The 57,215-nt window shown below is 69.1% G+C and carries 53 protein-coding genes (1 of these 53 only partly in view); 28 read left to right on the top strand and 25 right to left on the bottom strand.

Annotated elements, in window-relative coordinates:
- Positions 1–28: 28 nt before the first annotated feature.
- The 3 genes from FIP57_RS20305 to FIP57_RS20295 all read right to left on the bottom strand — a co-directional run bounded on the left by FIP57_RS20305 (position 29) and on the right by FIP57_RS20295 (position 3,538).
- Complete coding sequence (locus FIP57_RS20305; protein ID WP_238993631.1) at positions 29–1,201, bottom strand: flavin-containing monooxygenase; 1,173 nt, start codon at positions 1,199–1,201, stop codon at positions 29–31.
- Between the two features lie 149 nt (positions 1,202–1,350).
- A complete protein-coding gene (locus tag FIP57_RS20300; RefSeq protein WP_162529897.1) occupies positions 1,351–1,650 on the bottom strand; it encodes a heavy-metal-associated domain-containing protein in 300 nt (99 codons plus the stop codon).
- 106 nt (positions 1,651–1,756) lie between these two features.
- Positions 1,757–3,538 (bottom strand): multicopper oxidase family protein, encoded by a 1,782-nt coding sequence (locus FIP57_RS20295; protein WP_148575377.1) that lies wholly within the window; start codon positions 3,536–3,538, stop codon positions 1,757–1,759.
- A 238-nt stretch (positions 3,539–3,776) separates the two neighbouring features.
- On the opposite strand from FIP57_RS20295, the gene FIP57_RS20290 reads away from it, so the two are divergent.
- Positions 3,777–4,544 (top strand): HD domain-containing protein, encoded by a 768-nt coding sequence (locus FIP57_RS20290; RefSeq protein WP_148575376.1) that lies wholly within the window; start codon positions 3,777–3,779, stop codon positions 4,542–4,544.
- 201 nt (positions 4,545–4,745) lie between these two features.
- Positions 4,746–4,910: a hypothetical protein gene (locus FIP57_RS23410; protein ID WP_162529896.1), complete on the top strand. Its 165-nt coding sequence runs from the start codon at positions 4,746–4,748 to the stop codon at positions 4,908–4,910.
- Between the two features lie 26 nt (positions 4,911–4,936).
- Here the strand turns inward: FIP57_RS23410 and FIP57_RS23405 are convergent, their stop codons facing one another.
- Positions 4,937–5,077, bottom strand: coding sequence for a hypothetical protein (locus FIP57_RS23405; RefSeq protein WP_162529895.1), 141 nt, complete (start codon positions 5,075–5,077; stop codon positions 4,937–4,939).
- Positions 5,078–5,255: 178 nt separating this feature from the next.
- Between FIP57_RS23405 and FIP57_RS20285 the strand changes: the two genes are divergently transcribed.
- Positions 5,256–6,605, top strand: coding sequence for a DJ-1/PfpI family protein (locus FIP57_RS20285; protein WP_162529894.1), 1,350 nt, complete (start codon positions 5,256–5,258; stop codon positions 6,603–6,605).
- Positions 6,606–6,651: 46 nt separating this feature from the next.
- Here the strand turns inward: FIP57_RS20285 and FIP57_RS20280 are convergent, their stop codons facing one another.
- Both FIP57_RS20280 and FIP57_RS20275 read right to left on the bottom strand, forming a co-directional pair.
- The gene (locus FIP57_RS20280) at positions 6,652–7,119 is read right to left on the bottom strand and encodes a hypothetical protein (protein WP_148575374.1); all 468 of its coding nucleotides are present in this window, start codon (positions 7,117–7,119) and stop codon (positions 6,652–6,654) included.
- A gap of 101 nt (positions 7,120–7,220) precedes the next feature.
- Positions 7,221–7,559: a helix-turn-helix transcriptional regulator gene (locus FIP57_RS20275; protein WP_148575373.1), complete on the bottom strand. Its 339-nt coding sequence runs from the start codon at positions 7,557–7,559 to the stop codon at positions 7,221–7,223.
- 128 nt (positions 7,560–7,687) lie between these two features.
- On the opposite strand from FIP57_RS20275, the gene FIP57_RS20270 reads away from it, so the two are divergent.
- Both FIP57_RS20270 and FIP57_RS20265 read left to right on the top strand, forming a co-directional pair.
- Positions 7,688–9,118, top strand: a complete 1,431-nt coding sequence (locus FIP57_RS20270) for an alpha/beta fold hydrolase (RefSeq protein ID WP_148575372.1) — start codon at positions 7,688–7,690, stop codon at positions 9,116–9,118.
- A gap of 134 nt (positions 9,119–9,252) precedes the next feature.
- Positions 9,253–10,275 (top strand): NAD(P)-dependent alcohol dehydrogenase, encoded by a 1,023-nt coding sequence (locus FIP57_RS20265; RefSeq protein WP_238993630.1) that lies wholly within the window; start codon positions 9,253–9,255, stop codon positions 10,273–10,275.
- A 325-nt stretch (positions 10,276–10,600) separates the two neighbouring features.
- Here the strand turns inward: FIP57_RS20265 and FIP57_RS20260 are convergent, their stop codons facing one another.
- The 3 genes from FIP57_RS20260 to FIP57_RS20250 all read right to left on the bottom strand — a co-directional run bounded on the left by FIP57_RS20260 (position 10,601) and on the right by FIP57_RS20250 (position 16,014).
- Positions 10,601–13,954 (bottom strand): AfsR/SARP family transcriptional regulator, encoded by a 3,354-nt coding sequence (locus FIP57_RS20260; protein WP_148575371.1) that lies wholly within the window; start codon positions 13,952–13,954, stop codon positions 10,601–10,603.
- Between the two features lie 268 nt (positions 13,955–14,222).
- Positions 14,223–15,683 (bottom strand): MFS transporter, encoded by a 1,461-nt coding sequence (locus FIP57_RS20255; protein WP_148575370.1) that lies wholly within the window; start codon positions 15,681–15,683, stop codon positions 14,223–14,225.
- A 52-nt stretch (positions 15,684–15,735) separates the two neighbouring features.
- Positions 15,736–16,014 (bottom strand): heavy-metal-associated domain-containing protein, encoded by a 279-nt coding sequence (locus FIP57_RS20250; RefSeq protein WP_148575369.1) that lies wholly within the window; start codon positions 16,012–16,014, stop codon positions 15,736–15,738.
- 336 nt (positions 16,015–16,350) lie between these two features.
- On the opposite strand from FIP57_RS20250, the gene FIP57_RS20245 reads away from it, so the two are divergent.
- From FIP57_RS20245 to FIP57_RS20230, 4 genes are all read left to right on the top strand, one after another.
- The gene (locus FIP57_RS20245) at positions 16,351–16,536 is read left to right on the top strand and encodes a hypothetical protein (protein WP_148575368.1); all 186 of its coding nucleotides are present in this window, start codon (positions 16,351–16,353) and stop codon (positions 16,534–16,536) included.
- A gap of 70 nt (positions 16,537–16,606) precedes the next feature.
- Entirely contained in the window at positions 16,607–18,007 is a 1,401-nt protein-coding gene (locus FIP57_RS20240) for an alpha/beta fold hydrolase (RefSeq protein ID WP_148575367.1), read from the top strand.
- A gap of 17 nt (positions 18,008–18,024) precedes the next feature.
- Positions 18,025–19,281, top strand: coding sequence for an alpha/beta hydrolase (locus FIP57_RS20235; RefSeq protein ID WP_148575366.1), 1,257 nt, complete (start codon positions 18,025–18,027; stop codon positions 19,279–19,281).
- Positions 19,282–19,370: 89 nt separating this feature from the next.
- Positions 19,371–21,599, top strand: coding sequence for an MMPL family transporter (locus FIP57_RS20230; RefSeq protein WP_148575365.1), 2,229 nt, complete (start codon positions 19,371–19,373; stop codon positions 21,597–21,599).
- Between the two features lie 346 nt (positions 21,600–21,945).
- Here the strand turns inward: FIP57_RS20230 and FIP57_RS20225 are convergent, their stop codons facing one another.
- A complete protein-coding gene (locus FIP57_RS20225; RefSeq protein WP_148575364.1) occupies positions 21,946–22,902 on the bottom strand; it encodes a class I SAM-dependent methyltransferase in 957 nt (318 codons plus the stop codon).
- 1,111 nt (positions 22,903–24,013) lie between these two features.
- Here FIP57_RS20225 and FIP57_RS20220 point away from each other — a divergent pair.
- The 5 genes from FIP57_RS20220 (at position 24,014) to FIP57_RS20195 (ending at position 28,812) form a co-directional block, all read left to right on the top strand.
- Positions 24,014–24,280, top strand: a complete 267-nt coding sequence (locus FIP57_RS20220; protein ID WP_148575363.1) for a hypothetical protein — start codon at positions 24,014–24,016, stop codon at positions 24,278–24,280.
- 890 nt (positions 24,281–25,170) lie between these two features.
- Positions 25,171–25,569: an ArsR/SmtB family transcription factor gene (locus tag FIP57_RS20210; protein WP_148575361.1), complete on the top strand. Its 399-nt coding sequence runs from the start codon at positions 25,171–25,173 to the stop codon at positions 25,567–25,569.
- On the top strand, positions 25,566–27,536 hold the full coding sequence (locus tag FIP57_RS20205; RefSeq protein ID WP_148575360.1) for a heavy metal translocating P-type ATPase: 1,971 nt from the start codon (positions 25,566–25,568) through the stop codon (positions 27,534–27,536). Before FIP57_RS20210 ends, FIP57_RS20205 begins: the two co-directional genes overlap by 4 nt.
- The gene (lspA, locus tag FIP57_RS20200) at positions 27,533–28,072 is read left to right on the top strand and encodes a signal peptidase II (RefSeq protein ID WP_148575359.1); all 540 of its coding nucleotides are present in this window, start codon (positions 27,533–27,535) and stop codon (positions 28,070–28,072) included. Before FIP57_RS20205 ends, lspA begins: the two co-directional genes overlap by 4 nt.
- Before the next feature lie 143 nt (positions 28,073–28,215).
- The gene (locus FIP57_RS20195) at positions 28,216–28,812 is read left to right on the top strand and encodes a cadmium resistance transporter (RefSeq protein ID WP_148575358.1); all 597 of its coding nucleotides are present in this window, start codon (positions 28,216–28,218) and stop codon (positions 28,810–28,812) included.
- Positions 28,813–28,951: 139 nt separating this feature from the next.
- Here FIP57_RS20195 and FIP57_RS20190 read toward each other — a convergent pair whose 3' ends face one another.
- On the bottom strand, positions 28,952–30,208 hold the full coding sequence (locus FIP57_RS20190) for a M23 family metallopeptidase (protein WP_148575357.1): 1,257 nt from the start codon (positions 30,206–30,208) through the stop codon (positions 28,952–28,954).
- Between the two features lie 248 nt (positions 30,209–30,456).
- Between FIP57_RS20190 and FIP57_RS20185 the strand changes: the two genes are divergently transcribed.
- The gene (locus FIP57_RS20185; RefSeq protein ID WP_162529893.1) at positions 30,457–30,903 is read left to right on the top strand and encodes a flagellar basal body-associated FliL family protein; all 447 of its coding nucleotides are present in this window, start codon (positions 30,457–30,459) and stop codon (positions 30,901–30,903) included.
- Between the two features lie 75 nt (positions 30,904–30,978).
- Here FIP57_RS20185 and FIP57_RS20180 read toward each other — a convergent pair whose 3' ends face one another.
- Entirely contained in the window at positions 30,979–33,342 is a 2,364-nt protein-coding gene (locus FIP57_RS20180) for a transglutaminase TgpA family protein (protein ID WP_162529892.1), read from the bottom strand.
- A gap of 337 nt (positions 33,343–33,679) precedes the next feature.
- Here FIP57_RS20180 and FIP57_RS20175 point away from each other — a divergent pair, with 337 nt between their 5' ends.
- The 7 genes from FIP57_RS20175 (at position 33,680) to FIP57_RS24175 (ending at position 39,431) form a co-directional block, all read left to right on the top strand.
- On the top strand, positions 33,680–34,561 hold the full coding sequence (locus FIP57_RS20175) for an AurF N-oxygenase family protein (protein ID WP_148575354.1): 882 nt from the start codon (positions 33,680–33,682) through the stop codon (positions 34,559–34,561).
- Between the two features lie 15 nt (positions 34,562–34,576).
- Entirely contained in the window at positions 34,577–36,247 is a 1,671-nt protein-coding gene (locus FIP57_RS20170; RefSeq protein ID WP_148575353.1) for an FAD-dependent oxidoreductase, read from the top strand.
- Between the two features lie 223 nt (positions 36,248–36,470).
- Complete coding sequence (locus tag FIP57_RS20165) at positions 36,471–36,773, top strand: thioredoxin family protein (protein ID WP_238993627.1); 303 nt, start codon at positions 36,471–36,473, stop codon at positions 36,771–36,773.
- Positions 36,770–36,979: a hypothetical protein gene (locus FIP57_RS23400; protein WP_162529890.1), complete on the top strand. Its 210-nt coding sequence runs from the start codon at positions 36,770–36,772 to the stop codon at positions 36,977–36,979. Before FIP57_RS20165 ends, FIP57_RS23400 begins: the two co-directional genes overlap by 4 nt.
- 460 nt (positions 36,980–37,439) lie before the next feature.
- The gene (locus tag FIP57_RS20155; protein ID WP_162529889.1) at positions 37,440–37,787 is read left to right on the top strand and encodes a DUF2752 domain-containing protein; all 348 of its coding nucleotides are present in this window, start codon (positions 37,440–37,442) and stop codon (positions 37,785–37,787) included.
- Positions 37,788–38,155: 368 nt separating this feature from the next.
- Complete coding sequence (locus FIP57_RS24180; RefSeq protein WP_238993626.1) at positions 38,156–38,857, top strand: Nramp family divalent metal transporter; 702 nt, start codon at positions 38,156–38,158, stop codon at positions 38,855–38,857.
- A gap of 244 nt (positions 38,858–39,101) precedes the next feature.
- A complete protein-coding gene (locus tag FIP57_RS24175) occupies positions 39,102–39,431 on the top strand; it encodes a divalent metal cation transporter (RefSeq protein WP_238993625.1) in 330 nt (109 codons plus the stop codon).
- On the opposite strand, the gene FIP57_RS20145 is transcribed toward FIP57_RS24175, so the two are convergent.
- On the bottom strand, positions 39,393–40,343 hold the full coding sequence (locus FIP57_RS20145) for a cation diffusion facilitator family transporter (RefSeq protein WP_148575350.1): 951 nt from the start codon (positions 40,341–40,343) through the stop codon (positions 39,393–39,395). The two genes, FIP57_RS24175 and FIP57_RS20145, sit on opposite strands and share 39 nt — an antisense overlap.
- Positions 40,343–41,020, bottom strand: a complete 678-nt coding sequence (locus FIP57_RS20140) for a methyltransferase family protein (RefSeq protein WP_148575349.1) — start codon at positions 41,018–41,020, stop codon at positions 40,343–40,345. Before FIP57_RS20140 ends, FIP57_RS20145 begins: the two co-directional genes overlap by 1 nt.
- Positions 41,021–41,124: 104 nt before the next feature.
- Between FIP57_RS20140 and FIP57_RS20135 the strand changes: the two genes are divergently transcribed.
- Positions 41,125–41,475 carry an ArsR/SmtB family transcription factor gene (locus FIP57_RS20135; protein WP_148575348.1) on the top strand — a complete coding sequence of 117 codons (351 nt, stop codon included), beginning with the start codon at positions 41,125–41,127 and terminating at the stop codon, positions 41,473–41,475.
- A gap of 47 nt (positions 41,476–41,522) precedes the next feature.
- On the opposite strand, the gene lnt is transcribed toward FIP57_RS20135, so the two are convergent.
- The 9 genes from lnt to FIP57_RS20090 form a co-directional block, all read right to left on the bottom strand.
- A complete protein-coding gene (gene lnt / locus FIP57_RS20130; RefSeq protein ID WP_148575347.1) occupies positions 41,523–43,241 on the bottom strand; it encodes an apolipoprotein N-acyltransferase in 1,719 nt (572 codons plus the stop codon).
- Positions 43,238–43,990: a M15 family metallopeptidase gene (locus tag FIP57_RS20125; RefSeq protein ID WP_162529888.1), complete on the bottom strand. Its 753-nt coding sequence runs from the start codon at positions 43,988–43,990 to the stop codon at positions 43,238–43,240. The genes lnt and FIP57_RS20125 overlap by 4 nt, the downstream gene beginning before the upstream one ends.
- Positions 43,991–44,145: 155 nt before the next feature.
- The gene (gene ccsB / locus FIP57_RS20120) at positions 44,146–45,165 is read right to left on the bottom strand and encodes a c-type cytochrome biogenesis protein CcsB (RefSeq protein ID WP_238993624.1); all 1,020 of its coding nucleotides are present in this window, start codon (positions 45,163–45,165) and stop codon (positions 44,146–44,148) included.
- Between the two features lie 4 nt (positions 45,166–45,169).
- Positions 45,170–46,672, bottom strand: a complete 1,503-nt coding sequence (gene resB / locus FIP57_RS20115; RefSeq protein ID WP_238993623.1) for a cytochrome c biogenesis protein ResB — start codon at positions 46,670–46,672, stop codon at positions 45,170–45,172.
- A 199-nt stretch (positions 46,673–46,871) separates the two neighbouring features.
- On the bottom strand, positions 46,872–47,597 hold the full coding sequence (locus FIP57_RS20110; RefSeq protein ID WP_162529887.1) for a DUF305 domain-containing protein: 726 nt from the start codon (positions 47,595–47,597) through the stop codon (positions 46,872–46,874).
- 92 nt (positions 47,598–47,689) lie between these two features.
- The gene (locus FIP57_RS20105; protein ID WP_148575343.1) at positions 47,690–48,325 is read right to left on the bottom strand and encodes a DUF3105 domain-containing protein; all 636 of its coding nucleotides are present in this window, start codon (positions 48,323–48,325) and stop codon (positions 47,690–47,692) included.
- A 26-nt stretch (positions 48,326–48,351) separates the two neighbouring features.
- On the bottom strand, positions 48,352–48,948 hold the full coding sequence (locus FIP57_RS20100) for a TlpA family protein disulfide reductase (protein WP_203231367.1): 597 nt from the start codon (positions 48,946–48,948) through the stop codon (positions 48,352–48,354).
- A 286-nt stretch (positions 48,949–49,234) separates the two neighbouring features.
- On the bottom strand, positions 49,235–50,158 hold the full coding sequence (locus FIP57_RS20095; RefSeq protein WP_148575342.1) for a M56 family metallopeptidase: 924 nt from the start codon (positions 50,156–50,158) through the stop codon (positions 49,235–49,237).
- Positions 50,159–50,172: 14 nt separating this feature from the next.
- The gene (locus tag FIP57_RS20090; protein ID WP_275266184.1) at positions 50,173–50,643 is read right to left on the bottom strand and encodes a BlaI/MecI/CopY family transcriptional regulator; all 471 of its coding nucleotides are present in this window, start codon (positions 50,641–50,643) and stop codon (positions 50,173–50,175) included.
- A 73-nt stretch (positions 50,644–50,716) separates the two neighbouring features.
- Here FIP57_RS20090 and FIP57_RS20085 point away from each other — a divergent pair, with 73 nt between their 5' ends.
- From FIP57_RS20085 to FIP57_RS20065, 5 genes are all read left to right on the top strand, one after another.
- A complete protein-coding gene (locus tag FIP57_RS20085; RefSeq protein ID WP_148575340.1) occupies positions 50,717–51,064 on the top strand; it encodes a hypothetical protein in 348 nt (115 codons plus the stop codon).
- Entirely contained in the window at positions 51,037–51,696 is a 660-nt protein-coding gene (locus tag FIP57_RS20080; RefSeq protein WP_148575339.1) for a copper resistance protein CopC, read from the top strand. The genes FIP57_RS20085 and FIP57_RS20080 overlap by 28 nt, the downstream gene beginning before the upstream one ends.
- Positions 51,693–53,684: a bifunctional copper resistance protein CopD/cytochrome c oxidase assembly protein gene (locus FIP57_RS20075; RefSeq protein ID WP_148575338.1), complete on the top strand. Its 1,992-nt coding sequence runs from the start codon at positions 51,693–51,695 to the stop codon at positions 53,682–53,684. Before FIP57_RS20080 ends, FIP57_RS20075 begins: the two co-directional genes overlap by 4 nt.
- A 297-nt stretch (positions 53,685–53,981) precedes the next feature.
- The gene (locus FIP57_RS20070) at positions 53,982–54,365 is read left to right on the top strand and encodes an ATP-binding protein (protein ID WP_148575337.1); all 384 of its coding nucleotides are present in this window, start codon (positions 53,982–53,984) and stop codon (positions 54,363–54,365) included.
- 347 nt (positions 54,366–54,712) lie between these two features.
- Positions 54,713–56,026 (top strand): hypothetical protein, encoded by a 1,314-nt coding sequence (locus tag FIP57_RS20065; protein ID WP_148575336.1) that lies wholly within the window; start codon positions 54,713–54,715, stop codon positions 56,024–56,026.
- A gap of 247 nt (positions 56,027–56,273) precedes the next feature.
- On the opposite strand, the gene FIP57_RS20060 is transcribed toward FIP57_RS20065, so the two are convergent.
- Together FIP57_RS20060 and FIP57_RS20055 are read right to left on the bottom strand one after the other, a co-directional pair.
- Complete coding sequence (locus FIP57_RS20060) at positions 56,274–56,633, bottom strand: DUF3817 domain-containing protein (protein WP_148575335.1); 360 nt, start codon at positions 56,631–56,633, stop codon at positions 56,274–56,276.
- 392 nt (positions 56,634–57,025) lie between these two features.
- Positions 57,026–57,215: the 3' end of a cytochrome d ubiquinol oxidase subunit II gene (locus FIP57_RS20055; RefSeq protein WP_148575334.1), read on the bottom strand. It continues 926 nt past the right edge of the window; 190 of the gene's 1,116 nt are visible here — the last part of the coding sequence; its start codon lies off the right edge, out of view; it ends in the stop codon at positions 57,026–57,028.

Here is a 57,215-nt window from a genome sequence, read left to right as displayed (position 1 = left end):
GCCTCACGTCCCCGTCGGCCGGGCCAGGTCACCGCAACGCCAGTCGGTCGAGTGCCTGGGCCGGCGTGTCGTGGCTCGACCGGCTGGCGTTCGGGTGCATGAACGCGGCGAGCCATGCCGCGTCGTGCTCGACGAAGCCGAGCAGCGCGGAACCGCGGGTGTGCTGCCACGTCAGGCCGAGGAAGTACAGACCAGGAACCCCGGTGACACCGCGCTGGTGCACCACCTGCCCGTCAGCGAGCAAACCGGGGACCTGGATCCAGGAGTAGTCGGACCGGAACCCGGTCGCCCAGATCACCGTGGTCGGCGCCTCGCGATGGCCGTCGGCGAAAAGCATGCCGTCCCGCGTGGTGCCGGTGACCCGGGGTCGGATCGAGACGCCCCGGCGGCGCACCGCCTTGAGGGAGGACCCGATGACCAGGTCGCCGCCGGCCTGCATCCGCTTCGCCAACCGGGAGTCGGCGGTCTTGGCGAGCAGCTTCAGCTTGGTCAGCCACCAGAACAGGTCCCGGCCGAGGAGCCGTTGCGGCAAGGCGAGGGCTGTGGAGCCGACGGCCAGGGTGACCTCGTGGTCGCCGGCGAGCTCAGCGGCGATCTGCAGGCCGCTGTTGCCGGCGCCGACCACGACCACGGGCCCGCGGGGGATCTGGTTGGGGTTGCGATACTCGGCGCTGTGCAGCTGCACCACCCCGGAGGCCAGCTCACCGGCCATCGTCGGCACGACCGGGCGCTGGAACGGCCCGGTTGCGACCACGACCTGCCGGGCGTGCAGCACGCCCTGGGTGGTGTGCACGGCGAACCGGCCTTGCTGCTGCTCGAGCCGGGTGACGGCGGTGCCGAGGAGCACGGGCAGCTCGAAGCGGGCAGCGTACGCGGCGAGGTAGTCCGCGACATGGTCCTTGGTCGGGTAGGTGTCGGCGGCGGCGGGGAACGCCATGCCGGGCAGGGAGTCGTACTGCGCCGGGGAGAACAGTCGAAGGGAGTCCCACCGGTTGCGCCAGGTGTGGCCGAGCTCCGGGGCGGCGTCCAGGACCAGGAACCGGCGACCCTGGTGGGCCAGGTGCCAGGCAAGCGCCAGCCCGGCCTGCCCGGCTCCGATGACGATGACGTCGAGCGTGTTGTCGCCGGCGTCGGCCGTCCGGCCGTAGTCGCTCGGTGCGTCGGATTCGGTGTCGGACGTGGCGTGGCGGGTGGCGTACAAGGTGGGGCTCCGTGTGAGTTGGGGCGGCGTTGGGACGTGGGGCGGGGCCGGCTTGATCAGGTTGCGCGGAAGCTGGGTGTGTTCACCGAGGGACTGAGCTGTGGTGGTGGGTCGCGGCGGACCGGGCGCGCCGGTGCTAGGCAGGTCGGTCATCCGTAGGCCTGCTCGGCGTCGGTCTCGCCGGGCCGTGCTCGGCTTCGGGCGGCTGCGCTGGCTGCAGCGGCTCCGTCGACGCCGTCCCCGGCATCGAGTCTGGTCAAGTGGCCGCCGGCGCCGGGGAGGGCGGCCAGGGCGTCGGCTGCGGTCATCGTGCCGGTGAGCGTGACGTGGGACCGGGCCGCGTCCACCGTCACGGTCTGCACGCCGGGGACATCACGCAGCCTGGCCGTCACCTCGCGAACGCAGCGGCGACAGCCCATGTCGGGTACGAACAATTCCAGGACCGTCATGGCGGCCTCCTTCGCGGCTCGGGCTGATACCCGCAGCCTGCGACGAGCCGCTGTCCACTCGCTGTCCGCTCGCCGGTAGACCGGCATGGGGACGGCGGCGTTGGGGTCAGGCGGTGACCTCGAAGTTGAACATCATCCCGTTCTCGTGGTGCTCGGCGATGTGACAGTGAGCCATCCAGTGCCCGGGGCTGGTGACGTCGAGCAGGATGTCGACGGTCTCCCCCGTCCTGAGGAGCACGGTGTCCTTCCACACCAGGTTCGACTCGATCACCCCGTCCCGGCTGAGGATTAGGAAGCGGCCGGCGGCGTGGATGTGGAACGGGTGGTGCATCGGGTGGTCGCCACCCATCTCGTTCACCAGCCGAATCTTGACCTGGTCCCCGACTCGGAGCGTCCAGTTGATGTCGTGGTTCACCGCGTCCGTGGCCGTGTCGATGATCTTCCACTGCATGTTCGCCTGAGTGGTGATGCGGTTGACCTCGACCATGTCGTCTTCCCACTCGATCCCGTCCGCGGCCCCGTGGCTGTGACCGTGGCCGTTCCGCTGGGCGTCACCGTGGACGTGCCCATCGCCGTCGCCCGGGCCATCCCCCGAGCCATCCCCCTGGTGGTCCCCGTGCTGGTGGCCATGTGCACCGGCATGCGGGTCGCCGTGTGCTTCGCCGTGCATCTCGCCGTGCGAGCCGTCCGCGTGATGGTCGTGGCTGTCGGTGGGCCCGTCGCTATGGGAGTCGCCGGTGACCTGGTTGATCAACTGGAGCGGGAGCAGCTTCATCGCGCACTTGGGACAGTGCCCGGGCGTCTGGCTGACCACCTCAGGGTGCATCGGGCAGCCGTACAGCACCACATCGGTGCCCTCGGGTGGAGCGAAGTCCATGACCGCGGTGAGCACCAGCGTCTTGTCCGGGGGAGCGGCGAGGTAGGGCTCAACATGGGCGCGTAGCGCGACCATCTCCTCGTTGGTCCGCAGCTGCCCGAACTCTCCCTCAAGTGCGGGCCGGGCGGGATCGCCGGTCACTGTGATGGTCGCGAGCGGGAAGGTCCGGTCCGGAGTCCGGTGCTCCAGCGTCAGCGCCCCGGCGTCCGCAAACAGTACGTCGACCACGGCCCGTTCCGAGGGCCCGAGCACGACGTCGTCGACGAGTTCCTCTTGCTCGACGCGTCCGCTGTCGCCACCGACGAGCTTCATCCGCGCTCCGGGCACGGCGACCTTGAACACGCGGGTGTTTGCAGTGTTCACCAGGTAGAACCGCACCACTTCACCGGGGGCAGCGGTCAGCGTCAGCTGGTCATGGCCGTTGATCAGCATGACGTTGCCGAACCGGCCCATCGCCGCATGAGTTGGTTCGTTGCGGTCGAACGGAGCCACCGCGCCGTCCTCGACCAACAGGTCGTCCAAGGTGAGCAGCAGGTCGCGGTGGCAGGCGGGCCAGTAGTCGGGGTCGGGCGGGTCGACGATCACCCCGCCGTACAGCCCCATCTCCAGGCCGTAGTCGGTGCGGATGTGGGGGTGGTACCAGTACACGCCAGGGTCGGGGAAGGTGATCCGGGCCTGGTAGGAGTCGCCGACCTCGACGGGGTGCTGGGTCAGGTCGGTGCCGTCGTACCGGTTGTCCAGGCGCAGCCCGTGCCAGTGCACGGTGGTCTCCAGGTCGCCACGATTGGTGATGTCGACCAGCACCTCGGCTCCCTCCTGGACGCAGAGGGTGGGCCCGGGCACGGATCGGTTGTACGCCAGCATCCGCAGCCTGTTACCTGCGACCTGCTTGGCCACCGGTTCCACCGTCAGCGCGAAACGGTCACCCGGTTGCAGCCGCACCAGCTCCGTCGCGCCGGCCTCGGGCAGGCCGGCCAAGTCGCTGCTGAACACGTCGTTGGTCGATGCCATGGCGTACCTCCACAGACGAGAGACACCCAGCACAGACCGCCTCACGCACGCTGCACAAGGGCCCAACGGCGCCTCACGCGAAAGGTGAGGGCACAACGAACGCGAAGCCGGGTTTCGCCGGGCAGGGGGCCCTTCGGCCTGCGTCTTCCTCGGGCGTGCGACGTCAGACTCGGTGGTACCGGCAGACGTGCCGGACGGTCGCCGCCCGCAGCCGGCCGACTTCCGGCAGGAGACGCAGATGAAGGATGACGACGTCACGATCGGGTCCGCCGCTTGGGTGCAGCGGAGCAGCGGCCGGCTCACTCCTGCTGAACGCCGAGGGCTGATGCTGCCGCTGGCCCGCACTCACCTCACCAACGCAGCGGGACGATTCCGGCTGGCCGTGGGCCTGCATTCCGGCCGTCACGCTCACCTGCCTCCGGCGCGTCTCGCGCCGCCGACCACGGTGCTCACCCGCGCTGCGGAGCAGCGTGCCCGCGAGGTCCTTCCGGTGGTTCTGCTCAACCACAGCTACCGCACCTACGTCTTTGGACGTGCGCTCGGGGAGCTGGAAGGCGTCGACGTCGATGCTGAGCTGCTGTTCGCTAGCGCGCTGCTGCACGACGTCGGCTTGGTGGACCCACCGGAGCGGGCCGACTTCACCTTGACCTCGCTGCGTGTCGCGGGCGAGGTCGCCGAGCAGGTCGGCTTGTCGAGCGCGGCAACCGAGACTGTGCAGACCGCCATCACCATGCACTACACCCCCGGCGTCACCCGCGACGTCGGCCCGGTGGCCTACCTCCTCGCGTCCGGTGCGGGTCTCGATGTCGCCGGGCTGCGGTCGTGGGAGCTGCCGTCGGCCACCATCACGGAAACGGTGCGCGAGCACCCCCGCGCCGGCTTCAAGTCCGCATTCACCGACGCGTTCCGCCAGGAGGCCGCCCGGGTTCCGGAGGGCCGCGCCCAACTGCTGCACCGTTGGGGGGCCTTCGCGGCCGCGATCCGGTTCGCTCCGTTCACCGAGTAGCTCTCCACAACGCCACCCGGGCGCACGTCCGCGGGTGTCGCGAGGGGCTCAGATGGGTCATCGGGGGCAGAACGGCCTGGGCGGTTGGGCGGGGCCGCAGTCAGGCCGGTGGACAGCGGACGGACAGCCGACGGCCAGCGGGCGCCGTGACGCTCGTTGCACCCGCCGGCTCCGCCGGTCCCGCCCTTGATGGAGGTCACCATGTCGACGCAGGCCCACACCCGTCCGTTCCGCACCAGCCGCACCCGCCAGATCCCAGCGGCGGCCCGGGGCACCCTCAGCCGATACGGGTCACGGCGCCGCGATGCCGCCTACGCCGCCCGCGTCGACTACACGGCCGGCCTGGTGTCCCTGCGCAGCCGCTGAACCGACGAACAGTCCACGTCTCGCTCTCACTGGGATCCACGCCGGGTCGGTGACCCCTGCAGCAGCGACCACGGCGAAGACGCCGCCACCCCAACGACGATCACGCGCGGGCGGACGCCGGCCACGCTGAACCCGACGTAGACCGCGGCGATGAACGCCAGCCCCACTGCGCACACGGTCGCGGCTGTCAGCCACCAAAGCCGGGGGAGACAAGACCTGGAGCGCTCCGCCCACCCGCTTTCCAACCTCTCCAGCAGGCGTGATGATGGGCGGAGTGAGGTGGGGGCTGTCGACCTGAAGGGCGGCGCTATGACCAATCGAAGTTCCGACGCCCCCCGGAGTCCCGTGACTCTGCGCCGCTTCGCCCGGGGCGTGCGCGGCGTGGGGCTGTCAGGCGTGATGGTGGCGGGGACGGCCGCCGCCGGGATGTTCACCTCGATGCGGACGGCGTTCCCGCGTCCACCCACCCTGGCCCCGGCCGAGGGCTGGCCGCCGGCCAGGCCAGTTCCGGAGGGTCGGCTGGCGGTCGCGGTGGTGCTGGGGGCGAGCGGGTCGGTCATCACCGATGCGCTCGGGCCCTACGAGGTCTTCGCCCGCTCAGCCCGGTTCTTCGTCTACGCGGTCTCGGCCAGCCAACCGACCGCGATGCTATCGGGTGGGCTGGCCGCGGTCCCCGACTACTCGCTGGACGACGTCGACGCGGGCGTCGCGCCCGAACCCGATGTGGTCGTGGTCCCGGCCGTGACCGCCCCCAACGGCAACGGGGAAGCAGCCCTGCGCGAATGGCTCAGCCGCCGGGTCGACCAGGGAGCCCACTTGCTGGGAGTGTGCAACGGCGGCCGACTGCTGGCAGCCGCGGGCCTACTTGATGGTCGCCGGGCGACCGCGCACTGGTCGGCCATCAGCGGCCTGCAGCGGCGTCGTCCTCAGGTGGATTGGGTCCGCGGCCAGCGCTATGTCCATGACGGCACCCTCACCACCACCGCCGGAGTGACCTCGGGGGTATTCGGCGCCCTGCGGCTGGTCGAGCAGATGGCCGGGTCCGACGAGGCCCAACGGGTCGGCCAGGAGCTCGGCTACCCGGGCTGGTCGCTGCACGGCCCCACCGGCATCCCCGCGCAGCGCTGGGCGCCGCGGGATCTGGCGCTTGTGCTGGCGGTGGTCTTTCCGTGGTTGCGACCAACGGTCGGTGTCGGCCTGGTCGAGGGGGTCGGCGAGCTGACGGTCGCTGCCCCCTTCGAGGTTTACTCCGCCTCGTTTGTCGCCCGCACGGTCCCGATCGCCGCCACCGCCACCGTTTCCACACGTCATGGGCTGCGCGTGGTCGCGGCCCCCGCCGACGCCGGCGCCCCCCGGATCGACCGGCTGGTGGTGCCTGGCGTCGCCTCCATCGAGGAGGTCGACTCGCGGCTGCTGGAGTGGGCCGCCGAGCGTGGCCTCAACGTCGAGCTCCCCAACGGTGGGCAGGCGGCGGGCCAGTTCAGCTACGACGCGATGCTGGCTGATCTGGCCGGTCACAGCGACCAGACCACCGCGCGGGTCACCGCCAAGTCCATCGAGTACCCCACCGAGCAGCTCGAGCTGGCCGGGACCGGCTGGCCGTGGCGGCCAACCACCCTGCTGGCCCTCAGCGCCACCGCCAGCATCGCCGTTGCGGTGCTGCCCGCGGCCGCCGCCCGGCGAAGCCGCCGATGAGGCGCCCACCGGGCTCGATCCTTGCCGCCGGGCGCGGCCGCACCGCTCAGCCGTCCAGTCCCGCGCCCGTCAGGAGGGCGGCCGCGATCGAGGCCGCCACGACGATGTCGACGACGGCGCAGAACGGCGGCCACCAGCGGGTGTTGTCGACGTAGCGGGTCCGGTGTTGCCAGAAGTCCTTGGCCGCGTGGCCGGCGAACCCGGCCACCAGGATCCACACCGAGCCGGTGACTCCTGCTGCCGCGACGACCGTGAAGGCTCCGGCCACGACGCATTCGACGGCGATCACGCGCGGGCGGCCATCGGCCACGCTGAACCCGACGTAGACCGCTGCGATGAACGCCAATCCCATCGCGTACACGGTCGCGGGCGTCAGCCACCACAAGCCGAAGGGCGACAAGACCTGCAGCACTCCGACCACGAACCCGGCCAGAAGAGGACCGCGCAGATCACGCACACTGCCCACGCTGTGGCCGTTGTCCCGGTCCTCGTGCCGCTCGTTGCGCACAGCCATCAGGCGTCACCTCCGCACGCCTGCATGCTGCCACCCCGGCCGCCATGACGTCGGGCTACCGCTAACACCCCGTGGCCACGCATCGGCGGCCAGCACGACCTTCACTGGTTCCTGCCCTTGCTCCCAGCCGCGGGCTCGTTCGCCGGTCCCTCGAGGAACCGGATGAGCTCACCGACGGTGTGGTGCCGGTGGAGCGGGTGCCGCAGCGGGAGCTCGTCATGGACGACGTAGGTGTTGCGGCGCCCGACCCGAGTCCTGGTCAGGTAGCCCGCGTCGACCAGGTCGTTGACGATCGACGCCGCAGCGCGCTCGGTGATCCCAACGTCGGCCGCGATGTCCCGCAGCCGCAACGTGGGGTCCGCGGCGATGCGCTCCAGGACATGTGCGTGGTTGGTGAGGAACCGCCACCTGAAGTCCCCAATACCTACGGGTTGTTGCATGAATCAGATGGTAGTAGTTTCGGTGGGTCACCGGTACGCCGTGGCAGCCGTCACGACCTGCCGATGTCGAAAGGCGAGGTCGGCACGGGGGCGGGGCTCGCCACCACGCCAACGCGAAGAAGCGCGCCATGACTCTCTTCTCCCGAGACCCGTCCTCGCCGGTGCTGTCGGCGACGACCCCTACCGCTCCGGCCGCCGACCAGCACCCAGCCACGGACCCGCGCCCCGCGCCTCGAGGGCGCCTCGGCTGGATCGTGGCCGCGTCGTTGACGGTCGGGGTCCTCGCCGCGATGCTGCTGGTCGCCGCGCCGTTCATCCCGGTCACCGAACCGGCGATCACCGGCGCGGTCCTCATCGGGTTCGCACTCGGGTGGACCCTGCTGTGGCTGCTGTCCCGCCGGTTCACCGACCAGCCGCAACACTGGGCCGCGGCCCCCGCCCTGTTCATGGGAGCCGGCGGGTTGCTGCTGCTCGCGTTCGGCTCACCGATGCGGCAGGTGCTCTCCTGGATCTGGCCACCGGTGCTGCAGGCCCTGGCGGTCTGGATGGTGATCCGCGTGCACCGCGACATGCGCAGCCGCGCCGGCCGGGTCCAGCTCTACGCCGTGTTCACGATCCTGGCCGTGTGCGCGGTCGGCGGTGGCTGGCAGACGGTGAGCTCAGCCACCGAGACCAACCCCTATCTGACCTCCGGTCGCCTCATCGACGTCGGCGGACACCAGATGCACCTGAGCTGCACCGGCTCCGGATCCCCGACCGTCGTCCTCGAACCCGGCGCCGGCGGCACTTCGGCGAGCATGGGATGGGTCGCCCCCGCCGTCGCGAAACAGACCCGGGTCTGCGTCTACGACCGCGCCGGCCGCGGGGGAAGCGAACCCGCCGGCGTCCCTCAGGACGGCGCCCGGGTCGCCACCGACCTGCACGCGCTGCTCCACGAGGCAGGCGTCCCCGCCCCCTACGTGCTGGCGGGGCACTCCTTCGGCGGGCTGTACGTGCGCACCTTCGCCGCGCACTACCCCGACGAGGTCGCCGGCCTGGTCCTCATCGACTCCACCGCCTCCCAAGAGCCGGCGAAGTCCGTCATCCCCGCTGAGGACGACAGCTCCTATGACGGTGTTGGCCGGTTCGCCACCCTGGTGTCCCTCTCGGCCCGCATCGGGCTGACGCAGCTGTACGGCGAACTGGTGCCCGGCACCCTCCCGCCCCGCTCCGAGGAGATGCTGAAGTACGACACCGCGCAGGCGAGCACCGTGCGCAGCGTCGTCGAGGAGTACCTGCGCGGCGGCGGGGCCCGGGAAGCCGCCACGCTGACCGACTTCGGTGACAAGCCGCTGTTCGTGCTCACCGCCGGGGAGGGGCACCCGCCGTCATGGTTCACCGACCAGGAGGAGTCGGCCACGTTGTCGACCAACAGCGTGCACGAGGTCGTCGAGGGCGCCACCCATCAAGGGCTCGAGGACGAGGAGCAGTATGCCGCCCACGTCACCCAAGCCGTCCGCGACGTCGTCACCTCCGTCCGTACCGGCCAGCAGCTGAACACCGACGGCCGAGGAACGTAATCACCGCACCCCGGACCGGCGACCGAGTCTGAGAACCGAACCACCACCAGGAGGGAGTTCCTCATGAACGCACGCAGCAACGTCGCCGCACCGGACATCGTCATCACCACCGGGATCCGATGCGGAGCGCGACGATGAGCGCCGGGAACCCACCCGTCGGCCCCGGCGCCGCGACCGGCACGGACCGGCGCACGATGCGAGCCATCACCCAAGATCGATACGGCCACGCGGAGGTTCTCCGGCTCGCTCAGGTGCCCAGGCCAACCGTCGGCGACGACCAGATTCTGATCCGGGTGCACGCGGCGGGCCTCGACCGCGGCACCGAACACTTGATGACCGGCAAGCCCTATGCGGCGCGGCTCGGGTTCGGCGTCCGCCGTCCGAGGAATCCGGTGCCCGGCCGTGACGTCGCGGGCACCGTCGTCGACGTGGGCGCCGGGGTGCCCCGGTTCTCCCCGGGCGATGAGGTGTACGGCGTGGCGCCGGGCGCGTTCGCCGAGTACGCCGTCACCACCCCCGACAAGCTCGCACCCAAGCCAGCCAACGTGAGCTTTGCCGAAGCGGCCGTGGTGCCGATCTCGGCTGGCACCGCACACCAGGCGCTAACCCGCGCCAAGGTCCAGCCTGGCCAGTCGGTGCTGGTCACCGGCGCCTCCGGCGGGGTCGGCAGCTACGCCGTCCAGCTCGCCCGCACGTCGGGCGCGGAGGTGACCGGCGTGTGCAGCAGCGCTAAGCTCGCCTACGTCACCGGACTCGGCGCGCATCACGTGCTGGACTACACGACGCGCGACTGGGCCGACGGCACCCGCCGGTACGACGTCATCCTGGACATCGCCGGCAACCCGCCCATCCGTCGCCTGCGCCGGGCGCTGACCCCGAAGGGGACGGTCGTGTTCGTCGGCGGCGAGCGCGCCGGCAACGTCACCGGCATGAGCCGGCAACTACGCGGCGCACTCCTCTCACCGTTCCTCGGCCAACGCCTTGTGCTGTTCCTGGCCCTTGAACGCGGCGCTGACTACGAGCACCTCACCCGGCTCATCGAGACAGGCCAGCTCACCCCCACCCTCGACCGCACCTACCCGCTCGACCAGGCACGCGACGCGATGCGGCTCCTGGAGGAAGGAGAGATCCGCGGCAAAGTCGCCATCCGCGTGTGAGCGACGACCTCCCTGCCCGGCGTGCACGTCAACCGGGAGAAGCGTCCATCAACGCACCCCGCCCAGCTCACCGAAACACCCGATCACCCCATCACGGCTGAGGATCAGGAAGCGGCCAGCAGCATGGATGCGGAACGGATGGTGCATCGGGTGGTCGCCGGAAGGTCCAGTCGATGTCGTGATTCACGGCGTCGGTCGCCGCGTCGATGAGCTCCCACTGAGGGAGCCAGATCCGGTGAAGGTAGCTCTCCGACGCCCGGCCGCCGAGTACGGACACACCCAGTCATGGCCCCGCCGATCGAGCCAGTGCGCCCGCACATGGCGGTCAGACAGTGCCGGCGACAGCGTCCACGTCGCGGCGTTCGTGCGGCGGTGCCGGCCGGTGGGATCGCGTCCGGATGTCGGTCGCCCCAGACAGCAGTTCCACGCCCCGAGGCCGGTCGCCCCGGGCGGCGGCGATCTGGGCGAGCCCCTCGAGGGCCGAGGCCGTCACGGCCGGCTCCCCGGTCCGCCGACCGATCTCCAGTGCCTGCTCGTAGCCGGCGGTCGCAGCCTCCAGGTCACCGTCGGCTTCGTCGCAACGCGCCACCCCGTTCAGCGCCACCCCTTCCATCACCGGGGTCGCCAGACCGTGGAACCCATCCACCGCGGCGGCGTAGTAGCGACGTGCTGCCGCCCAGTCCCGGCCGACGTGAGCAAGGAGGCCGTAGCCGTATCCGGCGAGGACCTCCCCAGCGCCGTCACCAACCTCGACGGAGGCGGCGGCGGCCTCGTCGAAGAGGCGTTGGGCGGCGTCGAGCTCACCCAGGTGCACCTTCTCGATGCCGAGATCGGCCAACGCCCACTGCACGGTGTTCCACAACCCCGCACCTCGGGCGACGTCGATCGCCTCCTCCAGAGCGCGGGCCGCTTCGTCGAACCGGCCGACCTGCCGCAGCCCCCACCCCAGGTGGTACAGGGTGGCGGAGAGTCCCCACGGGTCATCGAGCTGGCGGAACGCGGCGGTCGTGGTCCGGCTCAGGCGGACGGCGGTATCGACGTCGCCGGCCTTCATCGCGGTCTCCATGCGGATGAACCCGATTACCGCCGGGCCCCACGGGTCTCCATCGCGGCGGAACTGCTCCTCCGCCGCGGCCAGCAGGCTCCGGGACCGGTCCGGCTCGGCTCCGGTGACTCCCTCGACCGCGAGGAGGACACGGGACAGGGCGGCGTGCCAGTCGTCGCCCAGCTCCTCGAACAGGCTCAGGCTCTCGGCCGCGGTCTCGGCGCACCGAGGACTGGGATGGGCCAGGCACCCGCGGGGCCGTTCGACGATGGACACCGCCTGCAGCGCCAGAGCGCGCGCGGCGGGTGAGCCGCCTCCCCCGGTCACCAGCCGGGACAGCACCTGCCGTCCTTCGAGGTGGCGGCCGAGGTGCCAGAACATCCCGAGGGAGCCGGCCATCGTCAGCGCCGCGTCCCGGTCCCCGTCGGGTCCGCTGAAGAACGCCAGGGCGGCGTGGATGTTCGGTTGTTCCTCGCGCAGCATCCGCAGCGTCTGGCGTTGCTCGTGGCCCCGGAGTGCGACCTCGGCGCGTGCGACGACGTCGCGGAAGTAGTTGGCGTGCCGACGCGCCACCTCGCTGACCTGGCCGGACGTGGCGAGCCGTTCGGCGGCGTACTGGCGCAACGTCTCCAGCATCCGGTACCGGGTGGTGGGGCCCGGTTCAACCACCAGCATCGACCGCTCGACCAGCCGACCGATGGTGTCCAGGACCTCACCGGGCCGCGACGCCTCGTCACCAACGACGGCCTCGGCCGACATCAGCGTCCATCCCCCTTGGAAGATGGAGAGCCGGTCGAAGACCTGTTGCTCGGTCTCGCGCAGCAGCTGGTAGCTCCAGTCGACCGCGGCGCGCAGGGTCTGCTGCCGCGCCTCGGCGGTACGCGCCCCGGTGGTGAGCAGCGCGAACCGATCGGCGAGCCGCTGCGACACCTCGGTCGGCGACATCGAGGAAACCCGGGCGGCGGCGAGCTCGAGGGCCAGCGGGATGCCGTCGAGGGCGCGCGTGATGTCCCCGATCGCAGCAAGGTCGGAGACGTCGAACACCAGTCCGGGCCGGACCGCGCGGGCCCGTTCGGCCAACAGCTGCGCCGCCGGGTAGCCGAGCACCCGCTCGGGCCGGGTCTGTGCCGGCGGGGTTTCCAACGGGCCCACGGTCACTTGCACCTCGTCGGGAATGGCGAGCGCTTCGCGGCTGGTCGCCATCACGGTGACGTCGGGGCAGCGGCTGAGGATGTCCTCGATCAGCGCTGCCGCGGCGTCGACGACGTGCTCGCAGTTGTCGAACAGCAGCAGCATGCGCCGCCGGCTCAGGTAGGCGATCAGCCGGTCCCGGAGGTCGCGGATCGCGGCGGCCCCGTCCATCGGCATGCCCACCGCGTCGGCGACCGCGACCGGCACCTGCTCGCCGGTGTTGACCGACGCCAACCGGACCCCGTACGCGCCGTCGGGGTAGGTGCCGGCGGCGCGGACGACGGTGGCGAGCGCCAACGACGTCTTCCCGGCGCCCCCCGGCCCGATCAGCGACAGCAGCCGCACACCGTCGAGGAGCTCGGCGATGGAGTCCAGCAGCTCATCGCGGCCGATCAGCGGCCGGAGCACGGTGGGCAGGTTCGTCGACGCCGTCCGGTCCTCCGCGCCGCGCGGCCGGTGCCCTGGCATCGAGGGGGGGACCGCCGCCGGAGCGCTGGAAGGGACACTGGCCGCACCAGTGGGAGACGAGGTGGACGGCCCCCCGGGTTGAGCCGGTGGCCCGGGTGCCGTGATGGTCGCGGGCGCGGCGGGGGTGGTCGCGGCGCCGAGGGTGCTCGAGGCCGGGCCGCCGGTCGTGGTCTGCGCAGGTGCGACGTCGTGCTGACCACCGAGGGTGGCATCTTGACGCAGCACCCGTTCGTGCAGTGACCGCAACGACACCGACGGCTCCAGACCCAGGGACTCGTCGAGAACCTCCCGGGTGCGGGTGTACACGTCTAGGGCATCGGCCTGCCGGCCGCTGCGGTACAGCGCCAACATCAGCAGCCCCGCGAGCGACTCCAACGTCGGGTCCTGGGTGACCAGAGGTTCGAGGTCACCGATCACTTCCAGGTGCCGCCCCAACGCAAGCGCCACCTGCGCGCGTTCGGTCAACGCCGAGAGACGAAGCTCGGTGAGCCGGGCGGCTTCGGCGGTGGCCCACTGCTCGGTGACGAAGTCGCTGAGCGGCTCACCGCGCCACAACGCGAGTGCCTCGTCGTAGGCCTGCATATGCATCGGGTGTATCCCGCCGTTGTCGGCGGCGTTCGCGGCGGCGGCCCGTGCCTCCCGGACCTGCTCGGCGAAGGCCACGGCGTCGACCGACGAGGGGTCGATGGTGGCGCGGTACCCGACACCTTCGCGGGTGACGACGTCACCCACGTCGATCGCCTTCAGCGCCCGGCGGAGCTTAGAGACCCGGATCTGCAGCGCGTTCATCGGGTCGACCGGCAGCGTGGACTCCGACCACAACCGGTCGACGAGCATCGTGGCCGGGATGGTGCGCCCGGGGTTGAGCAGCAGCTGGGCGAGCAGAGCTCGTTCCGCGGTGCCGGGCAGCTTGACCGGCGAGCCACCGACGGTGACCTCCATCGGCCCAAGCAGCCCGTATCGCACGTCGTTCACGGCAGTCCCATCCGCAGGTCGACTTCATCGTGCTCCGGGGCCAGCTCGTGGAGCAATGCCCAGACGTCTACGCCGCGCCATCGTATGGCCCACGATCCCGGGACTGCAGTCACAAACATGTCGGTGCCGCCTGCCGGACCGACGAAATCGGGTTGCTGACGAAGGCCGGGGAGTCCGTCACGCCGCCGGCCCGCCCACGGGTGGGCGGGCCGGCGGTGTGTCTGCGGCGGCGTGTGGGGGCCGGCGCCGTTGCCGACCCCCACGAGGCTCAGGCTGCGGCGTGCTCCGGCTCCCCGGTCGCGTCGGGCGACTGCTCGTCGGGCTGCGGCGGGGTCCGCAGCCACACCGAGGACAGGACAGCGCCGGCGGCGGCGATCCCGGCGGCGCCGAGCAGCCCGGCGGAGAACCCGTCAGTGAGAGCGACGGTGTTCCCGGCTTGGTCGGCGCCGAACGCGGCCGCAAGTGCGGTCATCGCGGCCAGCCCGAGCGCGGAGCCGACCTGGTAGTTGGTGCTCACGATGCCCGAGGCGAGACCGCCCTCCTCGGGGGCGGCCGAGGACAGCGCCGTCCCGAGGGAGGGGATGAACGCCATCGCCATGCCGGCCGCGGCGAGCAGGCTGGCGGGCAGCACGTCGACGCTGAAACTGCCGTCCGGGCGGATGAGCGACAACCAGAGCAGGCCGCCGGCCAAGGTCGCGTGCCCGGTGACCGTCATCGTCTTGGGGCCGAAGCGAGCGATGAGGCGCGGGGCGGCACCGATCATGCCGACCATGATGGTGACTGTCAGCGGCAGCAGCGCCGCGCCGCTGGCGAAGGCGCCCAGTCCGAGGACCTGCTGCAGGTACAGGTTGAGGAAGAAGAACATCGGGATCCACGCCGCCCCGAGCAGGAACTGGGCGGCGTTGGCGGCGGCAAGGTTCGGTGCGGTGAAGATGCCGAGCCGCATCAGCGGCTCCCGCAGCCGTGCCTGCAGAGCAACGAAGATCCCGAGCAGCGCCAGCCCGCCGAGCCCGGCGGCCAGGGTCGCCGCGGAGGTCCAGCCGGCCTGCGGGGCGCGCACCACGGCGAACACCACCGCGGCGAGCCCAGTGGTGACGGTGGCGGCGCTGGTGAGGCTCAGGTGACCGTGGCGCGTCATTCCGGCGGGGAGCACCGCACGGGTCACGCCAAGCACGATGACGGCCAGGGGCACGTTGACGAAGAACACCCATGGCCACGAGGCGTACTCAGTGAGCAGGCCGCCGAGGAACACCCCGGCCGTACCTCCAGCGGGTGCGGCGGCGCCGTACAGCGCCAACGCTCGTGTGAGCTCCTTCGGCGAGGACCCGAAGCACATGAACAGCAGCGTCAGCGCGGCCGGTGCGATCAGTGCAGACCCGGCGCCCTGGACGGCGCGGCCGGCGAGCTCGACGGGGACGTTTCCGGCGAACCCCGCCATCAGCGACCCGGCGGCCAGGATGACCCACCCCAGGGTGAAGATGCGGCGGGCGCCGAACAGGTCCGAGAGCCGACCGCCGAGCAGCAGCAGCCCGCCGAACGCGACGACGTAGGCGTTGAACACCCAGGAGAGCCCCTGGGGGGTGAACCCGAGGTCGTGCTGCATCTTCGGCAGCGCGACACCGATGATGGAGGTGTCCATGATGACCATGAACTGCGCTGCGGCGATGACCCCGAGAGCAAGCCAGCGGCGGCTCCTTCGGGTTTCTTCGGTGGGATGCGTTGTAGACATGAAGTGCCCTTCTGTGGTGACGACCCAGCCTTCGTCGGCTGGGCGGCCAACCTCAGGGCAATGACTTGCCAACCGCTGTCCTACCGCTGTCGTCGTCGTCGGTGTCGCCGCTCGCGTTGTCGGTGGCGAACTTCAACTCGGGTCGGTAGGTGGTGCCGGTGAACGCGGCCACCACGTCGGCGAGCCGCATGGAGCCGGAGAGTCGGACCATGCAGTCGCTCGGGTCGGCGGTGACCGTTTCCACCCCGGCGACGTCGCGGAGCCGCGCGGTCACTTCGCGCACGCAGCGGCGGCGGCTCATGCCGTCGACGAACAGGTTGAGCTGACGCATGACGGGCTCGCTTTCGGCACTTCTTCGGCTCTGATGCGCTTCAGGCTGCGCGGCCGTGCTGTCCGCACGCTGTCCGGCCCCAGCGATGCAGCTCCTCCCTGACTGACGTCAGGCCGACTTCGGTCGCACCTGGTTTCGGTTGCCCGGGTGGCAGCAGCACTCGCCGTCGCGTCATGCGGGTGGGCCGCCAGGTGCTGGCCGGCAAGTGTCGCGACGCCGCTGTCCGACCCCTGGCCGGGGTGGACAGCGGCTGGACAGGGCGGGGCAAGGCCGCTGGCTGAGCGTGAGGTCATCACCCAGCGGCCCGGAGCCTCCGGACCAACCGACAAGAAGTAGATGAAGGAAGTGTTCGAGATGGCGGCCTCACGGTTCATCGAAGAAGAGTCCGGCAGCTACACCAACCGGATCCGGCACCCGCACAACGGCTACTACGCCGGCGACTTCTCGCAAATGTTCCGCTCTGGGTCCGAACGCAGAGCCCATGTTGTGACCGTCTTCTCCGACGCGATCCCGGCCATCTGACCGGCGTGGAGGACCGCCGTCTGCGTCCACGCTCGACAGGCCAAGCAAACCAACCGATCAAGGAGACGCGATGAGCGCCCAGACCCAACCGACCAGCCACCCGCACGACCCAGCCCACACCCCTGACGGGCCAGGCACACCTCGGACGACCCCGGCCACCGGACAGCGGCGCTCGGCTGGGCGCACCATCGTCGCCTCGATCGTCGCCGGCGCCGCCGCCGCGCTGCTGCTCGCACTCGTCGTGTTCGCAGGCGGCACGGAGGCCACCATCACGGGGGCGCTGCTGCTCGGGTTCGGCCTGGGTTGGACGCTGCTGGCCACTCTCACTGTGCGCCGCACCGGGCAGCCGCAGCGGTGGGCGGCCGTCCCGGCGGTCGCGATGGGGGCCACGGGCGCCGCGCTGGTGGCCTTCTCCCCCGGTGGGCAGACGATGACCGCGCTGAACTGGGTCTGGCCGCCGCTCATGCTCGCGCTGACGGTGTGGATGGTCGTCCAGATGCGCCGCTCGGTGACCAGGAAGGCGCGCTGGGTGCTCACCTCCGTGCTTGCGGTGCTGGCCCTTGCCTCGATCGGCGCCAGCTACAACAACGTCGCGGGCACCACCAACGAGCTGGCCGCCGCCCCGGGGACGTTGTACGACGTCGGCGGTCACCGGCTGCACCTGGACTGCTACGGCGAGGGCTCCCCCACCGTGGTGCTCTCCAACGGGCTTGGCGGGTCCTCGGCGTCCTGGGCACGGATCACCGGCCCCGTGGCGACGACCACCCGGGTCTGCGCCTACGACCGCGCCGGACAGGGCTGGAGCGAGGAGGCTGCGAGTCCCCGGGACGGCGTCCAGTCGGCTGAAGAGCTGCACACCCTGCTGGCTGAGGCCGGTGAGCGCGGCCCGTACGTGCTGGTCGGGCACTCCACCGGCGGAACGTACGCGATGACCTACGCCGCCCAGTACCCCGAGCAGGTGGCCGGTCTGGTGCTGCTGGACAGCTCGAGCCCGGACCAGTTCGCCCGGATGCCCGCCTTCTCCGGCCAGTACGCCATGATGTGCCGCGCGTTCTCGCTGCTGCCGACCCTGAGCCGGCTGGGCCTGGGGCAGCTAGCCCCTGGAACCTCCCACCTGCCGGCTGCGGACGCCGAGATCGTCGACGCGCTGTCGTCGGCGCCGAAGGCGTACCGGAACCAGCGCGACGAGGTCTCGGTCATCCCCGAGGTGTTCTCCCAGGCCCAGGCGCTCAGCACGTTCGGTGACCGGCCGCTTGCCGTGTTGACCGCGTCCGCGACCAGCACGAACACCGAAGGGTGGGTCGCCGCCCAGGACGCGCTCGCCGCGCTGTCACCGAACGCGATCCACAGCACTGTCGACTCCAGCCACGAAGGGCTGCTCGAGGACGTCGACCCCGCCGCCGCGTCGGTCCGCGCGATCACCGAGGTCATCTCCTCGGTCCGCACCGGGACCCCGCTCACCTCCCGCTGAGACGACAGGAGCGTCCGATGACCGCCCGCACCGTCCCCACCGCCTTCACCGGGTTCACGGTCGCAGCGGTGCTGGTGCTGGTGCATGTCGTCGACGAGGCGCTGCTCCGGGTTCCGGCCGGTGTCGGGTGGCAGCCCCGCGTCGCGAGCTCGGCGGTGCTGGTCGGGCTCGTCGCTCTCGGCACCGCGGCGTTCCGCAGCAGGCGGCCATGGCTGTCCTCGCTGGTCGCCTCCATCCTGGGAACCGTCGCGTCCGCGCACGGCGCGACCCATCTGCTGCACGCGACGCAGACCCACGTCGACGGGGCCGACGTGACCGGCACCGGGATGCTGCTCGGCGGCGTCGGGCTCCTGGTGCTTGCGGCCGCAGCACTCGTGCGGCGCCCTCGCTCAGCGGGCGGTCGCGCCGCACGCGTCGTCCGGCACGGGGTCACCGCCCTGGCCGCGGCGACGGTGAGCCTCACTGTTCTGGTCCCGGTCGCGGTCGGCACGGTGCAGGTCCACCTCCCGCGTCGAGCGCCGGCCCCGCCGCCCGCAATCTCGTTCGGTCGGGTCGAGCTGCACACGACCGACGACGTCCGGCTCGCCGCCTGGTACCACCCGTCGGCGAACGGCGCGGCCGTCGTGCTGCTCAGCACCGCGCGAGGCGACCACCCGGCCGTGGACGCCCACGCCCGGATGCTCGCCGACAACGGCTACGGCGTCCTGGTCTACGACGCCCGGGGCACCGGCGCCAGCGATGGCGTCCCCAACGGGTGGGGCTGGACCTGGGGACCGGACGTCGACGCCGCCCTGGACTACCTCGCGGCCCGCCCCGACGTCGAGAACGGCATCGGGCTCCTGGGACTCTCCACCGGCGCGGACGTCGCCCTCGAGGTCGCCGCCCACGACCCCCGCGTCGACGCCGTCGTCGCCGACGGCGCAACCGCACAGGGGTTCGCCGACCGGCCCGACGGCGCACTGACCGCGCTCTCGTTGTTGCCGATGTACGCCACCGCCCGAGCGCTCACCGGCGAGCACGCACAGCCACCGCTCACCCACGCCGCCACCGCCATCGCACCCCGCCCGGTGCTGCTGATCGCCGGCGGCTCGATCGAGCAGGAGCTCGCCCTCAACGCCAGGTACGCCCACGCCGGAGGACCTACCACCACCCTGTGGCCACTCCCCGACACCGCCCACACCGCCGGACTCGCCGAACGGCCCACCGAGTACACCCGGCGGGTCCTGACCCACTTCGACGGCGCCCTCCTGCCCGCTCCCAGCCCGGCCGGGTGAGCAGCCGCCACCCTGCACACCCCTGCAAGACCGCACGACCGCACAAGAAGCACCACCACAGATGAATCACTCACCCGAAGGAGCACGACATGTCTGCACTGCTGTACCGCATCGGACGTGGCGCCGGGCGCCACCCGTGGCGGGTCCTCGCCCTCTGGTTGGCCGCCGCCCTGATCGCGCTGGCCGCCAACTCCGCGATCGGTGGCGACACCGACGACACCTTCCGCCTCCCCGGTGCCGAGTCCCAAGTCGGCGCCGACCTGCTGAAAGACCGGTTCCCCCAGCAGACCCTGTACACCTCCAACGTCGTCCTCCACGACGACCGCGGCCTGGACCGCCCACCGGTGCGCAACGCCATCGAGACGGCCGTCGCGGCGCTGGCCGACGGGCCGCACGTCGTCTCGGTCACCAACCCGTTCGACCCACGTGGACCCACCCTCAGCGAGGACGGGACCACGGCGATCGCGACCATCGGGTACGACACCGAGACGACCGGCGCCGAGGCGCTGGAAGCCGCCGACGACGCGGTGGCGCCGCTGCGTGAGGCCGGCGTCCAGGTCGAGTACGACGGCGCCCTCGGCTACGCCACCGCCACCGAAGAGGAGGGCAGCGAAACCCTCGGCCTCCTGATCGCCGTCGTCGTCCTCGTCGTCGTGTTCGGTTCGCTGGTCGCGATGAGCCTCCCGATCGGCGTCACCCTGCTCGCCACCCTGATTGGCACCAGCGTCCTGGGCGTCCTCGCCGGCGCCTTTCCCGTCCCCGAGATCGCGAACGTCATCGGACTGATGCTCGGCTTGGGCGTCGGCATCGACTACGCGCTGTTCATCCTCAGCCGGCACCGGCAGAACCTCGAGGCCGGCATGGGCGTGCCGGACGCGATCGGCCGGGCCAACGCCACCGCTGGGCTCTCGGTGCTGTTCGCCGGCAGCACCGTCGTCCTGGCCATCGCCGGCGTCCAGGTCTCGGGCATCCCGATGCTCGCCATGATGGGCTGGGGCGCGGCGATCATGGTCGCGGTCACGATGCTCGCCGCGCTGACGCTGCTCCCGGCGCTGCTAGGCATCCTCAAGACCCGGGTGAACAGCCTCAAGGTCCCGCTGCTGGGGCGTCACACGACCCGCGAAGGCGTCACGGTCCGGTGGGTGCGCGCCGTCGTCGCCCGGCCGGTGGTCTTCGGGCTCGCTGCCGCCGCGATCCTGGTCACCCTCGCGGTGCCGGCTCTCTCGATGCGGCTCGCGTTCCCTGACGCCGGCAACGACCCCGAGCACGCCACCACCCGGCAGGCCTACGATCTCATCGCCGACGCCTACGGTCCCGGCACCAACGGTCCCCTGCTCGTCGTCCTCGACGGCGACGACCAGCCGGTCCCCGCGACGGTTGCCGACAACGTCCGGGCGACCACCGCCGCACTTCCCGGGGTCGCGGCGGTCTCCGCCCCCGTCCTCAACGACGCAGGCGACCTCGCCGTGCTCACCCTGACCCCGACCACCTCACCCCAGGACGAGGACACCGCCCTCCTGCTGGACCAGCTGCGCGACCGGACGTTGCCCGACCTGACCAATGAGCACGAGGTGACGGCCTTCGTCACCGGCGGCACCGCGCTCACCGTCGACGTCTCCACCAGGCTGGCGGACCGGATGCCGTTGTTCCTCGCCGTGGTCATCGGGCTCTCGTTCCTGCTGCTGGCCATGGTGTTCCGCTCGATCCTGGTGCCGGTAAAGGCTGCGGTGCTGAACCTGCTCGCCATCGGCGCCTCCTACGGCGTCGTGGTCGCGATCTTCCAGTGGGGCTGGGCCGCCGACCTCATCGGCGTCCACAGCGAGATGCCGATCATGCCCTTGGCGCCGATGCTGATGTTCGCGATCCTGTTCGGCCTCTCGATGGACTACGAGGTCTTCCTCCTCAGCCGCGTCCGCGAGCAGTACCAGCGCCATCACGACGCCCACCGCGCCGTCCTGGAAGGAGTCGGCGCCACCGGACGCATCATCACCAGCGCCGCGGTCATCATGATCGCGATCTTCGCCGCCTTCATCCTCGCCACCGACGCCACCACCAAGCTCTTCGGTGTGGGTCTGTCGATCGCGGTGCTGCTCGACGTCACCCTCGGCCGCATGGTGCTCGTTCCCGCCGCGATGGCGCTGCTCGGCGACCGCGCCTGGTGGCTTCCCCGGTGGCTGAAGCGGTGGATGCCGGCAGTCGACCTCGACCCTCACGACGATGCCGAGCCGGACAACGGCCGCTCAACCGAGCCGCTCGCCGGGGGCCCGGCCATCGGCCACTACCACCACGCCGGGCTCACCGGAGGGGCGCACCGATGATCGAAGGGACTGAGGACTGACCTCTATTTGGGTCGCTGCCGATGCACCAGCATGTTGATCTCAGGCCGTCGGCGCACGTGTGGTGGCGCCTCCGGAAGGCACGCCGCCAGCCCCAGGAGTGACGGGGCTGGCGGCGGTGTCTGCGGCCTGCGCCGTGATGGGGAGCGACTCGTGAGGTCGTCGGCGCACGTCATGGTGCCCACGGTGGCGAGTGGCGGCTTTTCCGAGGCAGGCGAAGCGGCACCACGGTTCGGCGTCCTTCCGGTCCGCACAACTGGCCTGCGCCGGTCGGAGGCGCCGGCCGCGGCATCGCCCCCAGCGCACGTTCCAAGAGTTCTGGAGACGGTCACGAACTCGGACCAGGCAATTTCTCGTGCCCAGCTTCGGGCTGCCTGCGCGTGAAGATGTACACACGGTTGCGGCCGTTTGGAAGCACCAGCCTTGACATGCGCCGGTCGAAACGCATGACGAAGTCACTCTGATTCTGATACGCCTGCCAGTCGCTGGCGTCAGCGTCTGCGCTACTTGTGATGACGACGAACGATTGTACGGAATCCGTCTCGAAGACGTGCCGCTCGAAATCATTTCTGGCAGGGGGCCACGAACATATCACCACCTCTGGGGCGTGACGGCGAAGTGCCCTTCGGGCGTCGAGTCGGTCGACAAGCGTCGCGTCGAAATCCACATGTGCAGACCAGCTGAAGTCGTCGGTTGCCGTTACTTCGACCCCCCGAGCACGGAGAAGACGAGCGAGGGTTCCGTCGCCTGCGCCGATCTCGAGACACTTTCGGCCGCCAATGATCCGATCGAGACCCGCGAGGAACGGGCGGCTGTAGAAGCAATAGATCCCCTGACGACGTACCAGGGGCAGCAACAGGGAGCGCTGCGGAGTCAGCGGCCACAGAAGTCGATAGGCCGCCATCGATACAGGCTTCCGCCGGAGCCCTTCCTCGAAAAAGAGGCGTTGAAGGATCCAAGCGTTCATGCGGTTGAAGCGGAGAGTTCCGCTGGCACGTCCGGTCTCGGCTCTGAGATTCTCCTGCCTCAGGATCTCGAGGAGCATCCGCCGACGCACCTCCTGTGCGACGAGGACGTGCTGGGGAGGCGCATGGCCACGCGTTGGGCGGACCGGCTTGAGCGAGTTGTGAATGTACTCGCGCAAACCTTCGCCGCCGGATCTTCCTTGCGCGGCGGCCTCCGAACGCAGGCTTTGCCACTCCCCTGGGAACCGCTCGATCAGCTCGTCGATTCCCGGCTCGGTCTCCAGCCAGGCCAGGATCTCGCCGTACCTGCGGTTGGTCACCCTCGCTCCTGTAGTGGTGTGAGTTGCTCACCGAAGTTGGCACCAATCGCGATGTCTGCTGCGCACCGGCCCGTGGCATTCACAAGACTTGCGACTCCAGATGCGGGTTGGGGTTCTGCCCTGGATCGTAGATGCGACCGGTACTCTCCTGTGCGGCCCTCGTCGTGTCGATCGTCATGCCCGCTGACGCATCGACCAAAACGATCGCGCTCGAGCACCACAGCGCCTCCGAAGGATGAGGGCCAAGTGGTCCCCGGTCTCAGACACGACGAGCCAATGTGAGAGCGCACCAGAGGCTCGGAGAAATTCGGCGCTCACATCGGGACATCTCAGCGGGCGTCCACCGAACGTGGGCACTTTGCCCTGCTGAACGCGCTCTGCGCCGCACCAGTGCCTGCACGCTAAACGACGCTCCTGGTGCTCGATGAGCAACCTCCCCCGGCCTCGTGCGATTCTGGGATTGGCTGCCGACACACCCTTGGCCGCGTCTGCCAACCCGCGGGCGTAGTGGCGAAGTCCGGGCGCAATCGGGGGTCGGTCCGCTCTGCCAGCCTGGTTCGCAACAGCTCAGCGCGTACACGTCCCCAAGGAGCCGGCGACCCACGGCCACGGACCCGGCAGAGAGCGCCGCGTACGTGGCGTCCACTCAGAGCTCTTGGTTGGAAACACTCCCGGGTCTCCCCGGACACAGGCACGATGACCACCGCCACGGAGCGCCCGGCGAGCCCTGGTAGGACCTGTCAAGCGGCTCGTCCGGCAGCAAGCACCGGGTGCCCAGGCCGAAAGCGGCTACGGCGGCGACCGCGACCGCGGAACCGATCGCGATCGAGCGCGACATGTCCATGCCGGCCAGGGTGGAGGTCGCGACGAACACCGGCGACGGCCGGGCGCAGCCGACCCTGCCGCGCGCCCTCCCGTCTTGCTGCGCACGCGTGCTTGACGCGCGCTCGGGCACCGCCCGCAACCTACTCCTAAGCGGGATAGTAAGTTGGTGTCCGGCGGTGTTCCATGGTGCCCGCCTAAGCGGGCGCCGCTTGCGCTGCCCGGGTTGTGCCGCACCTGCGGGACTCACTGGGCCTACAGGTCGTCGTCGAGGAAAGGGTGGAGTGTGGTGGCCAAGTACCAAGACGACTCGCTTCCGGTGGTGCGTACGACGACATCCAAGGACGAGCCGACCCGCCTTCAGAACGAGCAATCACCGTCCGACGACCGGACCGACGACCGAGCTGATGACCCGACTGACGAGGCTCCCGGTGGGAGCGAGGACGTCGGTGATGCCCCAGCCGGGCTGGCGGCCGGCTCGTGGGTTCCGCTGGTGATCGCCCTGACCGTGGGGGTCCTCATCGTGATCGGGATCGGTCTGTCGTGGCTGCTCTGATCCGCTCCGACCACCCCTCCTACCGCCGTGCTGGGCACCGCGCCGGGCGCGGGAGCCGGGCTCTCGTGGCCTCGGGGCGCCGGCGCCGACCGCGTTCATGCGGCACGCGTGGTCGCCCGCCCTGTCGGTCATGGCGAGGTTCGCCGTGGTCGTGGTGCTCGCGGGCGTTCTGGCCGCCGGCTTCTGGAGGCACCCGGCGAGCTGCGGCCGTGGTTTACCGAGTACATCCGCTGAGTTCGCGCAGGTCTCGCTGACCCGGGGCGAGGAGCCGCCGCGGCCCTTGTAGACGTCGGGCGTCGGACCGACTGTGACGCGCTTGTCCCACCCCGGCTTCCAGCGCCGACAGCGAGAGGGTCAGTTGGGAGGTGGGGTATCGGGTGGTCTCGGCCGACGGCCACCCGATCACCGGGACGGTCGCGATTGCGGGGATGGCGGCCGCGGCGTTGCTTGTGACTGCAGCAGCGGTGCTATTCGCGGCCGACGGCGAGCGGGGAGCTCCTCGCCATGATCAAGAGTGCCGAGGCGACGGGCGACGGCGACGGGGAGTCCGGTGATCGGCCGCCGGCACGGCGCCGCGTTGGTCGTCGGCGCGCCGGTTGCTCGCAGTGCTCCGCGAACGGTCGCTTGCTGCGGCACCAGAGCCGGCGTTCACCAATACCGGGCGTTGATTCGGTACGGGCTTCCGACCGCGCGTGCGCTGTGCGACCTGGGAGCTGCGGTCACGATCGATGCTCTGGTCCTCGCTGCCACCGATTGCCGCCGCCGTTGCGTGGGGAAGAGGCCGTGCCGACCGGGGTCCATGGCCGGATGCTAAAGGTGAGACTCTCCTCAACGTCGTCCGCTGTCAGCGGGGGTTGGGCGATTATCCGGTTGGCCGTTATCATCGGGGTATGCCAATGACAACGGCCAATGCAGACCCGGCGCTGCGGCGCGGCGCGGCACTGTTTCACGGACTTGCGGACCGGAACCGGCTGGCGATCGTGCACCAGCTCGCGCATGGCGAGCGCCGAGTGGTGGACCTGACCAACACGCTCGGCCTGGCCCAAGGCACCGTCTCGGGGCATCTGGCCTGCCTGCGCGACTGCGGCTTGGTCGTCGGCCGACCCGAAGGTCGGCAGATGTTCTACTCCATCGCCCACCCCGAGCTGATGGACCTCCTCGCGGCGGCCGAGCAGCTCTTGGGCCTGACCGGCGAGGCCGTGGAGATCTGCCCCCGCTACGGCCCATCGGATACCACGGGCCCTCGGACCGAGACCATTCCCACCATGACGGAGGAAGTAGCACCGTGACGGACGCCTGCGGCTGCGGCCACGACGAGCCCAGCAATGACGGCGGCGAGCTGGAGGAGCACGAGCCAGAGCGACTTTGGGAGGTCACTGAACTCCGCTTCGCCGCGCTCGCCGGTCTCTTCCTGATCGCCGGGTACATCGCCGACCTCAACGACTCCAGCCAGGGCGTGGTCACCGGGCTGAATGCCATCGCGCTGGCGCTCGGCGCGTGGACCTTCGTCCCCAGCACGTTGAGGCGACTGGCCAAGGGCAAGATCGGCGTCGGCACGCTGATGACGATCGCCGCGATCGGCGCGGTCATCCTCGGCGAGGTCGCCGAAGCCGCCATGCTGGCCTTCCTCTACTCCATCAGCGAGGGCCTGGAGGAGTACGCAGTCGCCCGCACCCGCCGGGGGCTGCGCGCCCTGCTGTCCCTGGTCCCGGCCGAGGTCACCATCCTTCGCGCTGACGCCCAGGTCACCGTCTCCCCGGCCGACCTCACGATCGGCGACCTGCTCCTGGTCCGCCCCGGCGAGCGGGTCGCCACCGACGGCGTCATCCGCACCGGCCGCACCGCACTGGACGTTTCCGCCCTCACCGGCGAATCGGTCCCCGTCGAGGCCAGTGTCGGCGACACCGTCTACGCCGGCTCCATCAACGGCACCGGCGTCCTCGAGATCGAGGTCACCACCACCGCCGAGGACAACTCACTGGCCCGGATCGTCAACATCGTCGAGGCCGAGCAGTCCCGCAAGGGCAACGCCCAGCGCCTCGCCGACAGGATCGCCCGGCCGCTGGTGCCCGGGATCATGGTTCTCGCCGCCCTGATCGCCTTCGTCGGCAGCCTCCTCGGGGACCCGGCCACGTGGATCGAGCGTGCCCTGGTCGTCCTGGTCGCCGCCTCCCCGTGTGCGCTGGCGATCGCCGTCCCGGTCACGGTGGTCGCCGCCATCGGCGCCGCCAGCCGCATCGGCGCCCTGGTCAAGGGCGGCGCCGCTCTGGAGGCGCTCGGCCGGATCGAGAGTGTCGCCTTGGACAAGACCGGCACCCTGACCCGCAACCAGCCGGCCGTGGTCGACGTCGCCACCGCGCCTGGCCACAGCCGCGAGCAAGTCCTCGACATCGCCGCCGCCCTGGAGTCCCGCAGCGAACACCCCCTCGCCCGCGCCATCCTGGCCGCCGTCCCCGAGCACCGCGACGCCGACGACGTCGAGGCCGTCACCGGCGCTGGCCTCACCGGCACCGTCAACGGCCGCCCGGCGCGCCTAGGGCGCCCCGGCTGGATCCCGACCGGCGAGCTCGCCGGAACGGTCACCGCGATGCAGGAGGCCGGCGCGACCGCGGTGTTGATCGAGTACGACGGGGCCGTGATCGGCGCCGTCGCGGTCCGCGACGACCTTCGACCCGAAGCCGTCGAAGTGGTGCAGCGGCTGCGGGCCGGCGGCTACCAGGTCGCCATGCTCACCGGCGACAACGAGCGCACCGCTGCCGCACTGGCCGCACAGGCCGGGATCAGCGACGTTCACGCCGACCTGCGGCCGGAGGACAAGTCCGCCATCATCGCCCGGCTCCGCGAGCACCGGCCGACAGCGATGGTCGGTGACGGCGTCAACGACGCGCCAGCCCTGGCCACCGCCGACGTCGGGATCGCCATGGGCGCCATGGGCAGCGACGTGGCGATCGAGACCGCCGACGTCGCACTGATGGGTGAGGACCTGCGCCATCTGCCGCACAGCCTGAGCCACGCCCGTCGCGCACGGGCGATCATGCTGCAGAACGTCGGCCTGTCCCTCGGCCTGATCGCCATCCTGATCCCGCTCGCCGGGTTCGGGGTGCTAGGGCTGGCCGCGGTGGTGCTGTTCCACGAGGTTGCCGAGATCCTGGTGATCGGCAACGGTGTGCGCGCCGGCCGCACCCGACCGCTACAGGCTGCGCCGCCCACCCAGCCCACGCCGGCCCCCGTGCCGGCGGAAGCCGCCGCAAGGTGACCGCCGGTTTGAGCCAGGCCCCGACGCGACCGAGAGCCGGGCGCGTCGCAGTGCTGCTGGCGGCCGCGACGGTGGCTGCGGTGGACCTGGCCGCCAAGGCCGTCTCCGAGGCCCGGCTGGCCGACTCGCCGCTCGACCTCGGCCTGATCCAGCTGCAACTGGCCTACAACCCGGGCGTCGCCTTCAGCATGGGCGACAAGCTGCCCGCCGGGTGGATCGTGGCGGTCACCGCGACGATCTCCGTCGCGTTCGCCGTCTATGCCTGGCACCGGGCACCCCAAGCGGGGTGGGTCGAGCGGATCGCCGGCGGCGCCGTGATCGGCGGCGCGGTCGCCAATGTGGTCGACCGCGCCCGCGACGGCGTGGTCACCGACTACCTGCACACCGGCTGGTGGCCCACCTTCAACTTCGCCGACACCTTCCTGGTCACCGGATGCTTCGTGATCGCCCTGCTGCATGCCCGCCGAGAACGCGTCACGAGCACGGCGGAGTCTGTGAAAGACAATACGGGCGCCCCGACCATCACCGGGCTGTGACAGGCATTCGATAGCGCCCCCCTCGCTGCGCTGACTCCCAGGCTCCGCCCAGCGTCACCCGGTCACGAAGGTCGTGGACGGCGAAGGCAGCGGGGTGCTCTCGCGAGACGAGACGCCCCAGCGCGCGACACCCACAAGGAGACATGGACATGATCAGCTCCACGTTTCAGGCGATGGGCCTGTTCCTGGTCACCAACATCGACGACATCATCGTCCTGTCCCTGTTCTTCGCACGCGGAACCGGGCAACGAGGTACCACCACCAGAATCATCGTCGGGCAGTACCTCGGATTCGGTGGCATCCTGCTGGCATCCGTCGCGGTGACCTTCGGCGCGGGACTGTTCCTTCCCGACGAAGCCATCCCGTACTTCGGCCTAATACCACTACTCTTAGGTGTCTACGCGGGCTGGCAGGTCTGGCGAAACGGGGACGATGACGACGACAGCCTCGCCGACAGGCCCATCAGTGCCCTGGCGGTAGCCGCGGTCACCTTCGCTAACGGCGGAGACAACATCGGGGTCTACGTGCCGGTCTTCCTCGCCGTCGGCACCGGGGCACTCGTGGCCTACTGCGTGGTATTCCTGGCCCTGGTCCTCGTCCTGGTCCTCGCCGCGAAGTTCGTGGCCACCCGCAAGCCGATCGCAGACGTGCTCGAGCGGTGGGAGCACATCTTGTTCCCACTCGTCCTCATCGTGCTCGGCCTTGTCATCTTGATCGAGGGCGGCGCGTTCGGCTTGTGACTTCGGAGTGAGTCCGGCGACCCGGCGCAGACTAAGCGAATCGAAGCTTCACCCGTTCGAGCTCGGCTGGGATGGACGTCTCGGCCGCCGTTGCGGTGTCGCCAAGGTGTGCTTGGCCGCCGGCGGAAGCCGCGTCGTTTCAGACCCAGCCCATGGGGTCGACGGGAGTGCCGTCTTTCAGAACCATGAAATGGAGGTGACACCCGGTGGACGCGCCTGTCGTTCCGGCGTACCCGATCACGTCGCCGCGCTGCACCCATTGGCCCTTTGATACCGCGAACTCACTGAGGTGGTTGTAGGTGGTTCCTACTCCGACGCCACCCTGGTTGCCGTTGTCCATGATGATTCGGTTGCCATAGGCGCTGTGGAAGTAGGCCTCGAGGATCCGACCGCCCGATGCCGCCCGGACCGGCGTCCCGCAGGCCGCCGCCATGTCGGTGCCGTCGTGGAGTTTCCACTCCTTGTAGATGGGGTGCATGCGCATCCCGAAGGGGGAAGTGACCGACCCGTCAACCGGCCGCATCATGGGACCTGAGTCCGCGGGGAAGGCGCCAGCGGCTGCCCCGTCGCCGCCTCCGGGAAACAGTAGCTGCGCAACACGGTTGCGTTCGCGCTCAAGGTCCTGCAGGAGTGCGGAGTCCCGCGCCTTGGCTCGGGCCGCCGCGACGCGCTTTGCCTTGAGGGTCTCAGTGAGGTCGGCAACCTCCGCCTCCGCCTTCTTGGCACGTCGCAGTAGCTCAGTCTGCTCGAGCACGACTTTGCGGGCGGCGATTTCCTGTTCCGCGACGCGAGCCTCAGCTTCTGCCAGCCGTTGTTCCTGCACCTGAAGCACGGTCCGCGCCGCCTCGAGGCGCTGCACCGACGCAAGCTGTGCATCGGCAAAGGCCTGCGAGGCACCCGACTGGCGTGTGATGTCTTCTGGGGTCTGTGAGTTGAGCAATGCGCCGAGCGCCATCACCGACGGACTGGCACCCTGAACGGAGTCGATGACCGCGGCGCGCAAGACTGCCATCTCCTCATCGATCTCTTGCTGGGCGCGACTGACAAGTGCTTCGGCCTCACCGGAGGCGCCTTCTGCGGACCGCAGCTTCGCCTCGATCGGCTCATGGAGCGCGCGCGCAGTAGCGACCGCCGTCTGCGCTTCAGCAAGCCGCTGGTGTGCGGCGGCCAACTCGTCCTCGGCGCGCTCCATAGCGCCGATTGCCTCCAGCCACTCCGCGGTCGACTGGTCGAGGTGGCGCCCTGCTCGGTCGATTTGGCCGTTGAGCTCCCGTTGGCGGTCCTCAAGGTCCGCAGCGTCAGCCAAGGAAACCGGGAGAAGCATGCTGATCAGTGCTCCCATGACAAGCGTGGCGACACGCCGCCGACTGTTTGTCACGGACATGACCAGCACCATGGGCGCCCCTTCTTCTGCGTACCGCGAGCGTCTGAGTTCGTGTTCGCGCTGTGATCGGTATCGGACCGGGACAGGTCCCGATTGAGGGGTCACGACCACTCGCCCGTCGGCATTCCACGCAGGCCGATTCCATCTGTCCGGGAACCTTGAACGACAGGCGGCTCAAGTCGGGCTCAGTCCGGCCGATGGCATTGGCCGACAGCACTCGGCCGCAACACGGCGGCCGCGCAACGAATCGAGAAGGACCCGTGGCGACCACCCAACTCAGCGCGCAGGCCTCAAGCTCTACCCCGGCCCAGGCCCCGGCCAAGGGCAGCAAGAAGAAGCTCATCATCGTGGCCGCCCTGCTCGTCGCGATGGCGGGTGGCGCGTACTGGTTCCTCCTCAGGCCGGTTCCAGAGAAGGAACCCGTACCCGGCGAGGTCATGACGCTAGAGCCGATCCAGGTGAATCTGGCCGAGGGGCGCTATCTGAAGGTCGGTGTGGCGTTGCAGCTCACCGACGCCGTCGCGGAAGAGCCGGACGGCGGCAAAGCCCTCGATAGCCTTATCGCACTCTTCTCGGGCAGGGACCTTGAAGAGCTCGCCGACAAGGAATCCCGGGCCAAGCTGAAGAAGGAGCTGCAAAAGGAGCTGATCGAGGAGTACGAGGGCGAGGTCATGGCCGTGTACTTCACCAACTTCGTGACACAGTGACGTCAACGCGACTGGTGCCGCGGGCGCACGGTCGGTGCTGAGCTGACCCTTTGCTACGCCGAGAGCTCCCGCCCCTTACAGGGACACGCGTTCGCTCTGCCCTTGACGCGCCAGCAGCGCTTCCGGTCTGTTCGCGGTGGACTCGGCAGTCGTCACAGACCGGTGCATTGGTCGGCGGCCTCGCCAAAGCGAGGACGGCAGCCAGGTGGCCCGTGTCCGCTGACGCGGTCGCGCAGCGGCGACCATTGCATCGGTCACCGTGCGTGCCAACCTACGCGTCTCACGTGAACGTACTGCGTCCAGGCCACTTCGAGAGTACCGCGCTCGCTCGACGAGCAGCACGAGCGACTCCAACGCTAGGAGTGGGCCCCCATTGTCCGACGCTCCGACATTTGGAGCGAGGTCGTGGGCCCGACGGCGCAGGGTGGCGCCGTCATCCCAGCCGTGTCCCAAGTCCACCGCTGTCGCGCGGACCTCGCTCCATGCCGCCTCGACTCCGCCGCCACCGTCCTCGTCCAGCCGCCGGCGGCGCAGCCATCCGCGCACCGCACGAGGCAGACACGCAAGCAACGTGACAGCCGCAGCGCCTCCAATCCAACCCGTCCAGCGTGCCCAGGCCGGCATCGCCGGCTCGGTGACTACTCCCTGGTCGAGGGCCGGTGACTCATTCGGCGCCGGTTGCGGCGACGGCACTGCCTCGCTCGGCGCCTCATTTGGCGTCGGTCCCGCTAGCGGCGCCGGGACGGCTCCGGCTGTGTACTCGGGCACTTGGCTTGCGCGTTGTGGCGGCGTCGGCTCGAAGCGCAGCCACCCCACTCCGTCGAAGTACAGCTCGGGCCAGGCGTGAAGGTCGTGGGCGCTGTACACGTACGTGTCATCGACGAGTTGTGGCTCGAGGAAGCCCACAGCGACCCGCGCCGGGATATTGAGGCTGCGCGCCATCGTCGCCATGGCGGATGCGAACTGTTCGCAGTAGCCGACGCGGCTCCCGGGGCCGGTGCCGAGGAACAGCTCAAGCTGTTCGATGCCATTGCCTTCCTCGCGGTCGAGGGAGTACGTGAACCCGCCGTCTTCACGGAACCAGTTCTGGAGCATCACTGCGCGCTCGAACGAGCTGTCCGCGCTCGCGGTGACCTCCTCGGCCAGCTCCTCGAACTTTGCTGGGAACGAGTCCGGGACCACAGTGTTCGAGGACCGGATGCTGAGCGGCGCGGGCGCCGCGGCGACGAGCGCCTGCTGATCCGGCGACGGCTCCAGTCCGACAACGTCGTACTGGACACCGGCGCCACTCATTTCTCCCCCAGGACTGGTCAAATCCATGGTCTCGAGGTCGTAGCGCCAATCACCGTCGACGGTGACTTCGGTGTACGGGTACGGCGTCGGCAGCCACGCGGTGTCGAACGCTTCGAGCACCTCGATACTCCAGCTGAACTCCCGCCGTGGCGTCGCCGCCTCGAGCCCTTCAGGGGGCGGCACGTCACCGATCGCCTGGTTCTCGGAGGGGAGGTCGCGCTCGGAAGGTCGCCAAGTCATCCCGTCGAACTCATCGAGCACGCTGAGTCGGAGATAGGTGGGGTCTGGATCATCGGTGCGCACGACTACGAGAGGCGTGTCGGCACCGCGGGTGAGATCCCGTTTTATGTCTACCAACGGGTTCTGTAGCCGAACACCGCCCCCGGCGCCGGCGATACGCGGCTCGAGGCTCTGGCCCAGGATTCCATCACCGAACGGCAGAAGCACGGGAGCGGCGACGGCGACACCGATGCCGAGAAGGCCGATGCGGCTGGCATTGCTCCACTGGGCTCGCAGTCGCGGTGGCCGAGATTGCGCACTGGTTTGCGCTGTGCCCCTGGCCCCGGCGAGGGGCTCGCTCCAGTTGCCGATGACGTCGACCTGCTCCGCAGCCATCAGGAGGAGGAAGCAGCTGGCAGCAAGTCCAAACGTCACCCAGGAGACGCCGCCGAGTATTGCCACGGGCACGGTGAAAGCGGCGAGGAGCGGTAGGCCCGCCAGCGGAACCCGCCTGAATGTGCAAGCTAGCGTGTCGACGGAGACAGCGACCGCGGCGCCGGCGGCCACCATGATCGGAGCGAACCCGGTTTCGCGGGCGGGAACCGGCGCGGCGTAGCGCTCGGTGGCCTCGGCCGAGCGCCTGAGCACCTCGAACGCGGCCCCGGCCGAGTCTCCTGTCGGGACGAGGCCTGCGAGTGCGAACTCTGAGGCCCACCACCAGTGCAGAACCAACCCGATAATCAAGAGCTCGGTCAAGGGGACCAGCGGCCGCGGTAGGCGCAGCGCCCGAAGCGCCAGCCCCATGGCCCCGACGCTAAGGCAAATGAAGAACAGCGGCACCAGGTAGCCACTCGCGTCGTCCGAAAGGCCGTCCCACGCAAGCAAGGTGAAAAAGGTTGCTCCGGCGGCCAGCAGTGCGGTTGCCACAGCTGACGAAGAGGGTCGGCGGGCGCTGGACCTCATACTCGCATCTTCGCAGGTGAAACGAAGCACGCCAGAGGTGAGCATGGTCCTGGTTCACGGATACGTGACGCCCCGGATCACCGCCCGACATGCACGAACGGAAGGGCGAGTCGCGGCGCGACCTCGACGCCGGTGCGTGATGTGGTCCGGTTCGTAACTGCTACAAAGCCCGCGCCTCCCCCGCCGTCGCGGAGCGATCGAGCATGCCCGATCGGAGCTGACAACCTCATCGACACCGTGCCACTATCTATGTACCATCTCTGATGTCACATTCACGATGTCACGTTTTGGAGACGAGCTGATGACCGAGGCCAGCGCAAACGTCGCCCAACGGCTGCTGCACTCGACCGAGCAGCTCTCGCTCGACCCCATGACCGAAGTGGATTGGGACAGCCCGCTCGATCACGCTGACCACGGGGCGAGCCCGGAGTGGAGCACCCTCTTCGGAACGAGCTGCTGGGCGGAGATGAGCGAGCACCAGCGCGCTGCCCTCACCCGGCAGGAAGCGGCGTCCGTCGCGAGTACGGGCATTTGGTTCGAGATGATCCTTCAGCAGATGGTGCTGCGGGACATTTACACCAAGGACCCGACGTCGCCTGAGTTTCAGTGGGCACTCACCGAGGTCGCCGACGAGTGCCGCCATTCGGTCATGTTCGCGCGCGGAGCATCCAAACTCGGCGCCCCCGCGTACCGGCCCAGCCGAACCGTCGTCGAGCTCGGACGAGCGTTCAAGACTCTCGCCTACGGTGAGACTGCCTACGCCGCCATCCTGGTCGCGGAAGAAGTCCTGGACGTCATGCAGCGAGACTGGATGCGCGACGACCGAGTCGCGCCCTTCGTCCGTACGATCAACAACATTCACGTCGTCGACGAGTCCCGGCACATGGCATTCGCCCGCGACGAGGTTCGTCAGCGACTCGCTGGAGCCGGGCGCACCCGCCGCGCCGTCGACGCGCTCATCGTCGCAATCGTGTCGTACTTCATCGTGACGAGCATGGTCAACCCGAAGGTGTATGAGAACGCCGGGCTCGACCCCGAACGAGCCGCCCGCGAGGCCCGGGACAATGAGCACTACAAGGCAATGCTCCGCTCGAGCTGTTCGGGGCTCATGGACTTCCTCGCCGAGGTCGGCCTGCTCACCAAGCCAGCCATGCGGATCTACCGGCGCGCAAACCTTATCTGAGACAGGCTCGACATCATGGCCTTCGCCATCACCCAGAACTGCTGCAACGACGCTACGTGCGTTTCCGTCTGCCCCGTGAACTGCATCCATCCCACGCCGGAGGAGCGTGAGTTCGCGGAGAGCGAGATGCTCTACATCGACCCGAAGACGTGCATCGACTGCGGGGCCTGCGCCGACGCGTGTCCCGTCGAAGCCATCTTCCCGATTCAGCAGTTGACTGGCTCCGATCAGGTTTACGCCGACATCAACGCGGCGTACTACGAGAACCCCACCGACTCGGGGGCGGAGGAACGCGCATCAAGTGCCGCAGACGCGGGGCCCAATCTGCATCATTGGGACCCACCGGTGTTCGACCGGATCCTGCCGCCCGACTTCCGCGCCCCACGGGTAGCGGTCGTCGGCACGGGACCGGCCGGCATGTACGCGACCCAAGACCTGTTGCTCAACACCAACGCCGAGGTGACACTGGTCGACCGCCTACCTGTCGCCGGCGGCTTGGTCCGCTACGGGGTCGCTCCTGACCACCCCTCCACCAGAGGCGTTGGAGAGACCTTTCGACGCCTGCATGACCACCCCCGGACACGGCTGTATCTCAACCTCGAGATCGGTCGAGACGTCACTCATGAGGAACTGGCGGAACATCACGACGCGGTGATCTACGCGGTCGGCGCCACGGAAGACCGATGGCTCGGGATCGACGGCGAGCATCTGAAGGGAAGCATCTCAGCCCGCCGCTTCGTTGCCTGGTACAACGGTCATCCGGACGCGGCCGACGACGACTTCGACTTGTCCTCGGAGCGCGCCGTGATCGTTGGCAACGGCAATGTGGCACTCGATGTCGCCCGGATCCTGCTCTCAGATCCCACGGAGCTTGCAACCACCGACATCGCCGATCACGCCCTGGCTGCGCTGCGCAGGAGCAACGTCCGCGAGGTAGTGCTTCTCGGTCGGCGCGGACCCACGGAGGCCGCCTACACGTCGCCGGAACTGCTCGGCCTCAAGCAGTTCGCGGGCGTGGAGCTAGTGCTGGACGACCACGACCCAGCAGTCTCCGACGCCGTCCGCTCAGCTGGCCCACGAGACAAAGCGGCGCTGCTTCTCGACGTACCTCACAGCCGCATCGACTGGAGCAAGCCGCCGGAACCGGGACGGCGCATCGTGCTTCGGTTCCATAGTGCCCCGACCGCGCTCCTGGGCGACGGCGAGGTCGAGGCCATCCGGGTCGCCACGGGTCAGGTCCACACGGACCTCCGCACCGGCATGGTGGCGCGGGCGATCGGCTACCGAGGCGCACCCCTTCCCGGACTGCCCTTCGACGAGCGCAGCGCCACCCTGCCGCACGATCGCGGCCGCGTGCTCGACCACGTTGGCACCTACGTTGTCGGATGGGCGAAGCGCGGGCCCTCAGGAGGCATCGGCACCAACCGCAGTGACGCACACGAAACAGTCGGCACACTCATCGCCGACGCGATCGACGGACGACTCAGAAGCCCCTGCCAGGGTGCTCGAGCCTTCGACCGCCTGGTCCACCGCCGCGTCCCCCAGACCGTCGACTCCCGAGGACTTGCAGCGATCGAGCGGCGCGAGCGGGACGGCGGACTCGCCGAGGGCCGACCACGCGTGAAGCTCGCCAGCGTCGATGAACTACTTGCCACAGCCCGTCGTCGGCGAAACTCATATCGCTGAGTCCGGCGGCAAGGTGTGACAGATGGATCGGCGGGCTGATCCCACGGTCTGATCTGAAGTCGCCACCCCAAGCCCCCGCGTGTTTGGTGTTGGGGTTGTGACCAAGGAGCGTCGGGTCTGACGTGTGCCGTAGTTCCGGCACTGTCGCCCTCAGCGGCACCAGCGCCCGGCGCCGTACATGACAGAGTTGGAGGAAGACCAGTCCCAGTGCAGGAGGGAGCCGGTGGTGCGAGTCGAGCTGTTGTACTTCGGCGGCTGCCCCCACTGGCAGGTCGCCGACGACCGGCTTAGTCAGGCGCTGGCCGAACTCGGCGGCGCCGACGTCGTGGTCTCGCGGCGCCTGGTCGAGACTCCCGAGCAGGCCGAGGAACTCGCGTTCCTCGAGTCGCCCACCATCCGGATCGACGGGACGCATCCGTTCGCGACCGGCGACGAGATCGTGGAGTTGACATGCCGGGTCTACGCCACGCCCAGCGGGTTGAGCGGGTCCCCCCACACCGCGCTGCTCCTGGAGGTGCTCTCGTGAAGCGGATCTTTCTACTGCTCGTCGCCGGCTACGTGCTTATGGCGGCCGGGAACCGGGTCGCCGAGCACTTCGGCATGATGCGGTGCGGCTGCGCGAAGGGCTGCTGGTGCCACCGGCCCGGGCTGAGCCTGTTCCGGTGGGTGTTCCCGTGGGGTCACCGGTCCGCGCACTCGGCCGAGGAGAAGGCGGACCTCGACCTCGCGTAGGCGCACCGGACGCGGGGTGAGTGGGCCAGGTGCTCGGTCGGCAAGGACGCCCTACGGGACAACTACCCATGGAGACACAACTTGCTGCCGAACCGGTCTCAAGCTGATCAGCAAGCCGCTGCCTCGCCGGTTCTTGACATCTTCACGCAATGACGCCCAGATCCGACGGGGTTTCGCCGAAGCGCTCAGCGCGGCGATCGGTCGGGACCGCAGCCGCACCTACGATGACGGCTAGTAAACCGGTCCACGGGCCGGTCGATCGCCGATCGGAGGCTAGATGGGAAGGCGCGACATCGGGGGCACTGCACACTCGGCCTCCCCGGCTGCGGCCTCGACGCAGGTCAGCTCACCTGCGCGAGCATCCGCTGCTCCGCTGCTCCGCCTTTGGTGGTCACCACGTGACCTGTGCCTGCCGATCACGATCGTAGGCTTGCTCGGAGCGGCAGCAACGGTCGCCTTAATGTCCGCCGGCGTGCCCGTAGTGAACCTGCACGGGCCGTGGCACGAGGTCGGCATCGTGGATCCCCTTTGCGGGGGCACTCGTGCCGCCTACTACACCGCTCGCGGCGATCTCTCTGCAGCATGGCGGTACAACCCCGCGGGGATCCTGGCGGTGCTTGCTGCGGCACTGGCGTCGGTACGCGCCGCTGTTGGAATGCTGGTCGGCCGATGGGCCACGGTGTCGATTGCGTGGACGCGGCGACGCGCGGCGGTGATGGTCCTGCTGCTCGTCGCAGCACTGGTTGCACTGCAGGTAAGACAACAGATGCAGGCTGAGATGCTCCTCGCGCCATGGTCGGGGCGGTAGGAAATCAGTCGGCGAGCCCAAGTGTGACCGACTCGGGCGAGCCGTATTTGCTGCGACGCGTCTGCGAGGGTGACTCCACGTGCAGTGTGGTGACGCCCCACGCGTGAACCCGTGACGCTGCGGTGGCGGGCGAGTGACGCTCAAGGGGCACCTCCTCGATCCATTGGGTGCCGTACGGGCTTCGTTGCCACCACCGGCGGTTCTATAGAGCCATCCAGACACCTGGGAGAGACCGATGCACATGGCGGCCCCAGGCACCGCGCCACGCCGTCAGCGGCTGCAGCAGCGCCTGCTCCCGGGAGGGAACGGTGGCCGGCGGTCATGGCGTCAGACGTGGCCGCTGTTAGGTCCGGCCTTCATCGCGGCGATTGCGTACGTCGACCCAGGCATTCGCGACCGACTTCTCGGCCGGCGCCAGTTATGGATACCCACTGCTCTGGGTGATCCTGGCAGCGAATCTCATGGCAATGCTCATCCAAGCGCTTACCGCCAAGCTCGGTGCGGCGACCAGTCGGGATCTGGCGACTCTCTGCCGCGAACGGCTTCCTCGGCCGGTCGTTTGGGGCTTGTGGCTCCAAGCCGAAGCGGCGGCAGTCGCCACCGACCTCGCCGAGGTTGTAGGAGGCGCCATCGCGCTGAACCTGCTGTTCGGAGTGCCGCTGCCTATCCGAGAGGCCCTCACGGCGATCGTCGCCTACTTGAACCTCGCCGCGCAGTCCCGGGGATACCGGGCCGTTCGAGGCGATCATTGCGGGCTTGCTTGCTGTCATTGGTCTTGGCTTCGCCTACACCCTCGTGCGTCAGGAGCCGATGCCGGTTCGCTGGCGACCGGCATGGTGCCGGGGTTCGCAGGAACCGACAGCACGCTACTTGCAACGGGCATCCTGGGCGCAACTGTGATGCCGCACGTCATCTCCGTGTACTCCGCGCTGACTCCTGGCCGCTACTCTCACCCAGAATCGGGCGGCGACCTTGAAGCGGCTCCCGCCGCGATGATCGGGGTCGGCAAGATGATCCGCCGACGGCTATTCCGCGCACAGCGCCTCGACGTAGCTCTCGCGATGGGATAGCCGGCATCGTCAACGCCACGATGCTCGTCATCGCCGCCCAGTTGTCCTCCTCGAACCGATTCAGCGGAAAACAGTCCCTTCACGAGGGTGCATAGAGGTCTGGACACTCAGCTCGGCTCTTTGCGATGGCTCGGTTGGTCTCCGGTGTGGCAGCCTCGGCCGTCGGCAATCACGCGGGCCAGGTTGTCATGGCCGGCTTCCTTCGCATGCACGTCCCGGTGCGACTCTGCGCCGAGCGATCGCCATGGCCCCCGTGCTTGTCATCCTTCCGCTGGGCGCTGATCCGACCATGGCACTGGTGTGGTCGCAGGTCGTGCTCTCTTTCGGGATCCCGTTCGCACGTGCACCCCTCGTGTGGCTGACCGCGCAGCGGCGGCTCATGGGTCCGTGGGTAACCGGAAGGCGACGACCGTCGCTGCTGGGTGCGTGGCTGGCCTCATCGTTGCTCTCGACACATTCCTGCTCTTCTGCCTTGTGGCGGGGTAGCCGTCGGGCCAAGGAGTGCGGTGAACAGATTTCCTTGGAGACGCCCCTCCTACCAGTCGGTGTCGCGGCAGTCGTCGGCGTGCTGTGAGGTCTCCACCTGCAGAGTGGCGTGCGCGATCCCGTGTCGCTGCTTCAGCATGGTGCGCGCCGCCTCCAGCACCGCCGGAGTCGTCGAGGTCGCCGGGGTGACCAGGTGCGCGGTCGCAACGTGCATCCCTGAGGTGAGCGTCCAAAGGTGCAGGTCGTGGACCTCTGAGACGCCGTCGAGCGCCCCAAGATCGCTCTGTACTTGGTCGACGTCAATTCCGGCCGGGGCGTGCTGGCCGAGCACGGCGAGCACTTCGCCGCCCAGGATCAGCGCCCGCACGGCGATGTAGGCACCGATGGCGAGGGCTACCACGGTGTCCCAGTAGCCGTCGCCGGTTGCGGCGACCAGCCACCCGGCTAGCAGCACGCCGACCGAGCCCGCGGTGTCGGCGACCACCTCGAGGTAGGCACCCTTGACGTTCAGGCTTTCGGCGGCGCCGCCGCGCAGGAGCAGCATCGCGATCACGTTCACCACCAGCCCGAGGGCGCCCACGACGAGCATCGGGCCGGTCTCGACCATGACGTCTTCGCCGAGCCGGCCGATCGCCTCGATCACCACGTACGTCGCCGCACCGAGCATGAGCAGCGCCGCGAGGCCGGAGGCGAAGACCTCCGCCCGGTAGGAACCGTAGGTGCGGCGGCCGGTGGTGTCCCGGCGTGTCGCAACCTTCGTCGCCACTAGCGCCGCACCGAGGGCCACCACGTCGGCGGCCATGTGACCGGCGTCCGAAAGGAGCGCCAGCGACCCGGTGAGCAGCCCGTAGGCCAACTCGACCCCGAAGAACCCAGCGATCAGAACAAAGGCGGCAGCGAGCCGCCATCGGTGGCGGCCACCGGCGTGACCGCCGACTCCGTCTGAGTTCGCTCCCCGGCCCTGGTCCGCGCCGTGTCCGTGTCCGTGTCCCGCACCCATCACCGGGCTCCGTTCTTCGAGTGCTCGATCACCTTCGTGCCAGCCGCTTCGCCCAGACCGGACGCGACAGTGGAGACGCGGTAGCGGCCGATACCGGGCAGGAACCGGCCCGTCGTTCTGGCATATCGAACGTAGTCCGCACCGTGGGTGAGGCGAAGGTACGGCTCCTCGACGACCCTGACCTGCAGCTGCAACGCCACGAGCAGCAGCACGAACCCGCCGACGGCGACGACGTTGGGCACCATCAGCGCCAGCCCGGCGCCGGTGGCCGCCATCGCGGTGAAGATCGGGTTGCGCACCACCGCGAAGGCGCCACCCGTGACCAGCTCGGTCTTTTCGGCGTCGTCGACCCCGATCCGCCAGCTCGTGCCCATGTCGAGCTGGGTGATGAAGGTGCCGGCGAGCCCGGCGACCGCGACCACCGTCCCGATGATCTGCAACCGGTCCGTCTGCAGGTAGGGCAGCGCGTCCAGGCCCAGCAGCGCGGCGACCGGGCCGGCGACACCGGCCACCAGAGCCACGACGAACAGCACGCCGGCCCACCAGGGCGCGGAGCCGGGACGTCCGGAGATACCCCGGAACCCGCTGTCACCGGTACGGCGCCACTGCAGGAGGGTGCGCAGCACGAACCCGACCCCGAGGTAGAACCCGAACAACACCAGCGCTGCGACCGTCATGACCCTGCTCCTTCTCCTTCGCCTCGGGTGCGTCTCCCGCACCGACACCCCGACAGCACACCACATGAATACGTGTTCATGCAAGTGTGGCTAGGATGTGTGGCATGGGACACCGAGCGGCTGCGGCCGGCCACCGCCACGAGCTCGATGCGTCGCAGGCCAAGGCGGTCGCGACGACGCTGCAGGCACTGGCCACGCCGAGCCGACTGATGCTGCTGGCGACGCTGTGCGAGGGGCCGGCGACCGTCGGTGAGCTCGTTCAGGCGGTCGCGATGGAGCAGTCGGCGGTGAGTCAGCAGCTTCGGGTGCTGCGCAACCTCGGCCTGGTGGAGGCGCGAAGAGAAGGTCGACACGTGCAATACCGCCTCTTCGACGACCACGTCGCGGAGCTGATCGACCAGGCGATCTACCACACCGAGCACATGCGGCTGGGTTCCACCCAAGCCGCGGAGTGACTCGGGGCCGTCGCCGATCGGGTCCGCGTTCCATGCCGGCGCCCTGCTCATCCACGCCTGCTCCCCCACGCCCTGACCCACGCCCCGCCCCACGCTGGCGTCATCGCCGTCCGCGTCGCCGACCATGGGATGACGGCTCCTGCCAGGGCGGTGACCCCGGCCAGCGTCAGCAGCCCCTCGGGGACGGGCCCGAGTCGGTCGGCGACCGTGAGCTCGGAGCGCAGCGGCACCCTCGCGACCAGGGTCGCCGGCTCGAACATGCCGCTGGAGGCGACGACGTTCCCGTCGGGGTTGATGATCGCGCTGACGCCGCTCGTGGTGGGCACCACGACCGACCGGCTGTGCTCCACGGCTCGGAACCGGTCGATGGCCAGCTGCTGGTGAGTCATGTCGGTGTAGCCGAACGTAGCGTTGTTGCTGGGCACCGTGAGAAGGTTCGCGCCGCCAAGGATGGAGTCCCGTACGGTGCTGTCGAAGATCACCTCGTAGCACAGCGTGATCGCCACCCTGACCGAGCCGGAGTCCCCGGCCGCGATGTCGAACACCGTGGCCTCGGTGCCGGACGTGAAGCGGCCGGCTTCGTCGACCTGATCGGTGAACAGGCGGAAGAAGTCCCGCATCGGCATCGTCTCCCCGAAGGGCTGCAGCCGGCGTTTCGCGTACTCCGCGACCGGCCCTGCCGCGGGGTCCCACTGCAGCACGGTGTTGCGGGGCGCCGGCCCGTCGCCGCCGACGACGGCACCGACCAGCACCGGAACCCCGACCGCGTCGCTGGCCCTCTCGATCTGGGCGTAGGCGTCAGCGTTGGCGTAAGGGTCGATGTCGGAGGAGTTCTCCGGCCACAGCACCAGATCCGGAGTCGGAACCCGGCCGGCGTCAACGTCGCCGGCGAGCCTCAGCGTCTCGCGGACGTGGTTGTCGAGCACCGCACGCCGTTCGGCGTTGAACTCCAGCCCGGCGCGTGGCACGTTGCCCTGCACCGCAGCCACGGTGACGGTGCCGTCCTGCGGCGAGGTGCTCACCAGTGCGCCCGCCGCCACCCCAGCCCCCAGCGGAACCAGGACGCCGGCCACCAACGCCGCAACGGCGACGGTGTGTCGGGCGCCGCCCGGCCGCCGCGACCGCCACACGGTTCGCATCAGCATGATGAGGCTGAACCCGCACAACGCGACCGCGAAGCCGACCAGCGGGGTGCCGCCGACCGCGGCCAACGGCAGCAAGACGCCGTCGACCTGCCCGAACGCCACCTTCGCCCACGGGAACCCACCGAACGGCACCAGCGACCGCAACGTCTCACCGGCCACCCACAACGCCGCAGCCCAAACCGGCGCAGCCCGGCACCGGGAGACAACCGCGATGCCGGCGGTCACCGGGGCGACCAGCAGCGCCTGCAGGGTGCCGAGCGGGAGCGACCCGACGGGGCCGACGAACTCCCCGGCCCACCACAGCAGCGGCAGCATCATGCCCAGCCCGAAGAGCAACCCGTACCCGAACCCAGCTCGCGCCGAGCGGCCGTGCAGCACCCCGAACAGGGTGGCGAGCCCGATCGGGCCCAGTGACCACAGCCCGTGCGGCTCGAACGTCAGGTACAGCGCGAACCCTGCGGCGACCGCGAGCACCACCCGAGCCAGCACACCCGTTGCCGGCGTCCGGCGCAGCAGCGACCTCCCGTGCCCACGGGAACGGGAGGTCGCGGTCGTGGCGTCGGCAGCCCTCGCGTCGGCAGCATCCGCGCCGGCATTTCCGTCGGGGGCGTACCGGGTCATCGGCTGTCGTACTCCCAGTGCCACGGCTCAGGCCGCGACCCGCCGGCCTGCGCCCAGCCGGGGTTCACCCAGCCGAACCGGGCGCCGTTGCGGGCCAGCCACTGGTGCTGCGGCGAGGTGTAGGACTCCACGCCGCCGCACCAGTCCATCGCGACTCCCCAACCGTGGTTGCTGGTGCCCGGTGCGGCCGCGAGTCCGGGTTTGGAGGCGTACACCGACGCCTGTGCCCCGTAGCTGCGGTAGGAGTCGGTGATGCAGACCCCGGCGCCGAACCGACGAGTGAAGGCGACGTTGAGCCGCCACCATCCCGCCGCGGCGTCGCCGTGCAGCAGATGGCCGGATTCCGGAAGCGCACACAGCTCGCTGGACGGAATCTGGCCGTTGCTGTGCCACTGGGCACGATCCGAGCTCCGCTGCATGCACTCTTGCAACCACGGGGGCGGCGCCGACCCCTGCGTACGGCGGCCGTCCTCACGCCGCGTGCCGGGGTCGGAGCGGCGGTCGTTGTCCCGGCTCGGGCGCGTCATCGCCGCCATGCGCTCGGCCTGCATCCGCTTCGCCCGCTGGTATCGCTCCCGCGCAAAGCCGTCGAGGGCATCGCCGCCTCGAGGGGCCGACGTCTGCGGCTGCGCTGCGACGTCAGAGGCGCCGAAAAGGGCATGGGCGATCTCCAGTGACGCACCGGGATGGGCTGCCTGCCCGGCCTGCAGCACCACAGTCGTGACTAGCACCGCGCCGGTGAGCGCCATGGAGCCCAACACCGTGGCCAACGCTGCAACGGTGCCGGGGGTGCCCGGCCGGCGTCGGCGAATCCCCTTGTGCGCTGGTTGCCGCGCCCTGCCGGGGGCCGCGGGTACTCGATGCTGTGCGGCTGAAAGTCTTCTCATCATCAGCGTCGTCTGGGTCAGATGCCGGCGTAGGAGTGCAGCCCGGAGATCCACATGTTCACGCCGAAAAAGTTGAACACGAAGGCGGCGTACCCCAGCAGTGCGAACCACGAAGCCTTGGTGCCCCGCCATCCCGCCGTCGCTTCAGCATGGAGGTATGCGGCGTACAACACCCAGGTGATGAACGCCCATGTCTCCTTCGGGTCCCAACCCCAATACCGTCCCCAGGAATTCTCGGCCCATATGGCGCCCGCGATCACTGCGAAGGTCCAGATGGGGAACGCAAAAAGGTTGGCAGTGTGTGCCACCCGGTTCAGCGTGCTGGCGGCCGGCAGGCGGCCGGCATATCCAGTGTGGGCGGGGCCTCGGCGTTCGGCTCGAAGTCGAAGGCGGTATAGCAAGATGGCGACCGCACCGATGGTGAAGACGCCGCCGGCCGTGATGGCCGCGGCAACGTGGATCACCAGCCAGTACGAGTTCAGGACGGGCACCAGCGCACCGGCCGGGGTGTAAAGCACGGTGACGGACAGCCCGAGGGTGAGCACGACGATGGCGGTGATCCACACACCAAGGGCGCGGACGGGTTCCCGGCGCAGAAACACAAGGAATGCCGCCGCCGCGGCGAGCGCCGCGACCACCGCGAACTCGTACATGTTGCCCCACGGCGCCCGCCCCGCAGCGAAGCCTCGGGCGACCACGCCACTGAGGTGAAGCAGGAATCCGAGGATCGTCAAGGCAGCGGCGATCGCGCTGAGCCGGTCCACGGCGTTCACGGAGGCATCAGTGTGCGGCGCGGGTCCGGTCGCATCGCGAGCCTCCTCTCCAGGAGCTCCGACGGAGCGGCGGCTGCCAGGGTCGGCACGCGCCCCGATCGTGGCCTCGACCGCGGGCGCTGCGGCCGGTTGCTGGCGGTGCGCCTCGGGTCGGCGTGCGCTCAAGGCGGCGTACGCGAGCATGGCCAGCGCGTACACCGCGATGGCGGAGTACACAAGGTTGTCGCTCAGCTGCGCCAGCGTCTCCATCGACGGCAGGGTCACGTGATCACTCCTTCTCGGGGCCAGCGGCTCGCTCGGTGTCAGGCCGGTCCGACGACTTCTCGCGTTCATCACTGACAGCGGTGAGCACCGCATCGATCTCCCCCGTTATGCCGCCCCTCCGGGTCAGAGGCAGCGCGCCGGCTTCGAGGCGCGTCCCGTCGGGGCCGGACGCCACCACGCGCACCCAGACTCGTCGACGTCGGATCAGCAGGGACGTCGTCACTCCGAGCAGCAGCAGTGCCGCGGCGACGAGCGAGACCTCCTTGCCCGGGTCGTACGCGATCTGGAAGTTCGCGAACCGGGCGACGCCGTCGAAGGTCAATGACCCTTCTCCGTTGGGCAGCCGCATCGTGTCGCCGACCGACAGTGCCTTTGCAAACGGACGGCCGTCGGCGCGGACCTGCTGTAGGTCGTCTTTGACCAGGGTGTACACCGACTGCGGTGGGCCGTCCGACATGCCGAGGTCACCGGTGAAGGCGGTGAGGAAGAGCTGTGGGTTCAGCGCGTCCGGGAAGGCTGAGTACGGACCCCGGTCGCCGACGGCGGCGGTCGGGAGGAAGAAACCTTCGAAGCCCAGCTCGGTCGGCCGTGCATCCGGAGCCTTGACGACGCCGTCGGAGGCGTAGCTGGCATCGTTGGGCAGGAAGATCACCGGGCCGGTGAAAACGACATCCCCGCGACCATCGCGGACCGTAACCTTGGGGGCGTACCCATGACCGGTCAGGAACACCTTCGTCTCGTTGACATCGAGCGGGTGGTTCGGCTCCACCTCGACTGCTTTCGATGTGGAGCCGTCGTCCGGGCGGTACTCGAGCTCGGCCCGGAACTGGCGCGGCTCCCCCCGTTTCTCATCTGCGGTCTCGAAGCTGGCCTCGAAATCATTCAGCGTGAAGGAGAACGGCTCCAACCCCTCAACGTCGGTGAGCGCGCGCGGGGAGAACTCGTCGTATTGCGACACTACGTTCGAGAACCCGGCTCCCTCGACAAGCGCGACGCGGCCCTCGAAGCCGAACAGCCGCCCCAGCGCGATGCCGGCCAGGAGCACGAGGAGAGAGAGGTGGAACAGCAGGTTGCCGAGCTCTCGGGCGTACCCGCGTTCGGCCCTCACCTCGCCGCCGGTGGTACGGACCCGGAATCCCCGGCTCTTCAGATCAGCGGCGATCGCACGGAGTGCCTCAGAGGGGCACTGCGCCGCGTGCACCTCTCGACGTTCGGAGAGGCGCACGAAGCTGCTCGGCGCCGGAGGCGGGTCGGCCCGTACCGCTCGCCAGAGGCGGAGGCAGCGGGGGATGACGCAGCCGGTCATCGACACCAGCAGAAGGATGTAGATGGCGGCGAACCACGGCGAGGCGTACACCTCGAATAGCCCCAGCCTGTCCAACCACGGCGCCAACGTCGGGTTGTCCTGAGTGAACTGAAGTACGGCGTTCGGGTCGCTGGCAACATTCCGTTGAGGCAGCAGCGAGCCGGGCACAGCAGCAAGCGCCAGTAGGCCCAGGAGGATCACGGCTGTCCGCATCGAGGTTAGCGATCGCCAGGCCCAACGACTCCAGGCCCACCCCCCACGCGGCGGCGCAACCCCAGTGGTGATCGGAGCCCCTCCGGCAGCGCCCCAGCCGTCGATGCTCGACTCACTGGTGTTGCGGTCCGGTCCGCTGGTGACCGGACGTTGGGTGTTCGTCACTGGAAGCTCCGAAGCATGCCGATCAAACCCCGGGCACGGGTCCACCGCGGGCGTCGAGCATCGACTGCAACACCTTCAGTTCCGAGGTCTGCGCTTCGACGATGCTCTGCGCGAGTCGCCGTACCTGAGGTTGGGAGGCGTTTGCCGCGGCGTACTCTGCCATTGCGACGCCGGCCCGGTGATGCGGGATCATCAGCTGCAGGTACAGCCGCTCCGCCCGGACCCCGCGTGACCGGTCGAGCTCCTGCAGTTGCGCCGCGGTGGCCATCCCGGGCATCGAGACGTCCTCGGATCCTTCGGTTTCGGCGTCCGCCTCAGAACCGTGCTCCATGCCCTCCATGCCGGGCGTGTCGCCTTCGCTTGAGGCGACGTCGCCTTGGGCGGCCGTATTGGCGGATGCAGCCGCATCATCGGTCATCCAAGCCATGGGTGGCTCCGAGCCGACCTGCGGCTCGTCCCACGTGGCGAGCCACCCATACATCTGGCCGAGTTGCTGCTGCTGGGTGAGCAGCACGTCCAACGCCAAGGTCCGGACTTCCGGGTCCTCGGTCGCGTCCCGCACCATGACCGACATCTCCACCGCCTGGGCGTGGTGGTCGCGCATGTCGCGCGCGAAGCCGACGTCCAGCGAACCGGGCTCCGCCATGCCCGTGGCGTTGGAATCGCCGCCGTGGCTGGCGATCCCGATGAAGACGCCTGCGCCGAGCGCGACTGCGGCAGCAGTGAGGGCAGCGGCGACCGCTATCATCCGCGATCTCGGAAGCGCCGCGACCGGTTCTGCCTCCTTGTCCGAAGCGTCCGGCGCCGCTGCGGTGGCGCCAGTCGCGCGCGTTTTCGCCATCACATGCCGCCGCTGCCGCCGGTGCAGGGGGCGCCGGGCTCCGGCGTCTGTTCTCCCTGCTGGTACTTCTGCACGAAGACTTCGAGCCGCGGGTCGTCGGGGCTTTCCAGTTGCAGCTGGTTGCCCCAGGCGCTGACGGTCACCGGCGCCGGTACGTCCTCGACCGGGCTCAGCAGAACGTAGTTGTTCGCCTCGGCGATCCCGACGAGCTTCTCGACCTCTGCCGCTTCGAGGCTCGGGTCGTAGCCGATCCACACTGCCCCGTGCTCGAGAGAGTGTGTCGCCTGCATCGGGTCGATGGCGGACGTGTACGTACCGCAGTTCACCCACACCGAGCTGTGGTCCCCTCCGACTGAGGGCGTCTGTGGATAGTCGACGGCGGTCTCGACGTGGTTGCGGGACAGGTCCGTGAACTGCTCGACTCCTTCGATCGACTCCGAGGCTGCGGCATCAATCTCGTCTCGTTCCCGCTGCTGGTTCAGCAGCGCGATGACTGCCATTCCGATGATCACGACCGCGACGGCGGCGCATGCGCCGACGATCAACACTGTGCGGCGGCGTTCGTCGCGCCTGTGCTCCGCCTGTAACGCGGCGGCCCGGGCGCGTCGGTCCTGGGCCTCAGGTCGTTTCGCCATGCCTGTGTATCTCCTCGGTCGGGCGGTCAGCTGGTGGAAAGGTCTCTCGCTGGTTCGGCGATCACCGTGTCGAGCAACGCGTCGAGGGTGGCGCGCCGCAGTTCGCCGAGCACTCGGGCGGCGACTCGGCCGTCGCGGTCCAGGATGACCGTCACCGGGACGGCGCTGGCAGGAACATAGTCGTTGAGGCTTAACAAGGTGCGACCGTCGAAATCGGCGATGCTTGGGTAGCGGATCGAGTAGCGGTCCTCGAATGCCTTCGCCGCTGCCTCATTGTCACGCACGTTGATGCCTAGGAAGGAGACTCCTCGGGGTTGGTAACGGCGGCTGGCGTCGGCCAGAATCGGCGCCTCAGTTCGGCAGGGAGCGCACCACGACCCCCATACGTTCACCACCACCACATCGCCGCGCATCTTATCGGTGGAGATTTGGCCTCCCTGCAGGGTCGTTCCGCCCACCACCACGCTGCCGCCTCGCTGCGTCGGTGGGTACTCCGCCACGACACCCCCGCGGCCTTGCCCGGCGGTGTCGCTAGGTGCCGCGATGCCCGACTCATCTCCTTTGGCCGCCTGCAAGTACAGCTTTCCCGCCATCAGGCCCACGAGGGCGCTGCACACCAGCACCGTGACGACGTGCTTCCACGTGCGCCGGTACCACGGCCGCTGGATTCGGAGGGCTGCGGCTTCCCGAGGTCGTGGCTGAGGTGGATCGGACTCCGCGGCATTGGGACCACCGGGCATGCTCAATCCTCCTCCCATGGTTTCTGCCAGACCCGGACCAGATGCGGACGTGTGTGCACCGGCTGCTCGAGACGGGCGCCGGACGTGGTTCGAGGCCGACACCTACGATACGGCATAGTAGTTGACGCGCCGCTCTGCACCGAGGCTGCGATCGGTGGCGGACAGCGGGTCAGGCGACTACGCAGCAGTGTTCAGCAACCGCCATGCCAGCCGGCAGTACCGCAAGCAGAACTGGGATCACCACAGTCGCGAGCGTCAGGGCCAGGATCGGCCATCGGGCCTGTGAAGGCAGGGGGGCGCGGGGTTGAGACAGACGAATGATCCGAGCGACGGCAGTAGCGCCGCCGACACCGAGCGCGCCCGCGGGGGCAGCCGCACCAGAGAGCCTCAACAGCGCCGAGGCCAGATCACGACGCTGCGACCCTGACACGGCGTCATCGGCGTGCATCTCGACCAGCTCGACGACTCGTTCGGCCGCGGTACGGAACACGCCGAGCCCGAAGAACGCCTGACTCAACGCCGTCGAGGCAACGATCGCCAGATGGTGACGCGCTCTCAAATGCACCCTCTCATGCGCGAGGACGCCCCGGAGTTGGCGTTGAGTCAGAAGACGCTTCGCGCCACTGGTGACGACGACTCTGCGCCTACGCCCGGGCAGGCAGTACACCAGTGGCTCCTCATGGTCCACGAAGGCGACCGCGTCGGGCGAAGTGCTGTCGGCGATGAGCCCCAGGCCGATGAGATGGCGCCGGCGCTGTCGACCTGCGGCAAGCGTGGTCGCCGTCCAGGCGTGGAGGAGGCGCGCGGAAACCCCCAGCGCTAGGCAGGCTCCGGCGACGCCGAGCATTGAGCCAACCGGCGTGCTGTATCGGTGCTGCAGTTCGATCAGGCAGGTCCGCAGCATCTGGCTGACGTTGCCGCTGAGATGGAGCTCCGGGAGAGCCAATGACACACCCGTCAGTACCACTGCAAGCGCTACCGCCGCAGTCAGAGCCTGCCAGGCGAGGATTCCCAAAGCCGGCGCCCTTGTCGGCCACGTAGCACGGTCGAGCAGCCGCCCCCCGAGGATTGCCATGACGACGAACAGCGCCAAGAACGAAGCTGCGATCACGGCTCTATGCCCCCCGACTCGCCCAGGCGCTCGAGTGCAGCACGCAACTCGCTCTGCTCCTCGGGCGACATGCGCCGCACGAAGTGCAGAAGTGCAGCTCCTGGGTCGTCCGTTCCAGCGAGCACACCGCCCATCAACTCGGCGGTGTGCTGCTCGCGGGTGACCGTCGAGGTATAGCGGAAAGCGCGGCCAGCCTTCTCACGCCTGACGAAACCCTTGCGGTGAAGGTTCTCCAGCACGGTCATGACCGTGGTGTAGGCCAGGGGCTTGTCTCGATCCAGCTCCTCGAGGACCTCACGAACGGATCGTGAAGTCGGCGCGGACCACAGGCACCGCATGATCTCACCCTCTAGCGCTCCCAGACTCCGCAACAGCTCCTCCTCGGCGCCGGACTCCGCGTGTGATTGTTCTATCCCACATAGTAGATTGCTCCCGGCGCGCCGTCGATCGGAGCGCCATCGTCTCATTCACATTGAAGCTGAGCTCGCGCCAAGGAACTTCTCGCAGGGGCCAGCGGCAGGTCGTCCAAGGAGGAACGCCATGGCGGAGAACCCTGCGTCCGCACGCAGCCACCCGCTCCCGGAGACGGCGGTGCCCGTCGAAGAGCCGCCGCACGTTGCCCCTGACAAAGTCACAAGAGCGCACGGCGAGCAGCAGGTTGACGCTTCCAGGTACGCCGCCGCGGATACGGTGGGGGATGCGGACGGCGAGGTGGCTCGGGACATCGATAGAGTCGCTGCCCAGACCGACGTCGAGAACGGCGTCACGGACGAGGGCGAGCACACGGAGAGCGGCTCTTGGTTGCCCCTCGTCTTCGGCGCGGTGGTCGCACTTCTCATCAGTCTCCTCATCGCAGGGACATGGCTGATCGGCGAGATCCGGTCATGAGGGTAGCCCTGCGGCCTTGGGGCCGCCGCCGCTTCGCTCGGCTCACGTCAACGCTCGTGACTATCGCAGCCACTGGTTTCGCGTTGGTCGCCCTCTGCGTGGCGCCAGCGTCGGCGCACACGGGCTTGGAGAGCTCGGCGCCGGCCGACGGTGCCCGCGTGAAGGGGGTTCCCACGACGATCCAGCTCACCTTCACGGAGAACATCTCTCCCGAGTTCGCTCAGGTCTCCCTCACGATTGGCGAGGACGAACCGGTGAGGTTGGACACCGCGGTCACTGGCCAACAAGTCGTTGGGACAGTCCCGGACGGCGCCGCGGAGGAAGAACGGACGGCCTGGGTGGTCGGATACCGCGTGGTGTCGGCCGACGGGCACCCCGTCACCGGGACGGTCGAGTTCACCGCCGGAACCCGTAGCCCTTCCTCCCCGTCACCGACACCAAGTTCGACGCCGTCACCGGATGCGGCGACCAGGTCGGCCGACCAGCCATCTTCAGCCCCAGGTGAGTCCGCCAGCGGAGAGAACAGCGACTCGTTGTGGGGTTTGGTGGGCGCTCTGATCTTGATACCCGCCGCGGTCGTGGTCCTCTTCCTCGCGGCGCAGCGGAACCGGTCGGCGCGGCGCGAGCCGTGAAGACGGTGCTCCCGCGACTCTACGCGGTCGCGCTGATACTCGGCGTGCCTCTGCTTGCGGTCCTGCTGCTGCGGTGGAACGGTGCCCTCGCTCCCCCGGCCGAGACAGGACTCAGCGATCCCGGGAACGCGGTGCGGTACGGGTTGCCGATTTCGCGAGCGATCCGCGACCTTAGCGCCGCACTGACTGTTGGAGCCCTGACCCTTACCGCCACGGTGCTGCCGCCCAGCAGTCACGACACTCGGCGCCTGGTTACAGGCACGCGGGCACGCGGCCTCGCCGTCGCTTCGGTTGCCGGATCGTTGTGGGTGTGGAGTGGACTCGCCAACGTGGTGTTCACCTACGGCGACGTCGCCGGTGTCGATCCGCTTGCTCCGGGCGGCATGCAGTATCTAGGCAGTTTCCTCACCGACGTCGAGCTAGGGCGCGTGATGCTGCTCAGCTCCACCCTCGCCGCGGTCACCGCTATCGGCACCATGTTCACGCGGAACCTGACGACCACCGCTGTGCTGGCCGTCGTGTCCGTGGTGGCGCTGTGGCCGCTGGCGACCACCGGACATGCCGCCGGGGACCTCAATCACGACGTCGCGGTGAACGCTCAGATGGCGCACCTGCTCGGCATCAGCGTGTGGGGCGGCGGGCTCGCGGCTCTGCTGCTGGTGCGCCGGCATCTGAGTGATGAGCAACTCCCGCGGGTGGTGAACCGCTACTCGACCCTCGCTGGCTGGGCGGCGGCGCTGGTTGCGGTCTCGGGAGTGACAGCCGCTTGGCTTCGGCTCGGCAGCTGGGCGAACCTGTCCACGTCTTACGGGGTCCTGCTCGTTATCAAGGGTGGTGCCTTGGTGACTTTGCTGGGCGCTGGCGCTTGGCATCGCCGTCAAACGATTCCTGCGCTCAGCGGCTCAAGCAAGGGTGGAGCCTCAACGTCGTGGTTCCTCCGCCTCTCCGGAGCGGAGCTCGGCGTCATGGCCGCGGCCATGGCTGTGGGCGTCGCGTTGAGCCGCACCCCAACGCCACCGGGACGGGAGGCTGCGACCCCGGCCGAGGCCCTGTTGGGTTTCTCCATGCCGCCTTCGCTCGACATGGGTACCTTCTTGACGCAGTGGCGCGTTGACACGTTCTGGACACCCCTTTCCGTGCTCGCAGTCGGTGTCTACTTCGCGGGGGTACTCAAACTTCACCGACGCGGCGATGCATGGCCGGTGGGGCGAAGTGCGGCTTGGCTCATCGGTGCCGCCATGCTGATCTGGGCCACCAGTGGCTCGCCGGGGGTGTACGGCGACGTGCTGTTCAGCATGCACATGGTGCAGCACATGACCATCGCGACGGCAGCGCCCACGTTTCTGGTGCTGGGGGCGCCGGTGACGTTGGCGCTTCGAACGCTGCGAGCTCGCAGGGATGGCTCTCGGGGTCCTCGCGAGTGGCTGTTGCTGGCGATTCACTCCTGGTACCTCCGGGTTCTAGGGAACCCGGTGGTCGCGGCGGGGCTCTTCGTGATCAGCCTGGTCGTGTTCTACTCCTCGTCGCTGTTCGAGCTCTCGCTACGCAGCCACACCGTCCACCTGTTGATGGTTTTCCACTTCCTGGCGACCGGCTACCTGCTGGCCTCGGCCATTTGCGGTATCGACCCCGGTCCAGCCCGACAGCCGCATCCGCTGCGGCTCGTCACTCTTCTCGTGACGTTCGGGTTCCACGCGCTGTTCTCGGTGTCGTTGATGAGCAAGACCCAGGTACTCGCCGAGGACTGGTTCACCGCTCTAGGACGTGAGTGGGGCAACTCACCAGAGCGGGATCAGTACATTGGCGCCACCCTGGGTTGGGTGCTGGGCGACTATCCGATCGCGATCCTGGGATTCGGATTGATCTGGGCGTGGGTACGCTCGGACATGCGCGAGGCGAGGCGGTACGACAGGCGCGCCGCGCGTGACAATGACGAGGAACTCCGGCGCTACAACGAGGAACTACTACGGCTCCACGAACGCCGATGAGCCCCGCACGCACCCCACGGACAACTGGCCGGCGTCGCCTGGACCGGCTCCGACAGCGTGACCGGCTCGCTTGGACACTCGGAGGGCGCAACGGCCATCTGCTTGTGTCCCGCGTCGGCAAGCTGTACCAGAGCGATTCGCGAAGTCACTCGCTAACGTCCAGCCCGCGGCAGGCGCGGGCGGCCATCGAGATCGACTCGTGATCAGCCGACGCGCTCAACCTTCACGTCGAGTAGCCGAGGGAGGCCGTCGCGCCGGGCCAGCCCACGGCGGATGCCTGTCGTGCCGGCGGGCGCCATGAGCAATGACCTCTTCAGGCTCTCGCTGCACAATCACCCCGACGCTGTGGACCGCGCACGACACCACGTGCTTCTGTCTTGCAGCGGCATGCCTCCCGACATCTCCGCGATCGCCCAACTGCTTACTGCAGAGCTGGTGAACGCTGCCTTCGACGCTGGCTCGGCCGACATCCTCCTCGCCGTGACGACCACGGAGGAGTCACTACGTGTCGAGACAACCCACACATCGGCTCCGACCCCGTCGACTTCCTCCGCGGGAGGCACCGGAGAACCCGGACGCCGACTGATCGTCGTTGAGGCCTTGGCGCGGCGGTGGGGAGTAGAGCTCCACCACGCGGACGGTGCACGAACCGTGTGGTTCGAGCTTCGCACGCGCCGCTGAAACGGCGCATCGCAGCGACATCCGCGCACAGAGCACCCTCGCTCCTCGAGATCAACCTGCATCTTTTCCATCGTTGTGCAGCGTCGCTGTCCCCTCGGGAAGTGCGTGCCATTATCGTCAGGCGCTCGAGGAGGGCACGACGCGCGAGCCCGCACGCGTCGTCTGACGTCCTGAGGCCTGGCGAGGCCACCAGTGCGGAGAGGAGAGGTCAACTGAACCCGCGACCACGTCGACCGCCATTCGGCTCTGGGCGGAGTGCGGGGTGGCAAATTGTCGCAGGCGTGATCCGGGTGAAACGCGTTGTTCCTCCACCCAACCCTCCCACCCGAACGCAAGGAACGTAGAGGATGGTCTTCGCGCACGGCATCGGAGGAACGGCGGACCTGCCGATCCCGCTCCCCTATGCGCTCTCTGGCGCCGCCGCAACCCTCGCGGTGTCGTTTCTCGTCCTGGTCTTGGCCTGGCGCTCGCCGCGCTTCGACGCCACAACTCAGGGGCATCCCCTCCCCCGACACGTGACCGCCGTCGTTGAGAGCGCGTGGTTCAGCGCCGCTCTGCGCCTGCTGGGGTTATCTGTGGCCGTGTACGTCGGCTGGGCGGCGCTCGCTGGACCGGACAGCTTGGCCAACCCGACGTTCGGGGTGGTTTACGTCCTGCTGTGGGTGGGACTCGTGCCCGCGTCCCTGCTGTTCGGCCCCTTCTACCGGGCTGTCAACCCACTGCGGACACTGCACTGGTTGCTGTCAAAGGTCACGGGAGGCTCGGCGACCACGGGCATGTTCCAGTTGCCGGCATGGATCGGGTTATGGCCTGCCGCCCTCGGACTGTTGGCGTTTGTGTGGCTCGAGCTGGTCTACCCCGAAGCGAACTACCTGTACGCAGTGCGGCTCTGGTTCGCCGTGTACTTCGTCGTCGTCATCGTTGGCGCCGCCGTGTTCGGGGAACGTTGGATCGCCGCCGCAGATCCCTTCGAGGCTTACTCCACGCTCGTAGGTCATTTGTCCCCCTTCGGCCGACGCGGCGACGGAGCGTTGGTGGTCCGCGCCCCGATGCGCAACCTCGATGGATTGCGCCCCACCCGAGGGCTGTTAGCCGCCGTCTCCGTGCTGCTCGGCAGCACCGCCTTCGACAGCTTCCAGGACTCGCTGGTCTGGATCCGGTTCAGCACCGACGCTGACGTCGCCGCAGTGGCCCTAGACACGGTCGCCCTCATGTTGTTCTGCCTGCTCGTCGGCGCCTTCTTCGCGATCGCGACGATGTCGGCGCCCTCCGATGAGGCTGACCGTTTGGCTCTCCCGGGCCTTTTCGCTCACTCCCTGGTGCCCATCGTAGTCGGGTACGTCGTCGCTCACTACCTCAGTTACTTCGTCGAGGTCGGCCAGCAGACGCTGATCTACCTCAGCGACCCCCTCGTCAAGGGCGCTGACTACCTCGGCACCGCCGACGTACAAGTAAACTACTGGCTCACGTTGCACCCCACATTCCTGGCGGCGAGCAAGGTGGTCGCTATTGTTGGCGGGCATGTCCTCGGGGTCGTTGCCGCTCATGACCGCTCATTGAAGCTGCTGCCCGTACGGCATCAACTCGTTGGCCAGATCCCGCTGCTGCTCGTCATGGTGGGCTACACGGTTGGGGGCCTCTACTTGCTGCTCACCGTCTAGCGATGACCGGGGGTCACCGCATGCAGCCCTCGGCAGCGACGTCGCACAGCCCCAGCGGCAGAACTTTTGAGGTCGGCGCCAAGTCCCTTGTAGCCCACGGACCGCAGGGACATTGCCGTCAGAGGTCGGGCCTCGGCTGCGGCACAAGAACCCCGCGGATCCAGGCGTAGGTCGTGGCTGCTTCGGGCAGTCCCGATTTCGGCGACACTCGGCAGAAGACGCGTGACGGCGCCCGGGGACCCAGTCGCTACTTCGCGGCGTCCACCTTCGACGGGCTCGACGGCTTCCCCGAGCGATGCGTAGACGCCGCGAGGCGGCCGGTTCGTTGAGCCCATAGCTCGAAGGCAAGGGTGGCGAACGGTGGCACCGAGCAGATCAGGCCACCCAGCGTCGTGCGCCAAGACCAACTGAGCGACCTCGCCACCACCACCGTCAGTGCGAGGTAGGCGATGAATATGGCACCGTGGACGGGTCCGAAGACCTTCACGCCGAGATCGCCAGCGTCGGTCATGTACTTGAAGTACATTCCAGACACCAACCCCACCCAGGAGAGGGCTTCGGCGACGGCTATGAAGCGGAATAGCTGTACCAAGGTCCGAAACGACACTGCTCCAGGGTAGAGGGGCGAGGATGAGGGCTTGACGCCGCCCTTGTGGGTGTCTTGGGCGGCGTTCGTTAGCGTGCGGGCCCATACCTACAACGCTGCTGTCGAGGCGGCCCCACAAAGTGCGCAGCCACGGCGCTCGGTAGTCCGGTCCTCGACCTCGACCGTGCCCGGGGGAACTATTTGTCAGGGCTCCCTACGGCGAGCCGATCGCGGGAAGCTCCCTTCCGTTCAGCGCCTTGATTGAGGAGCCAGGCGCTCGCAACGCGCAAGCCATGAGATCCTCGAGCCGTGAGCACGCGTCGCATCAGTTGGTCCCTGCTAACGCTCGTCCTGCTCTGTCTGGTCCTAGTCGCCGGCGGCGTCGCCTTGGTGTTGTCGGATTCGGAGGGCAGTCAGGCGCTGGGGTGGGGATTGGTGGGCTTCTTCGGCTCCGGCGTCGTGGTCTTGACCCGCAAAGCGCTTTCGGGCCGTTGACCGAGACCGGCACGGCCGACGGCGGGTGCTGTCGGGTGCCCGGACCACGTCTCGGTTTGGGTGAGCCGATAGAGGTAACCCAGCGCGGGCAGCACGATGACCGCCGCC

This window comes from Nocardioides caldifontis (genome assembly GCF_008087345.1).
In the GTDB taxonomy this organism is placed as follows: Bacteria; Actinomycetota; Actinomycetes; order Propionibacteriales; family Nocardioidaceae; genus Marmoricola_A; species Marmoricola_A caldifontis.
This window is presented reverse-complemented; position numbering and strand designations above follow the sequence as displayed.

Excerpts from the sequence above, each read along its gene's own strand:
- FIP57_RS20230 (WP_148575365.1), top strand. The coding sequence starts at position 19,371 with ATGTCTGCACTGCTGTACCGCATCGGACGTGGCGCCGGGCGCCACCCG.
- FIP57_RS20300 (WP_162529897.1), bottom strand. The coding sequence starts at position 1,650 with ATGACGGTCCTGGAATTGTTCGTACCCGACATGGGCTGTCGCCGCTGC.
- FIP57_RS20175 (WP_148575354.1), top strand. The coding sequence starts at position 33,680 with ATGACCGAGGCCAGCGCAAACGTCGCCCAACGGCTGCTGCACTCGACC.
- FIP57_RS20190 (WP_148575357.1), bottom strand. The coding sequence starts at position 30,208 with ATGGTGCTGGTCATGTCCGTGACAAACAGTCGGCGGCGTGTCGCCACG.
- FIP57_RS23410 (WP_162529896.1), top strand. The coding sequence starts at position 4,746 with ATGTCGACGCAGGCCCACACCCGTCCGTTCCGCACCAGCCGCACCCGC.
- FIP57_RS20255 (WP_148575370.1), bottom strand. The coding sequence starts at position 15,683 with ATGTCTACAACGCATCCCACCGAAGAAACCCGAAGGAGCCGCCGCTGG.
- FIP57_RS20235 (WP_148575366.1), top strand. The coding sequence starts at position 18,025 with ATGACCGCCCGCACCGTCCCCACCGCCTTCACCGGGTTCACGGTCGCA.
- FIP57_RS20250 (WP_148575369.1), bottom strand. The coding sequence starts at position 16,014 with ATGCGTCAGCTCAACCTGTTCGTCGACGGCATGAGCCGCCGCCGCTGC.
- FIP57_RS20290 (WP_148575376.1), top strand. The coding sequence starts at position 3,777 with ATGAAGGATGACGACGTCACGATCGGGTCCGCCGCTTGGGTGCAGCGG.
- FIP57_RS20145 (WP_148575350.1), bottom strand. The coding sequence starts at position 40,343 with ATGGGTGCGGGACACGGACACGGACACGGCGCGGACCAGGGCCGGGGA.
- FIP57_RS20135 (WP_148575348.1), top strand. The coding sequence starts at position 41,125 with ATGGGACACCGAGCGGCTGCGGCCGGCCACCGCCACGAGCTCGATGCG.
- FIP57_RS20275 (WP_148575373.1), bottom strand. The coding sequence starts at position 7,559 with ATGCAACAACCCGTAGGTATTGGGGACTTCAGGTGGCGGTTCCTCACC.
- FIP57_RS20105 (WP_148575343.1), bottom strand. The coding sequence starts at position 48,325 with ATGGCGAAACGACCTGAGGCCCAGGACCGACGCGCCCGGGCCGCCGCG.
- FIP57_RS20210 (WP_148575361.1), top strand. The coding sequence starts at position 25,171 with ATGCCAATGACAACGGCCAATGCAGACCCGGCGCTGCGGCGCGGCGCG.
- FIP57_RS20270 (WP_148575372.1), top strand. The coding sequence starts at position 7,688 with ATGACTCTCTTCTCCCGAGACCCGTCCTCGCCGGTGCTGTCGGCGACG.
- FIP57_RS20065 (WP_148575336.1), top strand. The coding sequence starts at position 54,713 with ATGGTCTTCGCGCACGGCATCGGAGGAACGGCGGACCTGCCGATCCCG.
- FIP57_RS20085 (WP_148575340.1), top strand. The coding sequence starts at position 50,717 with ATGGCGGAGAACCCTGCGTCCGCACGCAGCCACCCGCTCCCGGAGACG.
- FIP57_RS24175 (WP_238993625.1), top strand. The coding sequence starts at position 39,102 with ATGGCCCCCGTGCTTGTCATCCTTCCGCTGGGCGCTGATCCGACCATG.
- FIP57_RS20090 (WP_275266184.1), bottom strand. The coding sequence starts at position 50,643 with ATGAGACGATGGCGCTCCGATCGACGGCGCGCCGGGAGCAATCTACTA.
- FIP57_RS20265 (WP_238993630.1), top strand. The coding sequence starts at position 9,253 with ATGAGCGCCGGGAACCCACCCGTCGGCCCCGGCGCCGCGACCGGCACG.
- FIP57_RS20140 (WP_148575349.1), bottom strand. The coding sequence starts at position 41,020 with ATGACGGTCGCAGCGCTGGTGTTGTTCGGGTTCTACCTCGGGGTCGGG.
- lnt (WP_148575347.1), bottom strand. The coding sequence starts at position 43,241 with ATGACCCGGTACGCCCCCGACGGAAATGCCGGCGCGGATGCTGCCGAC.
- FIP57_RS20280 (WP_148575374.1), bottom strand. The coding sequence starts at position 7,119 with ATGGCTGTGCGCAACGAGCGGCACGAGGACCGGGACAACGGCCACAGC.
- FIP57_RS20240 (WP_148575367.1), top strand. The coding sequence starts at position 16,607 with ATGAGCGCCCAGACCCAACCGACCAGCCACCCGCACGACCCAGCCCAC.
- FIP57_RS20070 (WP_148575337.1), top strand. The coding sequence starts at position 53,982 with ATGAGCAATGACCTCTTCAGGCTCTCGCTGCACAATCACCCCGACGCT.
- FIP57_RS20125 (WP_162529888.1), bottom strand. The coding sequence starts at position 43,990 with ATGGCGCTCACCGGCGCGGTGCTAGTCACGACTGTGGTGCTGCAGGCC.
- FIP57_RS20155 (WP_162529889.1), top strand. The coding sequence starts at position 37,440 with ATGTCCGCCGGCGTGCCCGTAGTGAACCTGCACGGGCCGTGGCACGAG.
- FIP57_RS20295 (WP_148575377.1), bottom strand. The coding sequence starts at position 3,538 with ATGGCATCGACCAACGACGTGTTCAGCAGCGACTTGGCCGGCCTGCCC.
- FIP57_RS20245 (WP_148575368.1), top strand. The coding sequence starts at position 16,351 with ATGAAGGAAGTGTTCGAGATGGCGGCCTCACGGTTCATCGAAGAAGAG.
- FIP57_RS20195 (WP_148575358.1), top strand. The coding sequence starts at position 28,216 with ATGGACATGATCAGCTCCACGTTTCAGGCGATGGGCCTGTTCCTGGTC.
- FIP57_RS20110 (WP_162529887.1), bottom strand. The coding sequence starts at position 47,597 with ATGATAGCGGTCGCCGCTGCCCTCACTGCTGCCGCAGTCGCGCTCGGC.
- FIP57_RS20170 (WP_148575353.1), top strand. The coding sequence starts at position 34,577 with ATGGCCTTCGCCATCACCCAGAACTGCTGCAACGACGCTACGTGCGTT.
- FIP57_RS20080 (WP_148575339.1), top strand. The coding sequence starts at position 51,037 with ATGGCTGATCGGCGAGATCCGGTCATGAGGGTAGCCCTGCGGCCTTGG.